Annotated in this window: 47 protein-coding genes and 1 tRNA gene (1 of these 48 running past the window's edge); 35 read left to right on the top strand and 13 right to left on the bottom strand. The window is 41.3% G+C overall.

The annotated features are described in order from the left end of the window. Positions 1 to 176 carry the start of an NAD(P)-binding domain-containing protein gene (locus tag KDJ85_RS06635; protein ID WP_225818968.1) on the bottom strand. The gene continues 1,285 nt to the left of window position 1, outside the view, so only the first 176 of its 1,461 coding nucleotides appear in the window; its start codon is at positions 174 to 176; its stop codon lies off the left edge, out of view. A gap of 11 nt (positions 177 to 187) precedes the next feature. Then, entirely contained in the window at positions 188 to 1,306 is a 1,119-nt protein-coding gene (locus tag KDJ85_RS06630; protein WP_225818967.1) for a CMD domain-containing protein, read from the bottom strand. Positions 1,307 to 1,519: 213 nt separating this feature from the next. On the opposite strand from KDJ85_RS06630, the gene KDJ85_RS06625 reads away from it, so the two are divergent. The 6 genes from KDJ85_RS06625 (at position 1,520) to KDJ85_RS06600 (ending at position 8,358) form a co-directional block, all read left to right on the top strand. Next, a complete protein-coding gene (locus tag KDJ85_RS06625) occupies positions 1,520 to 2,362 on the top strand; it encodes a MetQ/NlpA family ABC transporter substrate-binding protein (protein ID WP_225818966.1) in 843 nt (280 codons plus the stop codon). A 208-nt stretch (positions 2,363 to 2,570) separates the two neighbouring features. Next, positions 2,571 to 3,308: a cyclase family protein gene (locus KDJ85_RS06620; protein ID WP_225818965.1), complete on the top strand. Its 738-nt coding sequence runs from the start codon at positions 2,571 to 2,573 to the stop codon at positions 3,306 to 3,308. Between the two features lie 765 nt (positions 3,309 to 4,073). Continuing rightward, the gene (locus KDJ85_RS06615) at positions 4,074 to 6,023 is read left to right on the top strand and encodes a PTS mannitol transporter subunit IICBA (RefSeq protein ID WP_225818964.1); all 1,950 of its coding nucleotides are present in this window, start codon (positions 4,074 to 4,076) and stop codon (positions 6,021 to 6,023) included. A gap of 11 nt (positions 6,024 to 6,034) precedes the next feature. Beyond that, positions 6,035 to 7,183 carry a mannitol-1-phosphate 5-dehydrogenase gene (locus KDJ85_RS06610; protein ID WP_225818963.1) on the top strand — a complete coding sequence of 383 codons (1,149 nt, stop codon included), beginning with the start codon at positions 6,035 to 6,037 and terminating at the stop codon, positions 7,181 to 7,183. A gap of 111 nt (positions 7,184 to 7,294) precedes the next feature. Continuing rightward, positions 7,295 to 7,825, top strand: a complete 531-nt coding sequence (locus tag KDJ85_RS06605) for an MltR family transcriptional regulator (protein WP_225818962.1) — start codon at positions 7,295 to 7,297, stop codon at positions 7,823 to 7,825. 110 nt (positions 7,826 to 7,935) lie between these two features. Continuing rightward, positions 7,936 to 8,358, top strand: coding sequence for a GNAT family N-acetyltransferase (locus KDJ85_RS06600; RefSeq protein WP_225818961.1), 423 nt, complete (start codon positions 7,936 to 7,938; stop codon positions 8,356 to 8,358). 5 nt (positions 8,359 to 8,363) lie between these two features. Here KDJ85_RS06600 and KDJ85_RS06595 read toward each other — a convergent pair whose 3' ends face one another. Together KDJ85_RS06595 and KDJ85_RS06590 are read right to left on the bottom strand one after the other, a co-directional pair. Then, a complete protein-coding gene (locus KDJ85_RS06595) occupies positions 8,364 to 8,795 on the bottom strand; it encodes a hypothetical protein (RefSeq protein ID WP_225818960.1) in 432 nt (143 codons plus the stop codon). 1,248 nt (positions 8,796 to 10,043) lie between these two features. Next, positions 10,044 to 10,118: transfer RNA gene (locus tag KDJ85_RS06590), tRNA-Arg, on the bottom strand. Positions 10,119 to 10,682: 564 nt separating this feature from the next. Here KDJ85_RS06590 and mlaA point away from each other — a divergent pair. Beyond that, positions 10,683 to 11,435 (top strand): phospholipid-binding lipoprotein MlaA, encoded by a 753-nt coding sequence (gene mlaA, locus KDJ85_RS06585; protein WP_206082411.1) that lies wholly within the window; start codon positions 10,683 to 10,685, stop codon positions 11,433 to 11,435. Positions 11,436 to 11,986: 551 nt separating this feature from the next. Here the strand turns inward: mlaA and fadL are convergent. Next, positions 11,987 to 13,309 (bottom strand): long-chain fatty acid transporter FadL, encoded by a 1,323-nt coding sequence (fadL, locus tag KDJ85_RS06580; RefSeq protein ID WP_225818959.1) that lies wholly within the window; start codon positions 13,307 to 13,309, stop codon positions 11,987 to 11,989. A 353-nt stretch (positions 13,310 to 13,662) separates the two neighbouring features. Between fadL and KDJ85_RS06575 the strand changes: the two genes are divergently transcribed. From KDJ85_RS06575 to sixA, 4 genes are all read left to right on the top strand, one after another. Then, complete coding sequence (locus KDJ85_RS06575; RefSeq protein ID WP_206082409.1) at positions 13,663 to 13,959, top strand: YfcZ/YiiS family protein; 297 nt, start codon at positions 13,663 to 13,665, stop codon at positions 13,957 to 13,959. Positions 13,960 to 14,232: 273 nt separating this feature from the next. After that, positions 14,233 to 15,552, top strand: a complete 1,320-nt coding sequence (gene fadI, locus KDJ85_RS06570; RefSeq protein WP_225818958.1) for an acetyl-CoA C-acyltransferase FadI — start codon at positions 14,233 to 14,235, stop codon at positions 15,550 to 15,552. After that, positions 15,552 to 17,735, top strand: coding sequence for a fatty acid oxidation complex subunit alpha FadJ (fadJ, locus tag KDJ85_RS06565; RefSeq protein ID WP_225818957.1), 2,184 nt, complete (start codon positions 15,552 to 15,554; stop codon positions 17,733 to 17,735). The genes fadI and fadJ overlap by 1 nt, the downstream gene beginning before the upstream one ends. A gap of 332 nt (positions 17,736 to 18,067) precedes the next feature. Further along, positions 18,068 to 18,550, top strand: coding sequence for a phosphohistidine phosphatase SixA (sixA, locus tag KDJ85_RS06560; protein WP_206082406.1), 483 nt, complete (start codon positions 18,068 to 18,070; stop codon positions 18,548 to 18,550). A 21-nt stretch (positions 18,551 to 18,571) separates the two neighbouring features. Here sixA and smrB read toward each other — a convergent pair whose 3' ends face one another. Next, on the bottom strand, positions 18,572 to 19,117 hold the full coding sequence (gene smrB / locus KDJ85_RS06555) for an endonuclease SmrB (protein WP_225818956.1): 546 nt from the start codon (positions 19,115 to 19,117) through the stop codon (positions 18,572 to 18,574). A 219-nt stretch (positions 19,118 to 19,336) separates the two neighbouring features. Between smrB and hutI the strand changes: the two genes are divergently transcribed. From hutI to KDJ85_RS06500, 11 genes are all read left to right on the top strand, one after another. Next, entirely contained in the window at positions 19,337 to 20,575 is a 1,239-nt protein-coding gene (gene hutI / locus KDJ85_RS06550) for an imidazolonepropionase (protein ID WP_225818955.1), read from the top strand. 301 nt (positions 20,576 to 20,876) lie between these two features. Then, positions 20,877 to 21,608, top strand: a complete 732-nt coding sequence (hutC, locus tag KDJ85_RS06545) for a histidine utilization repressor (protein WP_225818954.1) — start codon at positions 20,877 to 20,879, stop codon at positions 21,606 to 21,608. Positions 21,609 to 21,898: 290 nt separating this feature from the next. Next, positions 21,899 to 23,614 (top strand): urocanate hydratase, encoded by a 1,716-nt coding sequence (hutU, locus tag KDJ85_RS06540; RefSeq protein WP_225818953.1) that lies wholly within the window; start codon positions 21,899 to 21,901, stop codon positions 23,612 to 23,614. Between the two features lie 12 nt (positions 23,615 to 23,626). Further along, positions 23,627 to 25,159, top strand: coding sequence for a histidine ammonia-lyase (gene hutH / locus KDJ85_RS06535; RefSeq protein WP_225818952.1), 1,533 nt, complete (start codon positions 23,627 to 23,629; stop codon positions 25,157 to 25,159). A gap of 90 nt (positions 25,160 to 25,249) precedes the next feature. Continuing rightward, complete coding sequence (locus KDJ85_RS06530) at positions 25,250 to 26,641, top strand: amino acid permease (RefSeq protein WP_225818951.1); 1,392 nt, start codon at positions 25,250 to 25,252, stop codon at positions 26,639 to 26,641. Positions 26,642 to 26,853: 212 nt separating this feature from the next. Next, positions 26,854 to 27,786: a 50S ribosomal protein L3 N(5)-glutamine methyltransferase gene (gene prmB / locus KDJ85_RS06525; protein ID WP_225818950.1), complete on the top strand. Its 933-nt coding sequence runs from the start codon at positions 26,854 to 26,856 to the stop codon at positions 27,784 to 27,786. 113 nt (positions 27,787 to 27,899) lie between these two features. Beyond that, positions 27,900 to 28,988, top strand: coding sequence for a chorismate synthase (aroC, locus tag KDJ85_RS06520; RefSeq protein ID WP_225818949.1), 1,089 nt, complete (start codon positions 27,900 to 27,902; stop codon positions 28,986 to 28,988). Positions 28,989 to 29,155: 167 nt separating this feature from the next. After that, positions 29,156 to 29,959, top strand: coding sequence for a TSUP family transporter (locus KDJ85_RS06515; protein WP_225818948.1), 804 nt, complete (start codon positions 29,156 to 29,158; stop codon positions 29,957 to 29,959). A gap of 17 nt (positions 29,960 to 29,976) precedes the next feature. Next, complete coding sequence (locus KDJ85_RS06510; protein WP_225818947.1) at positions 29,977 to 30,525, top strand: elongation factor P hydroxylase; 549 nt, start codon at positions 29,977 to 29,979, stop codon at positions 30,523 to 30,525. A gap of 27 nt (positions 30,526 to 30,552) precedes the next feature. After that, positions 30,553 to 30,825 carry a YfcL family protein gene (locus KDJ85_RS06505; protein WP_047756281.1) on the top strand — a complete coding sequence of 91 codons (273 nt, stop codon included), beginning with the start codon at positions 30,553 to 30,555 and terminating at the stop codon, positions 30,823 to 30,825. Between the two features lie 72 nt (positions 30,826 to 30,897). Then, positions 30,898 to 31,413, top strand: coding sequence for a GNAT family N-acetyltransferase (locus KDJ85_RS06500; RefSeq protein WP_225818946.1), 516 nt, complete (start codon positions 30,898 to 30,900; stop codon positions 31,411 to 31,413). A 36-nt stretch (positions 31,414 to 31,449) separates the two neighbouring features. On the opposite strand, the gene mnmC is transcribed toward KDJ85_RS06500, so the two are convergent. Next, positions 31,450 to 33,489, bottom strand: coding sequence for a bifunctional tRNA (5-methylaminomethyl-2-thiouridine)(34)-methyltransferase MnmC2/FAD-dependent 5-carboxymethylaminomethyl-2-thiouridine(34) oxidoreductase MnmC1 (gene mnmC / locus KDJ85_RS06495; protein WP_225818945.1), 2,040 nt, complete (start codon positions 33,487 to 33,489; stop codon positions 31,450 to 31,452). A 202-nt stretch (positions 33,490 to 33,691) separates the two neighbouring features. On the opposite strand from mnmC, the gene fabB reads away from it, so the two are divergent. Beyond that, entirely contained in the window at positions 33,692 to 34,906 is a 1,215-nt protein-coding gene (gene fabB / locus KDJ85_RS06490) for a beta-ketoacyl-ACP synthase I (protein WP_225818944.1), read from the top strand. A 272-nt stretch (positions 34,907 to 35,178) separates the two neighbouring features. Here the strand turns inward: fabB and KDJ85_RS06485 are convergent, their stop codons facing one another. The 4 genes from KDJ85_RS06485 to KDJ85_RS06470 all read right to left on the bottom strand — a co-directional run bounded on the left by KDJ85_RS06485 (position 35,179) and on the right by KDJ85_RS06470 (position 39,087). Then, the gene (locus tag KDJ85_RS06485; protein WP_225818943.1) at positions 35,179 to 35,640 is read right to left on the bottom strand and encodes a hypothetical protein; all 462 of its coding nucleotides are present in this window, start codon (positions 35,638 to 35,640) and stop codon (positions 35,179 to 35,181) included. Between the two features lie 509 nt (positions 35,641 to 36,149). Beyond that, complete coding sequence (locus tag KDJ85_RS06480) at positions 36,150 to 37,658, bottom strand: tripartite tricarboxylate transporter permease (protein WP_225818942.1); 1,509 nt, start codon at positions 37,656 to 37,658, stop codon at positions 36,150 to 36,152. A gap of 11 nt (positions 37,659 to 37,669) precedes the next feature. After that, positions 37,670 to 38,101: a tripartite tricarboxylate transporter TctB family protein gene (locus KDJ85_RS06475; protein WP_206082388.1), complete on the bottom strand. Its 432-nt coding sequence runs from the start codon at positions 38,099 to 38,101 to the stop codon at positions 37,670 to 37,672. 11 nt (positions 38,102 to 38,112) lie between these two features. Further along, positions 38,113 to 39,087: a Bug family tripartite tricarboxylate transporter substrate binding protein gene (locus KDJ85_RS06470; RefSeq protein ID WP_206082387.1), complete on the bottom strand. Its 975-nt coding sequence runs from the start codon at positions 39,085 to 39,087 to the stop codon at positions 38,113 to 38,115. Between the two features lie 312 nt (positions 39,088 to 39,399). Here KDJ85_RS06470 and tctD point away from each other — a divergent pair, with 312 nt between their 5' ends. Beyond that, positions 39,400 to 40,068: a transcriptional regulator TctD gene (gene tctD / locus KDJ85_RS06465; protein ID WP_206082386.1), complete on the top strand. Its 669-nt coding sequence runs from the start codon at positions 39,400 to 39,402 to the stop codon at positions 40,066 to 40,068. After that, positions 40,065 to 41,495, top strand: coding sequence for a sensor histidine kinase (locus KDJ85_RS06460; RefSeq protein WP_225818941.1), 1,431 nt, complete (start codon positions 40,065 to 40,067; stop codon positions 41,493 to 41,495). Before tctD ends, KDJ85_RS06460 begins: the two co-directional genes overlap by 4 nt. A gap of 42 nt (positions 41,496 to 41,537) precedes the next feature. Here KDJ85_RS06460 and KDJ85_RS06455 read toward each other — a convergent pair whose 3' ends face one another. Both KDJ85_RS06455 and KDJ85_RS06450 read right to left on the bottom strand, forming a co-directional pair. Next, entirely contained in the window at positions 41,538 to 46,205 is a 4,668-nt protein-coding gene (locus KDJ85_RS06455) for a sel1 repeat family protein (RefSeq protein WP_225818940.1), read from the bottom strand. A gap of 364 nt (positions 46,206 to 46,569) precedes the next feature. Further along, positions 46,570 to 47,490 (bottom strand): DMT family transporter, encoded by a 921-nt coding sequence (locus tag KDJ85_RS06450; RefSeq protein ID WP_225818939.1) that lies wholly within the window; start codon positions 47,488 to 47,490, stop codon positions 46,570 to 46,572. A gap of 101 nt (positions 47,491 to 47,591) precedes the next feature. On the opposite strand from KDJ85_RS06450, the gene KDJ85_RS06445 reads away from it, so the two are divergent. From KDJ85_RS06445 to purF, 10 genes are all read left to right on the top strand, one after another. Further along, positions 47,592 to 48,413 carry a helix-turn-helix transcriptional regulator gene (locus KDJ85_RS06445; protein WP_225818938.1) on the top strand — a complete coding sequence of 274 codons (822 nt, stop codon included), beginning with the start codon at positions 47,592 to 47,594 and terminating at the stop codon, positions 48,411 to 48,413. Positions 48,414 to 48,491: 78 nt separating this feature from the next. After that, positions 48,492 to 49,628 carry a 4-phosphoerythronate dehydrogenase PdxB gene (gene pdxB, locus KDJ85_RS06440; RefSeq protein ID WP_225818937.1) on the top strand — a complete coding sequence of 379 codons (1,137 nt, stop codon included), beginning with the start codon at positions 48,492 to 48,494 and terminating at the stop codon, positions 49,626 to 49,628. 79 nt (positions 49,629 to 49,707) lie between these two features. Then, a complete protein-coding gene (locus KDJ85_RS06435) occupies positions 49,708 to 50,718 on the top strand; it encodes an aspartate-semialdehyde dehydrogenase (RefSeq protein ID WP_225818936.1) in 1,011 nt (336 codons plus the stop codon). Then, on the top strand, positions 50,718 to 51,533 hold the full coding sequence (gene truA / locus KDJ85_RS06430) for a tRNA pseudouridine(38-40) synthase TruA (protein ID WP_225818935.1): 816 nt from the start codon (positions 50,718 to 50,720) through the stop codon (positions 51,531 to 51,533). The genes KDJ85_RS06435 and truA overlap by 1 nt, the downstream gene beginning before the upstream one ends. Before the next feature lie 65 nt (positions 51,534 to 51,598). After that, positions 51,599 to 52,285 (top strand): DedA family protein, encoded by a 687-nt coding sequence (locus KDJ85_RS06425; protein ID WP_225818934.1) that lies wholly within the window; start codon positions 51,599 to 51,601, stop codon positions 52,283 to 52,285. Between the two features lie 104 nt (positions 52,286 to 52,389). Next, positions 52,390 to 53,361, top strand: coding sequence for an acetyl-CoA carboxylase, carboxyltransferase subunit beta (gene accD / locus KDJ85_RS06420; RefSeq protein WP_206082377.1), 972 nt, complete (start codon positions 52,390 to 52,392; stop codon positions 53,359 to 53,361). Beyond that, a complete protein-coding gene (gene folC, locus KDJ85_RS06415) occupies positions 53,351 to 54,640 on the top strand; it encodes a bifunctional tetrahydrofolate synthase/dihydrofolate synthase (protein WP_225818933.1) in 1,290 nt (429 codons plus the stop codon). Before accD ends, folC begins: the two co-directional genes overlap by 11 nt. Positions 54,641 to 54,645: 5 nt before the next feature. Beyond that, positions 54,646 to 55,281: a cell division protein DedD gene (gene dedD / locus KDJ85_RS06410; protein WP_225818932.1), complete on the top strand. Its 636-nt coding sequence runs from the start codon at positions 54,646 to 54,648 to the stop codon at positions 55,279 to 55,281. Positions 55,282 to 55,459: 178 nt separating this feature from the next. Beyond that, positions 55,460 to 55,963, top strand: a complete 504-nt coding sequence (cvpA, locus tag KDJ85_RS06405) for a colicin V production protein (RefSeq protein WP_206082374.1) — start codon at positions 55,460 to 55,462, stop codon at positions 55,961 to 55,963. Positions 55,964 to 55,977: 14 nt separating this feature from the next. Continuing rightward, positions 55,978 to 57,495, top strand: coding sequence for an amidophosphoribosyltransferase (purF, locus tag KDJ85_RS06400; RefSeq protein WP_206082373.1), 1,518 nt, complete (start codon positions 55,978 to 55,980; stop codon positions 57,493 to 57,495). Positions 57,496 to 57,671 lie beyond the last annotated feature (176 nt).

Genomic DNA, 57,671 nt, shown 5'->3' with positions numbered 1-57,671 from the left:
TTGAGTGCAAATGCAGCCGTGACACCTGACATACCAGCACCAATAATGGCAACGTCAATATGTTGTTTGTTGATATTATTATCTGATAATGCCCATGATGTGATTGGGAGATTAAGATATTGCAAATCTTGTGCAATATGTGTTTCTAAAGCCGCTAAGCCAATGATCCTATCCATGAAATTATTCCTTATTCCTCCACAATTTCAAACGGCTCACCGAGAGAAAGCATTAAGCGGTTTGCCCATGAGAAAAACGCAGTAGACTGAATTAAATCAAGCAATTCGAGCTCAGATAGTCCCAGTTGGCGTAGTGTTGCAACTTGAGATGTTGTTGCTTGAATTGGTGTTGCTGATAAAGACGCCACGAGATCGGTGATTGCTAACAATCTATCGTCAAAGCCAGCCGCAAGAATTTCACCTGTTGGCGTTGCTAATAGCTTATCGACGTCACTACGGCGTTCTTTGGCATACTGGCTGGCTTTGCGTGCATGAACAGAAGCACAATAAATGCAACCATTCACTTTACTGACAGCGGCAGCTGCAAACTCACGTTCCCAACGTGGTAGGCCCCCAGCGGTGTAAAAGACACCACGATCGATTAAGGTTCGAATTTCTAAAATCTTGCTTTGATGAGCGAGCAGAAGAAAGTATTCAGAGGTTAATTGACCAAATTTTTTCATCACCTGAGTTTCTTCATCGCTTAGCGTTTCTGCTTTTCTTGCCGTTATCCAAGCTTCCCAACCTAAATTATCTTGTGTAAAGGCGGTAGGGGATGGGCGTCCCTGGCGAGTGAAAGGTTGATGATTCCATTTGCCCGCGACTATTTTCGCGACATCCAGTGGGTAATTTTTAGATGTCGTTAAGAGCTCAATTCCTTCGACTAAACGAGCTTGGTAGGTGACAAAGGTAATTAACTGAGCAAGCAAAATGATGTCGCTATTTTCCCAGCCTTGTGTAATTAAGGTTTCGATGAGTGAAAAATGAGTATCTTTAGGAGATAACGTTAATATTTGCAGATATTCCGCAGCAGCTTGCAGAGCAGGTGAAAGATTTTCTATTTTTAGTGCTGGTGCTTGTTGAAAATAAAAATCTGCTAATGTTTGGCTGCCAGTCAATTTTGCAACCTGATGCGCAAAACCATAACGAACATCAATAGGAAATTGTGTTGATGGTACAGAGAAAATTTCGCTGTACGCGGCTTGGGTATTTAAGGTTGCGGCTGATCGGTCTTGGCGGATTAATGCTAAATCGGAACCTGGTGGCAAGTGTGTCAGGGTGCTAATTAAATCATCATTGAAAATAGTCATAAAGCAACTCACTTTTTTTAAACGTTTTTTATCTCCTTCATTACATATCAATCACATCATTTATCGAACGATCTATTTGTTATATCCATATAACCTAAAAGAATTAAAACCAATTCTTATATCACTAAATAACTAAGTTATAATTATCTGATCTAAGAACAACCAAATTAATATGATTATACTGGCTGAAATATTTTCACAGGGTTGTTACATATGTTAAAACAAAAATTAATAAATCTATCTTTAATCGCAGCAGCTGCTTTTGTACTTTCAGCATGCGGTGATAACAATGAAAAAGATAATCCAAATAAAAAACAGATAACGATAGGTTTTGGAGTTGGTAATTATATCGATCAAGTAGATAAAGGAATCGTGCCTATTTTAGAGAAAAAAGGTTATAAGGTAATTTTGCGTCAATTTTCACAAAATAGACAAATTAATCCTGCATTTGAAGAAGGTTCTATTGATGCATCGGTGAACCAAAGCCGCGCATATATGGATGCCTATAACAAAAAGAATAATATTAATATGGTCGCATTGACAGACTCACCAAGCGCGCCACAAAGTTTACGTTCAAATAAACACAAATCAATTGATGATGTAAAAGATGGCATGATTGTCGCTTTATCTAACGATCCTGTTAATGCGGAAAGAGGGGCGCGGATCTTAGAACAATTAGGCTGGATTAAAATTAAACCGAATGTCAGTACATTGAGTTTTAGTGTTAATGATATTTCATCAGGAAAATATCATTTAGATGTGCGTGAAACGGACGCAGCTCAAGGATTAAGATTACTTGATGATGTTGATTTTGTTGTGGTAAATGGCAATTATGTCGCAAGTGCAGGCCAGCGTATTGCCGATGGATTAGTTGTTGAAAACTCACCACTAGAACACCGTGTTATAGTCACTGTCATGCAAAAAGATCTTGATTCTCAATGGGCTAAAGATTTAAAAGAGGCTTTTGAGTCTAAAGAATATGCGGATTATATTCGTTCTCAGCGTATTTATGATGGTTTTATTGAACCAGAAAGCTGGAATAAATACCCTAAATAAAATCCTAGTCTAATTTTTATATTTTTACTCTTACTAGCCACTTATTATTAAATTAATAAGTGGCTTTTTTAAAACTTATTATGAAATTTATTCTTATTAAATTCCTAGACAACACAATATTTTTACTGCTATTAAATAGATAAGTAACACAACAAAAAATACAACGTCATAAAAACACTGAACAAAATCAACCTGACAGGGGAAGAATATGAATCATGAACTGATTGATGCATTTAATATTATAAAGAGTAAGAAATGGGTTGATTTAACACATCGCTTTGATGGGAATTCACCGCATTTTTTTATGTTTGATGCTGCGGAGTTTAAAACCTTATTTGGCTATGCAGAAGGTTTCTTTGCTCAGCAATTTACCTTTCCAGGGCAATATGGCACGCACATTGATGCGCCATGTCATTTCGTTGAAGGTAAACGTTTTCTGCATGAGTTAGAGCTAAAGGAGCTTGTTTTACCTTTAATTGTCATTGATCAATCAGAAAGAGCAAAACAAGATCCAAACTTTGCATTTTCTCTTAATGATGTACTGGCTTTTGAGGAACAACATGGAAAAATTGAATCTGACAGTTTTGTTGCACTAAGAACAGATTGGAGCAAACGTTGGCCATCACAAGAGCTTATGGATAATAAAGACGAAGAAGGTAATAACCAAATACCTGGCTGGGGGATGGATGCCTTAAAGTTCTTATTTGAAGAACGGGGTATTAAAGCAATTGGACATGAAACGTTTGATACTGATGCGGCAAAAGATTTTCGTAAAAATAATGCGTTACTTGGAGAGTATTACGTTTTAGATCAAGATACTTACCAAGTGGAACTGCTGGCAAACCTGGATAAAGTACCGACTCGTGGGGCAGTGATCTTTAATATTGTTGCTAAACCAAATAATGCGAGTGGGTTTCCTGTGCGTTCATTCGCTATTCTTCCCTAAATATTGAAATTCTATTACCAGCCATTTACTCAGCGTGGCTGGTAATAAATTGCCATTATTCTTACAAGACTAATACTATCCATATTGCAGCTAATATCATACATAACGCGGCAACAACCCCCCCGATTTTGCAAACTCACTAAACGATATTTTTACGCCATAAGCCGCGGCTTGTTCAACAACAGTAATACCTGCAAGGTTGTTCAACTATAAAAACCAGATACAACAAATGATGCAGATACTATCATTAATAAGTTGCAGTTAATCCTATTAACGATATCGCAAAAGATAGACAATACAAAATGAGATGAGTGCTAAGCCTGTATTTTCAACTTTATATCCATTTCGTTGGTACTTTTTTGAAATAAGTAACATGTGAAAATTAATTACAAAATAAAATCTACTAGCTATAAAAAGGTTAATCGAGCTTTTAATGAAGTTAAAAGAAGGTGAATATGAAAATAATTCGTGATCATTATCTCTTTTTTGAAAATTAAGCCAAGCATTTTTATGTGATATTGATCTCGTTTTTTTGCTTGTTTTATGTGAAAAAACGTTTTTGTAGTAAAACTACACTATCTATTTGTGAGGATGATCAATATTTGGGTAGGGGGATGTGGGGTGTTTAAGTGACTTACGTCACATAAGGCCCGCGTGGTACGCATCTGATAAAGGCCATGTTAGAGTGAAAGTGTCTAAAAATTCACTAACGTTATTTGGCGATAACGTTGCAATCTTATCGTTCTCGTACCACGGGGTTCTATTATGGTAACATCAAATATCAAATTAAAGGTACAGAATTTTGGGCGTTTCCTCAGTAATATGGTTATGCCTAATATCGGTGCTTTCATTGCGTGGGGCTTAATTACCGCGCTCTTTATCCCTACGGGTTGGTGGCCAAATGAAACGTTGGCACAGCTTGTAGGTCCAATGATCACCTATTTATTACCACTGCTAATTGGTTATACGGGCGGTCGTCTTGTTGGTGGTGAAAGAGGTGGCATTGTCGGGGCAATTACAACAATGGGGGTAATTGTTGGTGCCGATATGCCAATGTTTATGGGGGCAATGATAGCAGGGCCATTAGGTGGTTATGCTATTAAACGTTTTGATAGCTGGATAGATGGTAAAGTCAAAACGGGCTTTGAAATGCTAGTAAATAACTTTTCATCTGGCATTATTGGTATGCTCTTAGCGATACTTGCTTACCTTGCTATTGGGCCTCTCGTTGCTGGTTTATCAAAAGTGTTGGCGGCGGGTGTAAATGTAATGGTAGAAAATAATCTACTACCCTTAACTTCGATTTTTGTTGAGCCAGCCAAAATACTCTTTTTGAATAATGCCATTAACCACGGAATCTTCTCCCCATTAGGTATTCAACAAGCGACTGAAACAGGCGCGTCTATTTTTTTCTTAATTGAAGCTAACCCTGGTCCAGGTTTAGGTGTGTTATTGGCATACATGTTCTTTGGTAAAGGGAATGCTAAACAGTCTGCGTCTGGTGCTGCAATTATTCACTTTTTCGGTGGGATCCACGAAATTTATTTCCCATACGTTTTAATGAATCCACGGTTAATTCTTGCAGTTATTCTTGGTGGCATGACAGGTGTGTTTGTGATGAACCTATTTCATGCTGGTTTAGTCTCTCCTGCATCACCAGGTTCTATTTTTGCAGTTTTACTGATGACACCAAAATCATCTTTAATTGGCGTTATTCTGTCTGTGATTAGTGCAACGCTTGTTTCTTTCTTAGTTTCTGCAATTTTATTAAAAAGAACCCGTTTGGGCGATGATGATGAATTAGATAATGCGACGAAAAAAATGCGTGATATGAAAGCGCAATCTAAATCATCGAGTAAGGAAGTAACGAATAACAATTCAACAGTTAACCTTGCAAATGTGCGTAGTATTATTGTTGCTTGTGATGCGGGAATGGGCTCCAGTGCGATGGGGGCAGGTGTATTAGCGAAAAAGATTCGTGATGCAGGGTTGCTTGATATTAATGTCACGAACATGGCTATCAACGACCTTCCTACGAGTGTTGATATTGTGATAACGCATAAAGACCTCACTGAAAGAGCTAAAACATTTGCACCTAATGCAATGCACATTTCTTTAGCTAATTTCTTAGATGGTCAAATTTATAATGATTTAGTGACTAATTTAATCGCGAAAAAACATCCTACAGCTGCAAATGATGGACGCTTAATCAAGCAAACAATTGTTGCTGCAAATGATGAATCTTTTGATATTGAAGATAAAGATGAAGCGTTGTTTACACTTAGTGCTAAGCATATTTATTTAAATTTATCAGCGAAGAATAAAACGCAAGCAATTCAATTTGCGGGACAAAAATTAGTTGAGGGCGGGTATGTAGAACCTGATTATATTGAAGCGATGTTAGCGAGAGAAAAATTAACCTCAACTTATCTTGGTGAATCAATTGCAGTCCCACATGGAACTATTGAAGCGAAAGATCGTGTTTTAAAAACGGGTATTGTTATTTGCCAATATCCTGAAGGTGTTCAATTCGGAGATGAACCCGATGAAATTGCACGTCTTGTTATTGGCATCGCAGCACAAAATAATGAGCATATTGAAGTGATTACACGAATCACCACTGCACTAGATGAAGATGGGGTGATAGATAAATTGTGTAATACCCAAAGTATTCAAGAAGTGCTCGAAATTTTAGCATCGCAAAGTGCAGCGTGAGGAGAATAACAATGAAAGTCATTCATTTTGGTGCAGGTAATATCGGTCGTGGTTTTATTGGTAAATTACTCTCTGATGCGAATTCACAACTCACATTTACCGATGTTAATCAGCCATTAATTGATCAACTAGAGCATCAGCAGTCATATCAGGTTCATGTTGTTGGGCAAGAAAACCGCATAGAAAAAGTACAGAATGTGCACGCAATTAATTCTAATGATCCAAAGACAATAGAATATATAGCCTCTGCAGATATGGTGACAACCGCAGTAGGCCCACAAATTCTCGAAAAAATAGCAGGGACTTTGGCGCAAGGTATTGCTTTAAGATGTAAATTAAATAACCAAAAGCCCCTCAATATTATTGCGTGTGAAAATATGGTTAGAGGAACAAGCCAATTAAAACGGCATATTCTTACTCAATTACCTGTAGAAACACACAGATGGGTTGAGCAATATGTTGGTTTTGTTGACTCCGCCGTTGACCGGATTGTTCCTCCAATGGATGCGGCGAATGATGACCCTCTTTCTGTAACTGTTGAATCATTCAGTGAATGGATTGTCGACAAAACACAATTTATTGGCAATATTCCGACAATTGACGGTATGGAGTTGACGGATAATTTAATGGCATTTGTTGAGCGAAAACTATTCACGTTAAATACAGGCCATGCGATTACTGCATATCTAGGCCAATTATATGGATACCAAACAATCAGTGATGCCATTAATGACTCTAAGATTTTCGCTATCGTAAAGGCTGCAATGGAAGAAAGTGGGCAAGTTTTAATTCAACGATATGGGTTTAATACAGATAAGCACCAGCAATATATTGAAAAAATATTAAGCCGCTTTGCTAACCCTTATTTAAAGGATGATGTGAGTCGAGTAGGGCGCCAACCTATTCGTAAACTCAGCCCTGAAGATAGACTGATTAAGCCACTATTGGGGACATTAGAGTATGAACTCCCTAATAATAATCTGATAATGGGTATTGCAGCTGCGCTTCATTTTAGATGCACTAGTGACCCTCAATCTATTGAAATGACAGCTCTGATTGAAGATAAAGGTCTATATCAAGCTATAGTTGAATTAAGTGGGCTTCAACATCATCCTGTCATTATTAATAAAATTTGTGCGCAGTACGAGCTAATGAAGTAGAGTAATAGGTAATGTTACGGATAATGAGTTAATTGGTGAGGTTTAATCACTTTATGGTTAGTAGCGAATAAATATCAAGCTGGTGGCCATAAAGTGATAAAAGAAATTATTATGGAAAATAAACAAGACATTGAAAATCAAATTCTTGAACGGCTAAATCAGCGACCTGAATTACATTTGTTTGTTCAAGAGGCTATTGTTCTTATTTCACAAGCTATTGATAAATTGATGTTAAAAGTATTTAGGAAGGATGATTATGCCGTAAAGTATGCGGTTGAACCTCTTTTGACAGGAAATGGCCCATTAGGTGATTTATCTGTACGTTTAAAATTGTTATTTGCTTTGGGTGCAATAACACGTGAAACCTATGAAGATATTGAATTATTTTTAGCATTAAGTGATTCGTTATCTCACCAAGAATTAAAATTAGATTATATCGATGATGAAATAATAGGCAGTATTAAAATGCTTCACTGTATAGGACCATTACCTGAAATGATGCGTTTTGATCAACCTGAGGACATGGTTGACCAGCAGCTAATGAGTTTACAGAAACAACGCTATCAACAAATGGTCAAATCGTCTTTAGTGTTATCTGTTGCCGATTTAATTGCTCAAATATTAGAAACCGATGTTTTTTAATGAGTCTCCGCTTTTTATTTTTTCTCTATAAATCTTACCCACCTATTTACTTTATTATATAAATATGTTCGAAATAGCAATACGTATAACCAGAATGAATATGATTGAATATGAATATTGTTATTACACATGAAGTAAGTCCAGAAGACCGTGATGAATTATTGGCGGGGCTTCGTAGTTTTAATGTACAGTTTTTAGATGCCTCTCGTTTCGGTCAACTAGGGGTATATTTTAAAGATGATGATGGTGTAATGCAGGGGGGCTTGATTGCAACAATCAGAGCCAATTGGTTATGTATTGATTATTTATGGGTAAGTGAATCTGCGAGAAATGAAGGGATAGGGAGTCAATTAATGCAAGCAGCTGAGCATGAGGCTTCAAAAGTAGGCTGCCTTCATTCTTTAGTCGATACATTTAGTTTTCAGGCATTACCATTCTACCAAAAATTAGGTTATATCCAGCAAATGTCATTGCCAGATTTTCCTGAAACGGGAATGCAATCTCATTATCTGACTAAAATGAATTTAAAATAGCGCAATTAATTATCTTCATTACGTACATTCGAAAAACAGTTGACCCCATTTGTTATTGTATTTTTATTTGCAATAGCAGATGGATTAACAGGGAAGTTTAATTGATTTACCCAGCATGCTAGGCTCTGTTTTGCATTTAATCTTACCTTTGTACTTTCATCATGAATTGAACGAATATTTATTGTTGAGTATTCCATCAATTTATTATCAATAAAGATAAACACATGATCCGCTTTTTGACTTGGCAGATTGGTTGATAATTGGTTCGAATAAAATAATAAATCATACTGAGCTTGAGAGGCAGAACTAGTCGGTATCCCTTCAATTTTAATGACATCAGCTTTGTTCATTCCAGAAATAACGACTAAATTTTGTTCTTTTTTTGTGCAGGCTAAAAGGAATAAAGGCAAAAAAAGCAGAATGGCAAAATTTTTCATTGATAGCTTATCTCAGTGAATACGCGCAGTAGGATTGATAATAGAAACTCTATTCTTAATAAAAATGTTCAGATAAAAAATAGGATTTTTCTATTTAAACTGGTAAACGAACTGCCAGCACTATTTTTCCCTAAGAGAGCAGATTATTCATAGTAACAGGAAAGTTTCAGTTGTTGGCTAACTAAGCAAGAGTCTCTAACTTGTATTCTTAATATATCGTGCATGCGCCTAGCCTACAGTTAATTGTGATATGAGTGTTCAAGTGGTACAAGTATGATTAGTTAGCTATATTGATGTAAACTTTTAATTGGTAATTAAAATGAATGAATCAAGTAGTTTGATAATTGCAGAAGCGATAATTAATGTTAATAGTATCATGTTTTCAGATAACGCATTTTTTCTGCCTGTGTATATCTATAGAGTAGTAAATATTATTTATCAGGTGAATTTATTAATGTGATTTCAGCTAATATTGAAAGAAAAAAATTGATGTTATTAGCTGAGGGGCTAAAACAGTCTGATATTCCTGAAGAGGTAAATTAGGAGGTGATGCCTCAGTGACTCGCTGATGCCATGAGCGCGATAGCAATGCTACTTAGACAAGAACGTCATTCGAGAGGTTGAAAGGGCTAGGGGGAATTTAACATTCAGCTAGATGGTGATTGCGAAAGCGGCAATAGCTACATAGATAGCAGATAAGACCAAGGACACGCCGATTATTGCCCTAGCGAAAAGACAGAAAACACTACTTGGTGGTGATTTTGGAAATAGTGCTGAAAAGCTCCAATAAGCAAGCCATAGGAGTAAAAAGGCAGCAAATAAAAGATAAATAACGGTAAATGTCACTATATACATCCTAATATTTACGTTAGGTAGATGATTGCTATGATGCAACATACGCTATGAGCATTCCAAGCATGCACATGATGACTATTAGGCCTATTCCAGCGATGACTCGAATAAAAGACCAAAAAGTATTGGTTCTGCCTATATTCCAAAAGCACAAAAACACTACAATTCCTAATATGATTTCATAAGTAATCAGTTCAGCCATGATGATACACACATCCGTATGATTAAGTGATTAACAATATACATAAGTCAAATATCAATAGCTATCAATTAAAGACTAATGTTCTATCCACCATGTGTTCATGCCTGTTTAGCTTTGTGTAGTTCGGCATAACATGAATAGTTGCTATGATTTTTGTGAGATTGAGATTAGAGATAGGTGGGTTTAGTTTGTACTGGTGTCCCCTGCAGGAATCGAACCTGCAACTAGCCCTTAGGAGGGGCTCGTTATATCCATTTAACTAAGGGGACTTTTGGTAGTCACTGCTGAACAGGGTTTGCATTTTACTGTCCGCATCCAATGGAATCAAGTTGTTACATAGAATTAATTCAATTTATTGCAAATGAGGCGGTTTTGTATGATTTTTAGTCTTTATTTTATTAAATAATTACCTAGCACGTCACCCTGCATGGTAATGTATTTAAAGGTTGGCTGATGGGAACTGCTCTTACAGGATTAGTGGTTAAAATATGTATTAAACCCAAAAGTAATGGCGAAAGGCTTATTTTACTGTGATTTTTTCTTTTATTGATATATTTTTTACCTAATCGTTAAGTTAGCTTTTATTCTTGAGTAAAAATTGATGGCACCGCACGCTATTTTCGAATATATGAAAACAATATTTAAATGGTTTTGTGTGAATTAGCCATAACTCTTATAATAATGGCATGATTAACTAGGGTATAATTAAAAATTGATCTGTATAATCACTCAAAACGGTTAACAAAAATAATTTTTTCCCCTTATTATTATCAAATTCGTGAATATTGTGGAAAGTACCATAGCAGGGCGGTGCAGGGAATGGAGAAGGTGTTATGAAGTTTCGCATGACTAGCGTTTTTCTAGCGGGTGTATTAATTGCAGGTTGTGCAAGCAATATTGACCCAGATACGCAAGAACGTTCAGACCCATTAGAGGGTTTTAACCGAGCAATGTTTAATTTTAACTACAACGTCTTAGACCCTTATGTTTTAAGGCCTGTTGCTGTTGCTTGGAATGATTATGTTCCTATGCCTGCGCGTAATGGATTATCCAACTTCTTTGTGAACCTTGAAGAGCCTGCAAGTATGCTGAACAGCTTCTTGCGTGGGGAAGTGACCCAAGGGTTTAAACACTTTAACCGTTTCTTCCTCAATACGGTATTTGGTATGGGTGGGTTGATTGATGTTGCAACGATGGCAAACCCTCAGTTAGCTAAAGAAGACCCTAAACGCTTCGGTAATACACTCGGTTACTATGATGTCGGTTATGGCCCTTATGTCGTTTTACCTGGGTATGGGAGTGCAACACCACGAGAGGAAGGTGGGGATTTAGCGGATGGTTTATACCCAATGCTGAGCTACCTGACATTCTGGATGTCTGCAGGTAAATGGGCACTTGAAGGAATAGAAACAAGAGCACGATTGCTGGATTCCGATGGATTACTTAAAAACTCTTCAGACCCATACTTAATGATGCGTGAAGCTTACTTCCAGCGTAATGATTTCTTATCAAATGGCGGTGTATTGAAAGCAACTGAAAACCCAAATGCAGCGGCAATTGAAGGGGATTTGGATTCGATTGATTAATTTAATGGATTGACTCAGGAAGGTTTATCACTCTCTTGTCTAGATTAAAACGTGAGAGTGATAAATTAACAGCTAGTCATTGTCTCGCTTTCCTCGTTGGGTAACGGTATCAATCAAGGCTATTACGCCTAACACCCCAATAAAACCTACTGTAAATAATGTTCCCATAAAACCCCCTACGTTTTTGTCATTGTTGCCTCTTTTGTACTTTTACTGCGAGTTTATCGCATTAATAATACAGTTTAATGAATTGATACGTATTTTTTGTGTATCTGCATCCTAAAATACGCGTATGGCTTGTACTTGCAAATAAGAACATTCAGAGAATAAAAGGTAATCTAATGAAAAATATAAGGATTTATCTGAAAAAAGTTTATAAGGTTAGTTTTTAGTATAAAAGTAGAAGTTTGAATAAAATTATTTCGTTAACAATTAATTTACATGGGTGAGTGGTAAGGGTCAAGATAAATTTATGATAGGGATGTTTTTTGAACAGTGGGATAGTAGAGCTATCAGGGAGTCGCCTCCCCGATAGTTAAGCATTTGGTTTATTAGAATGCGTAGTTAAAGTTCACACCGTATAACCAAGCAGAGCCTTCAGATTTGAAATTATAAATAGGTGAATTTGCTTGGCCTTCAATTAATTTCTCACTGATATTCACTTTTTTACCGTGCATGTAAGAAATACCCACATCGACAGACGCATTTTCATTAAATGCATAGGTAGTACCCGCACTTAACCAATAGCGGTCTTGGTCAGGAATCGAAATTGAGCGATATTCAGAACGAACTGGGCTTTCATCATAGGCAATACCAGTGCGGAATGTCCAGTTATCATCATAGAAATAGGTCGTACCTAATGCTAAACGCCATGCATCCTTGAAGTGTTCGGGTTTATGAAATAATTCTCTGCCATCACTTTTTTGATAGGCGGTTAATTCTTTAAATTCGCTCCAACCTGTATAGGCCACACTATAGTGTAGAGCCCATTTTGGCGCAACTTTGTGATAACCTGAGAACTCCCAAATATCAGGTAAGTTAAGGTCTAATTTACCTTTAACTTTTTCGCCACCCGTACCGTACAGGCCTGGAATTCCTTTAGGTATATCATTTGAGAATTTACCTTCTTCAAATTTAACTTTAACCTTAGAACGGTAGCTTAAGCTTAAGCGGTTATCGTCATTAATTTCATATAAAATACCCGCATTCCAGCCATAGCCCCAATCGTCTCCTGTTAATTTAGCCATTGTGGTGCTTGCAGGGAAAGCTGGAAGTTGTCCTCCGCTAATGATTGGAGCTAATGCGCCTAGATCGCCAGCATGGCGAGTGATTTCCGCATCAGCATAAACAGCATTAACACCTAAGCCAAAACTAAAGTTGTTATTAACTCGGTATGCGCCGCTTAAATTTAAGTTAACGGTTTTTAAATCGGTTTTTCCGCCAATAGGGCCTGCCGCATAATTTTTATTAAAATCAGTCGCTAAGCCAAAGTTAGTCGTCATTGAGGTACCAACTGCCCACTTATCATTAACAGGAAAAATAAAGTGGGCATTAGGTACGACGGCACTTGGTGCAATATCATTTGCCGTCGTATTACTATGAAGTGGAGAACCACCTTTGCCTTTAATATCAACACTTGGGTCAATATACACAGCACCAATAGAAAGAGATGGTCGGTCAAATAGCATCATCGCAGCAGGGTTACGGCTTCCCTCACTTGCGTTGTCGCCCATCGCACCTGCCCCAGAAAACGCACGTCCTAGTGCGGATGTTGAATATTCATTGAGCAAAAAGCCAGCCGCGCCGGCGTTGGATGATACAATTGCCACTGCTATTGCTAAAGCTGACTTAGAAAACAGGTTTTTCTGGCTCATGACCAAAACCCTCTTATGTTTTATTTTAAATAAAGCGACTTCTATCGCAAGAAGCGCAGAATTGTAGGGTCCATTGTCGCCATGACAAATCAGACCAGTTACTAGAGTATAGGTCTGACCACCTAATATGTTGCAAGTTTGTTTTGTGTTTATTGTGACTTCGTTTTCAAAAATGCGATGCATTTAACAAAATGGCAACATAAAGTGACTAAATAGGAGCAATAAATAATCAGATACGGGGTAAGATCAAACTTATGTTTAATTATTAGCAATAAGTTTTGATTCACACTGGTTTTTACCACTTTTTCAGCGTTATGATAGCCACTTAACAGTTTGTTTATTTGGAGAGTAAAATGACTGATGCGATTAACCGTTGTAGTGCGGATGAAACAGCAGCTTGCTGTTGTGTAGATGTAGGCACAGTGCTGGACAACAAAGACTGTACTGCGTCGTATCAGCATGTTTTTGCCACACAAGGTGAAGCGGAATCCATGTTGAAGATGCTCACAGAAAAAGCGAAGTCTGTTGAGTCTGAACCCTGTGCGATTAACCATACTTTTAAACAAGTTAATGGTGGCGTTGAACTGAGCGCAGAATTTAGTTTTAGCTGTGAAGCCGAAAGCCTTATTTTTCAGCTAGGCCTTCGTTAATCAAACGTTTGAATCTATTAAGTGAACCCTTCTACTGTGATAGCGCCCTTTTATTAGGTGGTTAAGCGTTAGAAGGGTTTTTGATATTAGGTAGACCCATTCCTTTCTTTTCGCACTATTTTTATGCTAACTTGCGTGCGCGCTCCCATTTTTTAGTCAATGCAATTGATAATTGTGAAAATTATGTTAACAATCATTACAGGTCAGACCTCTTTCGGCCGGTCATGAAAAAACTAACAATAATTTTTTATTTATGCTTTTGCAGGAGCGACCATGAATCAACATCCCCACCATGGTGACAGTACATATTCAACAAAAGAGCGTATTGCTATTGTCAGTGGTTTACGTTTACCGTTTGCAAAGCAATCAACAGCATATCAAGGTGTTGCTGCTGTAGATTTAGGCAAAGCAGTAGTCGCTGAATTATTAGTTCGTAGTGATTTAGATAACCAGTTGATTGAGCAACTTGTATTTGGCCAAGTGGTTCAAATGCCTGAAGCACCCAATATTGCGCGGGAAATTGTGCTTGGAACGGGAATGAGCGTTTCAACAGATGCTTACAGTGTTTCAAGGGCGTGCGCGACAAGTTTCCAAGCCATTGTGAATGTGGCTCAAAGTATGATGGTTGGGGATATTTCTATTGGTGTTGCAGGAGGGGCAGATTCCTCTTCAGTTTTACCGATTGGTGTTTCGAAAAAATTAGCAGCAACATTACTTGCCTTGAGTAAGGCAAAGTCGGTTGGGCAAAAATTATCGCTTATCGCCAAATTACGCTTAAAAGACTTAATGCCAGTCGCACCTGGTGTTGCTGAGTACTCGACAGGGCTTCGCATGGGGGATACCGCGGAGCAAATGGCGAAAAGTTACCATATTACGAGAGAACAACAAGACGAGCTAGCTCATCGTTCACACGTCCTTGCTGCAAAAGCATGGGATGGAGGGCTACTAAACGATGAGGTCATGACTGCGTATATGCCGCCTTTTAAGCAAGCTTTTTCACAGGACAATAATGTACGAGGAAATTCAGTATTGTCCTCTTATGCTAAATTAAAACCCGCATTTGACCGTAAATATGGCAGTGTAACAGCCGCAAATAGTACACCTTTAACTGATGGTGCAGCAGCGGTATTAATGATGACAGAGTCAAGGGCAAAAGCATTGGGTTATACCCCGTTGGGTTATATTCGCAGTTACGCTTTTAGCGCGATTGATGTGTGGGAAGACATGTTGTTGGGGCCATCCTATGCAACGCCCATCGCTTTGAAGCGTGCAGGGTTAGCTTTACAAGATCTCACTTTAATTGATATGCACGAGGCTTTCGCCGCTCAAACATTGGCAAACATCAAAATGTTTGGTAGTCGCCAATTTGCACAAGATAAATTGGGTTTAACACAAGCGATTGGCGAGATAGACATGGACAAATTTAATGTTCTCGGTGGTTCTATCGCTTACGGGCACCCATTTGCGGCGACAGGCGCCAGAATGGTGACACAAACATTAAATGAACTTCGTCGTCGAGGTGGTGGTTTTGGTTTAACAACAGCTTGTGCGGCGGGTGGGTTAGGTGTAGCTATGATTTTAGAGGTGGAATAATGACACAAAATTCTACTACAGAATTAGTAATGGATAAGGTGCCGCAGGCTTTCTCATTAGAAATTTATGACGAGAACGTAGGGGTAATTTTCATTGATGTGCCAAATGAAAAGGTCAATACGCTTAAAGCTGAATTTGCGCAGCAGTTTCTATCCATCTTACAAAAAGCGCAATCCACCTCGGGTTTAAAAGGGCTAGTTATTACCTCGGGTAAAAAAGATAACTTTATTGCGGGTGCGGATATCAGCATGATTGCGCACTGTGAATCGAAAGCGCAAGCCAGTGAGTTATCAAAAGAAGGGCATTTATTATTCGATAAAATAGATAATTATCCGTTGCCGATTATTGCTGCTATCCATGGCGCATGCTTAGGTGGAGGGTTGGAGTTAGCATTAGCTTGTCATGCGAGGGTTTGCTCAAATGATGATAAAACCCGCTTAGGTTTGCCTGAAGTACAGTTAGGTTTGTTGCCAGGGTCTGGTGGAACTCAACGGTTACCTCGTTTGATTGGCATTCCACATGCACTTGATCTAATGCTGACAGGACGTCAGCTAAAGGGCAAACAAGCACTTAAATTAGGGCTTGTGGATGATGTTGTTCCAGAGTCAATTTTATTAGATGTCGCCGTTAAAATGGTTAAAAAAGGTGGCGTAAAACGACCTGCTATTCATTGGCAACAGCGCTTATTGAGTAGTAAATTATTGCGTAATCAAGTGTTTAATAGTGCAAGACAAAAAGTATTAGGTAAAACCAAAGGGCATTACCCTGCTCCTGAAAAAATTATTCATACAGTAAAAACAGGGATGAACAAAGGGGTACAGGCGGGGTATGCAGAAGAAGCTAAAGCATTTGGTGAGTTAGTTATGACGCCTGAATCAGCTGCTTTACGTAATTTATTTTTTGCTGTCACAGCATTAAAAAATGAAACTGGTGCGCAAGCCAATCCGTTGAACATTAATCAAATAGGTGTACTAGGTGGCGGGCTAATGGGCGGCGGGATTGCGTATGTGAGCGCAACTCAAGGAAAAGTACCTGTTCGTATTAAAGATATTTCAGAAAAAGGCGTTACTCAGGCCTTGAAATATAGCTGGGATTTATTAACCCAACGCGTAAGCAAACGTCGGTTATTGGCGCGTGAACGCGATGCAACAATGGCTAAAATTTCAGGGACATTGAATTACAAAGGGTTAGAAACCGCAGATCTGGTTATTGAAGCTGTTTTTGAAGATTTAGCGCTAAAAAGAAAAATGGTTTCTGATGTTGAAAAAATGACGAGGAAGGACGTTATTTTTGCGTCGAATACATCTTCGTTACCAATTCACCAGATAGCTGCTAATGCGCAGCATCCAGAGCGGGTTATTGGTTTACATTATTTTAGTCCTGTCGATAAAATGCCATTGGTAGAAGTTATTCCACATAAACAAACAGATGAGACAACGATTTCTACTGTTGTGGCATTTGCTAAACGGCAAGGTAAAACAGCCATTGTGGTTGGCGATGATGCGGGCTTTTATGTTAACCGAATACTGGCGCCTTTTTTATGTGAGGCTGCGCAATGCCTTATTGAAGGCGAATCTATCGATCATATTGACAGTGCATTGGTTGGGTTTGGTTTTCCTGTTGGGCCATTTAATCTACTCGATGAAGTTGGTATTGACGTTGGCACCAAAATTTTACCTATTTTAGTTGAACGGTTTGGGGAAAGGTTTAAAGCGCCTGATATCTTGGACAAAGTGGTTAAAGATGACCGTAAGGGTAAGAAAAATGGTAAAGGTTTTTATGAATACGGGCATTCTTCGGGTAAGTTACTATTTTGGAATAAAACTAAAAAACGGCAGGTGGATAAAACAGTTTATTCCCTTATTGGCATCACGCCAGAAAACAAGTTGAGTAAAACGGATATTGCTCAACGTTGTGTGATGATGATGTTAAATGAAGCGGCCCGTTGCCTTGATGAAAAAATTATTCGTAGCGCAAGGGATGGTGATGTGGGTGCCGTTTTTGGCATCGGTTTCCCACCGTTTTTTGGCGGTCCGTTCAGGTATATGGATAATTTTGGTATCGCGAAAACGGTAGAGACGTTAAAAACACTTGCTGCACGTCATGGTGATAAATTCCAACCCTGTGACTTATTGTGCCGAATGGCTCAGAATAACCAGACGTTTTATGCTGTTGGTGACTAAGAATAGCGAAAGTAGATTAAACACTATTTTGGTTAGTTAGAGAGGGTTATGCAATAAGCTATAAATGCAACTGAATACCCTGAAAAATAAAGCCTGAGCTGAATATTGGCTATTCAGTTTTCAGGCTTTTTTAATCGATTGATTTAATAAGTGATAAGTATGTCTTGGTAAAAGAACACTAAAAAATCAACAAAAAGGTATTTAAATCATTTTAATTGTTGATTATTTAATGCAGAATCAATTTTTACCCCAACTGATGGTTACTTTTACAATAATTATCTTAACAAAAAGAATAGCCACTTTAAGTCAGTAGGCTACTCAGATGGTGGATTATGCAAGTTTATATTATGCGTCACGGCGATGCAGCGTTACATGCGGCAAGCGATGCCGAGAGACCATTAACACAAAAGGGAATAGATGAGTCAATATTAATGGCTAAGTGGTTGAAAAACCGCGGTATTGAAATTGACACTGTATTAGTTAGCCCTTACCTAAGAGCATTACAAACGGAAAAAATAGTGGGTGAACACCTTAAACTTCCATTGCAAAATGAAGTTTTAGCGCAATTAACGCCAGGTGGAAACGCGGCTTTTGTTGCCGATCATATACGCGATTTAGCGGTGACAGGTGCAAAGGCAATATTGGTTGTATCCCATTTACCTTTAGTTGGCTATTTAGTTTCACAGCTCTGCCCACAGAAAGAGCCGCCGATGTTTACAACATCAACGATTGCATGTATTGAATTGGATTTGGCTTTTCAAAAAAGTGATGTTGAATGGATGTTGAGTCCGTCACAGTTACTATTCGCTAAATAAACCATCCAGTAATAAGAGCACTTAACGGCGAGTGCTCTCGTCTGTTTCAATCAAAAGTAGCAACGCTGCATTACCACCCCATTCTTTAGGTGCTTGATGAAATGCAATAATATCAGGATGTTGTGCAAGCCATAGTGGTGTTTGTTGCTTTAATATATGTTTACCATGTCCATGCATAATGCACGCACAATACACATTTTCGCGTTTGCAAGCAGCTATTAGCGCCCCAATTTCTTGTTTAGCTTCCATTTGGGTTAATCCATGTAAATCAAGAAATAATTCAGGGGTATAGTCCCCACGACGTAATTTCTTTAACTCATAAGGATTAGAATCAGGTTTTAAATAACGAGTTGGGCCTTCATTTTCAAGCTGTGGCTGAAATTCATCAGAAAAGTAGAAAGAAGCATCAACTTGTTCCTGTTTCATTTTTTTGTCAGAAGGTTTTGTGACTTTCACTCGCACAGGCGCATGCAGGACTTGGTCCTGATTAATTTTTTTTGCGCCACGAATTGCTTCTTTAAATAGATGAATTTCATCATCTTTCAGTCCAAATTTATTTTTCGTCATTTTAATAATGTGTATATAGTCATTTTCGCTGGTCTTTAGTGTAACCTATTTTAAAGGGGGATGGAGACAAAAGCATTTTTTAGCGTGACATAACAAAATTGTCACCTTTTGAGCTGCAGAGATTGACAAACTGGGTATAACTAGTCTAATTGTATATACATATCTATACCATTATTTTTCAAACTAATAAATCAACTTGCTACGACAATAGGAAAACTGATGCTATTTAAAACGCTGCCACAAGATGTGATCTGGCGTCATGGTCGTATTGCGACAATGGATTCAGATCGAATTGGGCCTTATGGGCTTATCGAAAATCATGACCTTGTCGTTCGTGATAATCAAATTATTGCAATTTTACCGCCAGAGAAAATTGAACAAAACCAATGTCAGATTATTGATGTAAAAGGGAAGTTAATTACTCCAGGATTAATTGATTGCCATACCCATTTAGTTTTTGGCGGTGACCGTGCTACTGAGTGGGAGCAGCGTATGAATGGTGTTTCATATGAAACCATCAGTGCACAGGGCGGGGGAATTAACTCAACAGTTCGTGCAACTAGGCAAATGAGCGAAGCTGAGTTATTTGAAAAAGCACAACCAAGGTTAGATGTATTAATTCGTGAAGGCGTAACGAGCATTGAAATGAAATCAGGTTATGGCCTTGATTATCAAAACGAAGAAAAGCAATTACGAGTCGCAAAAAGATTACTTGCAGAATATCCTATTTCTATTTCTTCAACTTTGCTATCCGCTCATACGGTGCCGCCCGAATTTAAAGAAAAACCTGATGAATATATTGACCTTATTTGTCAAAAAATCATGCCAGAACTATGGAATAAAGGGTTATTTGATGCTGTTGATGTATTTTGTGAAAGTGTGGGCTTTTCTCTTAAGCAAAGTGAAAAATTATTTGCGGCTGCCCAACAATTAGGGATCCCTGTTAAAGGCCATGTTGAGCAGTTATCTAATCTTGGCGGTAGTGAGTTAGTGGCACGCTACCATGGTTTATCGGTTGACCATATTGAATACTTAGATTTGGCTGGAGTTAAAGCGCTTAAAGAAAGTGGGACAGTGGCTGTGTTGTTACCTGGTGCATTTTATTTCTTACGGGAAACGAAGTTACCACCGATTGACTTATTACGTGAACATCAAGTACCAATGGCAATATCAACGGATTTTAATCCAGGAACAAGTCCATTTGCATCATTACGTTTGATCATGAACATGGCAGCGGTATTATTTAAATTAACCCCAGAAGAAATATGGGCTGGAGTGACGCGCCATGCGGCAAAAGCTTTAGGTAAAGGGCACACTCATGGCCAGTTAAAAGTTGGGTTTACCGCAGATTTTATCGTTTGGAATGCCAAAGAACCTGTAGAGATGATTTATGAACAGGGCAGTAATCCGATGCATATGCGTGTCTATCAAGGGCAAATTACACACCATAACCAATAATATTGATAACCGTTAGCATAAAAAAAGACATTTAAATTGGCGTGATAATCGCCATAATTAATTAATAAAGTTCTTATTGCCGTATATAGTGTAAGTGGCCACTATATACGGCAGTATTTTGTTTTCTGTTTTTTATTAAGCATCATTGTTTAATTACACAATTAACGCGTTTTAAATATGATGGATTTTATTCGCGACTGTCAGGATGACGATATCCGATAGCACTAAGGCCGTGTTGCGTAATGAAGATTAAAACAGCATACGCACATTCAAGATTTTAATGACTAATTTGGAATGAACAGTGACAGCCGAACAAAAAAATAAACAAGGAACGCCAGTTCCACTCTATTTGCAAGTTAAGCAATCCATTATTGAAAAAATACACACTGCAAAGTGGCGTGCAAATGATCGTATTCCCTCTGAATCTGAACTTGTTTCTCAATTTCAATGTAGCCGAATGACGGCTAACCGTGCTTTAAGAGAATTAACTGCGGAAGGATTACTTGTTCGTTTACAGGGGGTTGGAACATTTGTTGCTGAACCGAAAGGGCAGTCTGCATTATTTGAAATTCACAGTATTGAAGCGGAAATTATTGCAAGAAACCATAAATACAGCTGTCGGATTATTAAATTAGAAGAAATACAGGCGTCAACATCACTAGCAAGTGAACTGAATATTCCTCCGGAAACCCCAGTATTCCACTCGATTATTATACATATGGAAAATGATGTTCCAGTTCAAATTGAAGACCGTTACGTCAATGCGTTGGCTGCACCTGACTACCTTAAGCAAAATTTTTTAGCCATCACGCCCCATGATTACTTATCTCAAGTAGCGCCACTGACTCAAGGTGAGCATATCGTTGAAGCGGTTGAGGCAGACGAGCGCTCAGCGAAGTTGTTACAAATCAATGCGGGGGCATCTTGTTTGCTGATTACTCGTCGTACATGGTCACAAGCATTTATTGTTACCAGTACTAAATTATTGTTTCCTGGAAACCGTTATAAACTTAAAGGTAGCTTTTCTTCCTAACACCATTATTTATAAACGGAATTTTACTTAAGGTGATTTTCCGTTTTGCCATTCTCTAAATATCATTCCCCTTTTTTGTTTTCGACTAATTCAGTGTAAACGTATTGTGAAATAAATGTGATCTCACTGGCAAATTTAGAAGAAAAAAACAGCGGTTATAAAAAAAGCAGAATACCTATCTCAATGTTTTATCAAACGAAAAATCCTTTTTATATCAAATTTTTTTAATTTTTATGTTAAAAAATGGATTGATCATACATGTCTATACAACTATATCTATATAAACATGAATGGTATCCAATGATTCAATAAAAGAGGGTATACAAGTGACTGCACTAAACAATAAATACAGAAATATCGAAATTAGAGCACCGCACGGAAATACATTAACGGCAAAAAGTTGGCTGACGGAAGCACCACTGCGTATGTTAATGAATAACCTTGACCCTGATGTTGCTGAAAACCCCCATGAGCTGGTGGTGTATGGCGGAATTGGTCGCGCTGCACGTAATTGGCAATGTTATGACCAGATTATTGAATCACTAAAACAACTTGAAAATGATGAAACGTTGCTTGTGCAATCAGGTAAACCCGTTGGTGTATTTAAAACCCATTCGAACGCGCCACGGGTATTAATTGCGAATTCAAACTTAGTCCCACACTGGGCAAATTGGGAGCATTTCAACGAGCTCGATGCTAAAGGTTTAGCGATGTACGGGCAAATGACCGCGGGAAGTTGGATTTACATCGGTAGCCAAGGGATCGTACAAGGCACATATGAAACGTTTGTAGAAGCTGCTCGCCAGCATTTTAAGGGAGATTTAACGGGGCGCTGGGTATTAACTGCAGGGCTAGGTGGTATGGGGGGCGCTCAGCCATTAGCCGCCACATTAGCGGGAGCTTGTTCACTTAATATTGAATGCCAACAAAGCCGCATCGATTTTCGCTTAAGAACTCACTATGTTGACGAGCAAGCTATTGATCTTGATGACGCACTTGCTCGTATTAAAAAATATACTGCCCAAGGTAAAGCTATTTCTATTGCACTGTGTGCAAATGCTGCGGAAGTCCTGCCTGAACTGGTTAAACGCGGTGTGAAACCAGACATGGTGACCGACCAAACCAGCGCCCATGACCCATTAAATGGTTATTTACCCGTTGGAATGACATGGGATGAATACCGCGAGCAAAGCGTAAAAGACCCGCAAGGTACCGCGCTTGCCGCGAAAAAATCCATGGCTGAACATGTTAAAGCCATGTTGGCGTTTAAAAAGCAAGGTATTCCAACGTTTGATTATGGCAATAATATTCGCCAAATGGCACTGGAAATGGGCGTCGAAAATGCATTTGATTTCCCTGGTTTTGTTCCCGCTTATATTCGCCCGTTATTTTGTCGTGGAATTGGCCCATTCCGCTGGGTTGCTTTGTCGGGAGATCCTGAAGATATTTATAAAACAGATGCCAAAGTTAAAGAATTACTGCCAGATGACAAACACTTACACCGTTGGCTAGATATGGCACGTGAGCGTATTAGCTTCCAAGGGTTACCTGCGCGTATCTGTTGGGTTGGGTTGGGGGATAGAGCAAAACTCGGCTTAGCATTTAATGAGATGGTCAGAAGTGGTGAGGTTTCAGCGCCAATCGTGATTGGTCGTGACCATTTAGACTCAGGCTCAGTTGCTAGCCCTAATCGTGAAACTGAATCCATGAAAGATGGCTCTGATGCGGTATCAGATTGGCCACTACTCAATGCGTTATTGAACACTGCAAGTGGTGCGACGTGGGTATCATTGCACCACGGTGGCGGTGTGGGGATGGGCTTTTCACAACATTCAGGTGTGGTCATTGTGTGCGATGGCACTGATGAAGCCGCTGAGCGGATTGCCAGAGTGCTTCACAATGACCCTGCTACAGGCGTTATGCGTCATGCTGATGCAGGATATGACATTGCAATTGATTGCGCGAAAGAAAAAAACCTTAACTTACCTATGATTAAAGCTCGATAAGGAGTGCCATTAATGACTAAATTAACGATCCATCCAGGAAAAATGACACTCGATGAGTTACGTATTGTTTTCCAACAAGCGGTGACGATTTCTCTTGATAAACGTGCACAAACTGCAATTGAGAAAAGCGTTGCAACCGTCAATAAAATCATTGCGGAAGATAAAACTGCATATGGTATCAATACTGGATTTGGTTTACTGGCAAACACCCGTATTGCCACGAAAGATTTGCAGTCGTTACAACGTTCTATTGTGATGTCCCATGCCGCAGGGGTTGGTGACCCACTCGATGATGAACTTGTTCGTTTAATTATGGTTTTAAAGATTAATAGCTTAGCGAGAGGGTTTTCGGGTATTCGCCTGGAAGTCATTAATGCACTGATAGCATTGGTCAACGCACAAGTTTATCCATTCATTCCTGCTAAAGGTTCCGTTGGCGCTTCTGGGGATTTAGCTCCTTTAGCACATATGAGCTTGATTTTATTAGGAGAAGGTAAAGCACGCTTTGAAGGTAAATGGATTTCAGCGAAGAAAGCGCTGGAAAAAGCTGGACTGACCCCATTGAAGTTAGAAGCGAAAGAAGGTTTAGCGTTATTAAATGGTACTCAAGTCTCAACGGCATTTGCACTTAAGGGATTGTTTGAGGCGGAAAAATTACTACTTTCGGGTATTGTCTGTGGTGCATTAAGTGTTGAAGCAACATTAGGCTCTCGCAAGCCATTTGATTCTCGAGTGCAAGAGGTTCGAGGGCAAAAAGGGCAAATTGATGTGGCAGCATTGTTCCGTGAAATTTTATCGCCAACAAGTGAATTAGCCAAATCACACGAAAACTGCGTAAAAGTACAAGACCCATATTCGCTACGCTGTCAACCGCAAGTGATGGGGGCGTGTTTAACGCAAATTCGTCAAGCGGCAGAAGTGATTCTTATTGAGTCGAATGCAGTGTCAGATAATCCACTGGTCTTTACAGATAACGGTGACATTATTTCTGGTGGGAACTTCCACGCAGAGCCTGTAGCAATGGCTTCGGATAATATTGCGCTTGCATTGGCTGAAATTGGTGCGCTGTCAGAACGCCGTATTGCGTTATTGATGGATACGCATATGTCCCAGTTACCCCCATTCCTTGTGAATAATGGCGGTGTGAATTCAGGCTTTATGATTGCGCAGGTTACAGCTGCGGCGTTAGCCAGTGAAAATAAAGCGTTAGCTCATCCTTCTAGCGTTGATAGCTTACCAACCTCGGCAAATCAGGAAGACCATGTTTCGATGGCACCTGCGGCTGGGCGTCGTTTATGGGAAATGGCGAAAAACGTTACGGGTATTCTAGCGATAGAGTGGTTATCTGCTTGTCAGGGAATGGATTTTAGAGAAGGATTAAAATCGAGTGAGGCCCTTGAAAAGGCACGCAAAACACTGCGTGAACAAGTGGCTTACTATGATAAGGATCGCTATTTTGCCCCTGATATTGAAGCGGCAATTAACCTCATTAATCAACACAAACTCTCAACACTGTTTACGGTAGGGACAATCTTCCCTAAATAGCACATCAAGCAAATAAAAGGTGGCCGACAATGTATCGGCCGCCTGAAGTATTTATCTGCACGACTAATAAAATAATACGAAGGATAAATCATGCAAAGCACATCACAACTTGCGCGAGGGCTTTCTGCGCGCCACATCCGATTTATGGCTCTTGGTTCTGCGATTGGTACAGGGCTATTTTACGGTTCAGCAAAAGCGATTGAAACTGCAGGTCCGGCGGTCCTGCTGGCATATATCATCGGCGGCGCTGCTGTATTTATGGTCATGCGAGCACTCGGTGAAATGGCCGTTCATCGCCCACTTGCGGGCTCTTTTTCCCAGTATGCAAGTCACTATTTAGGGGCTAGGGCGGGCTTTTTTGCTGGCTGGACCTATGTATTTGAAATGCTAATCGTCTGCCTCGCAGATGTCACAGCGTTTGGCGTGTATATGAAACTGTGGTTTCCAGAAGTTGAACAATGGATTTGGGTTCTGAGCATTATATTTTTTATTGGTGCGATTAACTTATGCCACGTAAAAACGTTTGGGGAAATGGAGTTTTGGCTTTCCATCATCAAAGTAGTGGCAATTATCGCGATGATTGTGGGCGGTGCAGCAATCATGTTGTTTGGCTTTGGTCAGGCTGCAGATCATGCGGTGGGGGTATCTAACTTATTTATTCATGATGGGTTTATGCCAAATGGAATAGGGGGAGTGATTGCGTCATTTGCTGTGGTAATGTTTGCGTTCGGGGGAATTGAGGTCATTGGTATTACAGCAAGTGAAGCGAAAAACCCTGAAACGACGATCCCAAGAGCGATTAACGCCGTACCAATTCGCATCTTACTCTTTTATGTCCTGACCTTATTTGTGTTGATGTGTATTTACCCGTGGAACCAAATTGGTCAACAAGGTAGCCCATTCGTCCAAATATTTGATAGTTTAGGGATCCAATCCGCAGCAAATATTTTGAATGTGGTGGTGATCACTGCTGCGATATCAGCGATCAATAGCGATATTTTTGGTGCAGGGCGCATGATGTATGGGATGGCGCATGAAGGGCAAGCCCCAAAAGCATTCACTAAGCTAACAAAAAATGGTGTGCCATGGATGACCGTACTTGTTATGGTGGTTGTACTGCTAGTGGGCGTCGTCTTGAATTATGTCATTCCTGATGATGTGTTTGTCGTGATTGCATCTATTGCGACATTTGCCACCATTTGGGTGTGGCTGATGATTTTACTGTCACAATTTGCGATGCGCAAAAAAATGTCTCCTGAAGAAATTAGCAAATTGAAATTCCCTGTACCGATGTGGCCTGTTGCACCAATCCTCGCGATTGCTTTTATGGTATTTATCTTTGGCGTGCTTGGTTATTTCGAAAGCACTCGAATTGCCTTATATGTCGGTATTGTTTGGCTGGCGTTATTAACTATCGCTTATGCGTTATGGGTTAAAAAGCCGGCAAAAGAAACTAAAGACCTCCTCCAAAGTGAAAATTAATCTCGCTATTTTTCTCTGATTGTTTTGGTACCTTCATTCATGCCCTTTAATAACGTAAAGGGCATTTTTGCATCAAATCGCTATGCAAAGATGCGGTTAGGTTACTTTGTTAAGTATTTTATTACATTAATCTGCTGATTTGTCTTTCACTTCGTGGCAAACTTTAGTAATTCATATATTCCTTTTCAAAAATCACGCTGGAGAAACCCTTCTTGGAAAAGATCTTCGTTGATGAAGCTGTCGCAGAACTTCATACCATTCAGGATATTTTACGTTGGACAATGAGCCGCTTTAATGCCGCCAATGTATATTATGGCCACGGTACTGATAATCCGTGGGATGAGGCGCTGCAATTAGTGTTGCCAACGCTTTATTTACCTTTAGATCTGCCAGATGAACTTCTCACATCGCGTTTAACGCCAACTGAGCGCCACCGTATCATTGAGCGTGTTTTGCGCCGAATTAATGACCGAATTCCAGTAGCGTACCTAACAAATCGTTCATGGTTCTGTGGTCATGAGTTTTATGTGGATGAGCGCGTGCTGATCCCTCGTTCACCAATTGGTGAGCTTATTAATAACCACTTTGTTGGGTTATTAGCAGATGAACCACAAACGATTTTAGATTTGTGCACGGGCAGCGGCTGTATTGCCATTGCGTGTGCTTACGAATTTCCTGATGCAGAAGTGGACGCCGTTGATATTTCGAGTGATGTTCTCGCGGTTGCCGAGGAAAATATCGCTAATCATGGTTTAGAGCACCGTGTTGTCCCTATTCGTTCAGATTTATTCCGTGATATGCCTGAGGTGAAATATGACCTCATCGTCACGAATCCTCCGTACGTAGATGCAGAGGACATGGATGACTTACCTGAAGAGTTCCGTGTTGAGCCAGAATTGGCCCTAGCCGCAGGAAGCGATGGTCTGAAACTGGTTCGTCGAATTTTGGCGAATGCACCGCGTTTCCTTACTGAAGAAGGCATTTTAGTCTGCGAAGTGGGTAATAGTATGGTGCATCTCATTGAACAATACCCTGAAATTCCATTTATTTGGTTAGATTTCGAATTCGGTGGTGATGGCGTATTTATGTTAACGCGTGAGCAGCTTGTTGAGCATCATGCCCATTTTGATTTATACATTGATTAATCAATAGTTGCACGATGGGTTAGGATCGGGTAATCAATAAGAGCAACATAACGACATCATAATTATTAACCACATTCTTGGTATTCAAGAACGGCTTAAAATAGGAAACTCCGATGGCTGGAAATTCAATTGGGCAACTGTTTCGTGTGACGACATTTGGTGAGTCACATGGCGTGGCATTAGGTTGCATCGTCGATGGCGTACCTCCGGGGTTAGCACTGACAGAAGCTGATTTACAAATCGATTTAGACCGTCGTCGCCCAGGTACATCACGCTATACAACAGCACGCCGTGAACCCGATCAGGTCAAAATTCTTTCAGGTGTATTTAATGGCATAACAACGGGGACAAGCATTGGTCTATTGATTGAAAATACGGACCAACGTTCCCAAGACTATGGTGCGATTAAAGATGTCTTCAGACCAGGGCATGCGGATTACACCTATGAGCAAAAATATGGCCAGCGTGATTATCGAGGTGGTGGGCGTTCATCTGCTCGTGAAACGGCAATGCGCGTGGCTGCAGGAGCAATTGCGAAAAAATACCTGCAAGAAAAATTAGGTATTCAAATTCGTGGGTGTTTAACCCAAATGGGCCCTGTTGAGTGCGAAATTAAAGATTGGTCCATCGTTGAAGAGAACCCATTCTTTTGCCCTGATCCGAATAAATTAGATGCCCTTGATGAGTTACTGCGTGGGTTGAAAAAAGAAGGTGACTCTATCGGTGCCAAAATCACTGTTGTTGCAGAGCACGTTCCCGCTGGATTAGGTGAACCCGTTTTTGACCGCTTAGATGCGGATATTGCTCATGCATTAATGAGCATTAATGCAGTTAAAGGCGTGGAAATTGGTGATGGCTTTGGCGTTATTGGGCTTAAAGGCAGTGAAAACCGTGATGAAATTACCCGCTCAGGTTTTACATCTAACCATGCAGGGGGAATTTTAGGGGGGATTAGCAGCAGCCAACCCATTATAGCCCATATTGCCTTAAAACCGACATCGAGCATTACAGTTTCAGGTAAAACATTAAATCGTGATGGTGAAGAAGTGGAGATGATCACGAAAGGTCGCCATGACCCTTGTGTAGGCATTCGCGCTGTGCCTATCGCAGAAGCGATGCTGGCGATTGTGCTAATGGATCATTACTTGCGTCACCGCGGCCAGTGTGCTGATGTAACTCCTGCTATGCAACCATTTGAATAATACTAAAAAGTAGTTAATGTTATAGAAAGAGCGAAGCGGTTAGTCGCTCTTTTAATATGAAGGTTTGGATGACGCCTCCTTAAAAATACTTCATCTGGGTTGTGATATTGCAACGCAAGGTTGCGATAGATTACGTATCAACATCATTTCTCATTTTGGATTGAAAAATGGATTGGCTGACCGCCGTTGCACCCGAAGTTTATGCTTTACTTTTCTTTGTTGCACTTTTCGCTGGATTTATCGATTCCATTGCGGGTGGGGGCGGTTTATTAACAATCCCAGCGCTGCTATCCGTGGGGATCACCCCTGTTGAAGCGTTAGCAACCAATAAGCTCCAAGCGGTTGGGGGTTCCTTTTCTTCCACCTTGTATTTTGTCAGGCGTAAAGCGATTGACCTACGTGAGCAAATTTTTCCCTTCATCATGACAATGATCGGGGCGATGCTCGGTGCGATTGTTATTCAAATGATTGATACCGCCTTCCTAAAACAATTACTTCCAGTATTAGTTATCTGTGTTGGACTCTATTTTTTATTAACTCCATCAATCGGTGTACAAGATAGACAGCAACGTTTCAGTATGCCATTTTTTGGCGTTGCCATCGGTATGACTCTGGGCTTCTATGATGGGGCTTTTGGGCCAGGTACGGGGTCATTTTTGGCATTAGGCTATGTGTTATTGCTCGGCTATAATCTGGCCAAAGCGACTGCCCATGCTAAATTACTTAATTTTGCCTCCAATTTTGGTTCTTTAGTATTCTTTATTATCGGAGGTCATGTTCTTTGGGTGCTTGGTTTTGTTATGCTGGCGGGCCAAATGATCGGTGCGCGGTTAGGTGCCCGTTTGGTATTAACTAAAGGACAAAAACTGATCAGGCCAATGATTGTGGTGATTTCGTTGTTAATGAGTATTAAGTTACTCCACGATAGCCATGGTGATGTCATAAAAGCTTGGTTTCTCTCATTATTTTAAGATGATTTAAATTATTCATGAGTAAATATAATTATCAGGACTTGATTGATATTTTTGATGGATGCTTTGGTGAAACCTATAACACCAAACTGGTAAAAGGGGACGATGAGCCTATTTATTTACCAGCAGATGAGGCCGTTCCTTATCATCAAATTGTGTTCGCCCATGGTTTTTTTACCAGTGGGCTACATGAGATTTCTCATTGGTGTATTGCAGGGGAAACAAGACGTCAACAAGTGGATTACGGCTATTGGTATTGTCCAGATGGGCGTGATGAAAAAACACAATGTGAGTTTGAAGTCGTTGAAATTAAACCTCAAGCTCTTGATTGGTTGTTTTGTGTTGCGGTGGGAATTCCTTTTAATGTCAGTTGCGATAATTTAGAAGGGGATTTTGAACCCGATCGCATTGCATTTATGCGTAAAGTTCATGCACAAGTGATGATTTATTTGCAAAATGGCATTCCTGAGCGCCCATTACGCTTTATTAATGCGTTACAATCGTTTTACAATACGCCTCCACTTTGTGCAGAAGACTTCCCGTACCCGGAAGATATTTTTGCCTAATTGACTCACCTAAAGTAAGGATTAAGCATGCTTGCGGATTTAGAAACACGCATACTGACAAAAATTGATGATATGGTTGAACACGCTAGCGATGATGAACTATTCGCAGGCGGTTACCTGCGTGGTCACTTAACCCTTGCTGTGGCTGAGCTTGAAGAAGAAAATGAAACTAGCTCAGAAGCGCTGTATCAACGCGTAGAAGACAGCATTCAAACCGCCATTAAAGCGGGTGAGTTAACACCCCCTGACCAAATATTGGTTCTAGGTATGTGGAAAAACTTATTAAATAACGCAATTTAATTTTCTGTGTTATGAATTGAAAGCGGGGATGCCCGCTTTTTTGTTAGCTAAATTTTGTGATGAGTAAAAATTATGGCGCATATTCGCTTAGCGATACCGACAGATGCCAAACACCTTCCTGCCGTTGAAGCCTCTGCTGGTCAGGCATTCACGAGTATCGAAAAATATAAATGGCTTGCTGAAGGTGATGGACAGACGCAGCAAGACCACCTTGAGTTCATCGCAGAGCAATTAGAATGGGTGGCAGTGAATGATAGTGGTGAGCCGATTGGTTTCATCAATGCTGAAAACCATCATGATAGCCTGCATATTTGTGAGGTTTCTGTCAGCCAGCAATGGCAAGGGCAGGGGCTAGGTAAACAATTGATCAAACAGGTTCTGGATGCGGCTCGAGCTCGTAATATCATGGCTGTGACCTTGACCACTTGCCGCGATGTACCTTGGAATGCCCCTTATTACCAGCGATTAGGTTTCGAAATACTGAATGAAAGCGAGTTAACCGAAGTCCTGCGTGATATTTTGCAATATGAAATCAACGCAGGGTTCGCTGCAAAAGACCGTTGTGCAATGGTGATTAAACTGACCTAAATCAGGCATCGTATTTCTGATGCTGCCAGTTGATTGTTAGTACGGTATTTTTACAGGGCGACCTAACCGTAATTTCCTCACCCAAAAGCGGTTAGGGTTTAATTCAGCCAAGGTTTCATCATCCAATGGTAAAGGTTGGCCAAAAATCTGCGAGGCAAGAATTTCTGCACACAATGGGGCGGTCGAGAGTCCCCTTGAGCCTAAGGCACCAAAAATATACAAGTTTTGGTAAACAGGGGCATCATCAATTGGCTGATTATTGGCAATTCTTGTCTGCAAATCATGATAAGCCGCTAAATGTTGGTCATAATGTGGCACATTTCCCAAAAGTGGAAAATGGTCACGTATAACGCAACGAATACCTTGGCGTGATTGTTGGTGTGAAATATCAATCTCATGAGGCCATGAAACATCAGGTAAGTTATCAATGAGCTTTTGGCGGTTAGCTTGCTGCTCTTCTTCGTTATAATCTAAATCAAGGTGACCCCGTTGATAACTGGCACCTAAGCAATGTTGTTTTCCGGTATTGTCCGCGGGGGTTAAATAACCTTCAAAACACAACACATTTTTAAGTTTTTGTAAGGTAGGGGTCGTTGGAATATGGCTAACTTGCCCCCGGACAGGGTTAATGGGTAAATTAACGGTTTGTGAATATTGGCGTAGTTTATGACCATTAGCAATAATGACGGTAGAGTGTACACGTGTTAGCTCTTTTTTTTCAGAAGTGCTTATTTGTAATTTCCAGAGATTATTGGCTTGTTCTAATGCCGTGACGTTATGATTAAAATAAAATTGAACGCCACTATTTTTCAAGTAGCAATATAGCCCTTCACAGAGCTCAGCAGGACATAACCAGCCACCTGATGGATAATGAATACCATCGTGATTGACATCAACACCACAAATATCATTAAGCTGCTGATGGGTTTTACCCACAGCAAAATCTTCAGGCCAATTGCTGCCTAACATACCTGCAATTTTATGGGCAACTTTTTCGTTATAGGCCAATTGAGTAACACCGCACCACTGACCATCAAAGGGAATGCCCATAGTTTCAAGCTGATGATAAAAGCGTTTGGCAAAGGGGAAAGCACTCACAAAAAAACGTTCGAGCGGGTCATTTACACCCGTGAGTAGCGGGTAAATAGCCCCTTGGCGATTACCCGAAGCATTTTGGGCAACGTCAGTGTCTTGGCAATACAATGAGACCTTGGCACCACGTCTCATGAGTGAGTACGCTGCTGTTAAGCTGGCAAGCCCCCCTCCAATAATAGCAACATCATTTGGGTTATCTGCGGGGTATCTTTTGCTCCAAGGTGCGGTGTGTTGGTGATTGTTTTCGGCTAATACCCCAGTTAGCATTTCTCGTTTTTGCCCAAATCCTTTGACTTTTTTCAGTGTAAACCCAGCTTGTTGTAATCCTCGCTTAACAAAACCGGCTACGGTAAATGTGGCAAAGGTCGCGTCTTTTCGTGCAAGTTTTGCCATTGTAGCGAACAAGTGTTCGCTCCACATTTGTGGGTTTTTAGACGGTGCAAAACCATCAAGAAACCAAGCATCTATCTTATTGTTTAAATTGTCTTTAAGAAGAGATATTTGCTCATTAACATCACCAAACCACAAATCTAATGTGATATTGCCATTTTCCAAAATAATTCTTTGATTACCTGCTAATGCTGGTGGCCAGTTTTCACATAATGCTGATGATAATGCTGAAAGCTCAGGCCAACAGCGATGCGCGGCAATTAAGTCTGTTTTTGTCAGGGGAAATTGCTCAAAGCTAATGAAATGCAGTCGCTTGAGAGCTGATTGTGGGTTTTGCGCTTTGAACTGTATAAAAGACTGCCATAAAACGAGAAAATTCAAACCAGTACCAAATCCTGTCTCTGCAATTACACAGGTTTCATCAGAATGTGTCTTGAAACGCTCAGGAAAATGATTTCCTTGTAAAAAAACATGGCGGGACTCTTCTAACCCATTTTGGTTAGAGAAATAGATATCTGCAAATTGCTCAGACATGGGAGTGCCTTCATCATTCCAGCTAAGGCGTGCGGTTTGTACTGTGCTCTTTTTCACAATAAAGCCTATGATCACTAAATAATGGCTAAATTTTAACGCTGATAGCGATGTAAGGCTACTGTCATAAAAAAGTGTTATTACTCCATTAGAGAAAAAAATACAAAAATTTACCCTGATCGGACTTGTTCAGCGTACAAGTGTAAGCTAAAGTGACACCCTGTAATCCCGCAATCATATAATTATAGACATGAGGTAACGAATGAAGCGTGCAGTCATCACTGGTCTAGGTATTGTTTCCAGCCTTGGTAATAACCAGGAAGAAGTACTGGCTTCTCTGAAGGAAGGTCGTTCCGGGATCACTTTCTCAGAAGAATTCAAAGAGGCAGGGCTACGTAGCCATGTCTGGGGTAATGTCAAAAATTTAGATCCTAAAGACCTGATTGACCGTAAAATGTATCGTTTTATGAGTGATTGCTCCGCGTATGCTTACTTGTCTATGGAACAGGCGATTGCGGATTCAGGTTTAACTGAAGAACAAGTTTCGAATTTACGCACAGGTATTGTTGTCGGCTCTGGTGGTGGTTCTCCACGCAACCAAGTTGCAGGTTCCGACGGTATGCGTGCTAAAGGTTTACGCGGCGTGGGTCCCTATATGGTAACCCGTGCAATGGCATCGGGTATTTCTGCTTGCTTAGCAACACCGTTTAAAATTAAGGGTGTAAACTATTCAATCAGCTCTGCTTGTTCTACATCTGCGCACTGTATCGGCCATGCCGTTGAATTAATTCAATTGGGCAAACAGGATGTTATTTTTGCAGGTGGTGGCGAAGAGCTGAGCTGGGAAATGACCTGTGAGTTTGACGCAATGGGTGCATTGTCTACCAAGTACAATGAAACCCCAGATAAAGCCTCAAGAACTTATGATAAAGACCGTGATGGTTTCGTTATCGCAGGTGGCGGTGGTATTGTTGTTGTTGAAGAGTTAGAGCATGCATTAGCGCGTGGTGCGCATATTTACGCTGAAATCGTGGGCTATGGTGCAACATCTGACGGTGCTGACATGGTTGCTCCATCGGGTGAAGGCGCAGTCCGTTGTATGCAAATGGCAATGCAAGGTATTGATAAAATTGATTATATCAATACTCACGGTACTTCAACGCCAGTCGGTGATACTAAAGAATTAGAAGCTATCCAAGAAGTGTTTGGCGAACACTCTCCTGCTATCTCTGCAACGAAAGCCATGAGCGGTCACTCACTGGGTGCAGCGGGTGTACACGAAGCAATTTATAGCTTGTTAATGTTAGAGCACGGCTTTATTGCGCCAAGTATTAACGTTGAAAACTTAGATGAAAAAGCGGCAGGCTTGAATATTGTCACTAAGCCAACAGAACAAGCGTTGAATACAGTAATGTCAAATAGCTTCGGTTTTGGTGGAACTAACGCCACATTAGTGATGAGCAAATATAAAGCGTAATTTATATCGTTCATCCAAGTGAATTATTGATAAGCGAGGTCTTTGGATCTCGCTTTTTTATTTTATAAAACAATATATTGCCGCCTCTTTTTTTGAAAAACGCTCTTTGTTTGGTGGGCTATAAATACTGCTCATGTTTATTATTAAGACAAGGAATGTAGATGAGTTTTTCTTTAGTTGGTCATCATCATGCCAGATAATAGAATCAAATTAAGGTTTGATTTTTAGGGGAAACAAAATAAATGGCAGTATGATTTTCTGCCATTTTTTCATTAATCACCGCCACCCCCATCTCCTCCGCCAGAATCTGATGAAGAACAGTCTGAGCTTGAATTATCATTCGAACAAAAACTGCTACTTGTACGGTGGTTATCATCATTGGATGAATGGTCATAATAAGGAGGAACATAACTTGAGTTTGAATGGCTGGAGTTGGTTTGTTTAGCTGTATCTTTCACATTCTTGCGTACTTCAAAAATTTGGCTCTTCCCTTTTGCCCAGCCAATAGTCACTGAACTGGTATTTTTTCTCACGCTGACATGCAGCATTTTCCCGCAATAAATAAACATTTTTCCAAATGATTTTATTTGAATATAACCACTGTCTTTTTCAGTGATGATAACGGGATTTTGGCTGTGGATCACGTAAGTTTCATCGTACACCTCAACAGTGCGAATATGCGCTAACGGTTTGGGCTTGATATTAAATAGAACAAAAAATAATCTATCAAACATAAGGCTTATTATTTTGATGAATGGAGTTTATAAGCTAATTGATGCATGTTATTTCGCCAATCGTCTTTGTCTGATTAAACATTTACAGCTAATGATTCGAATAATAAAACCTCACTTTATGACATTATTATTATTGAGTGAATGCAATAATATTCGCGTAAATAAAGTTAACCAAGGGGCTAATATGGATTTCACTCGATGCAAAATTTGGAAAAATGACTTAAAGATTTTAGGTAGTGCTTTAATAAACAGCATTAAAAGCCTGTTCATTACAAAAATTAAATGCGTATCTAACAACAATAAGCGGTTTCCGTTGTTGATTAAACATCAAAAAGAACCATTATCCATGCCAATACCAGCGTCAAAATACGTCTATTATGGTGAAGGCACACATGATAGAAATGTGATATTACTGAGTTACACAAAGCTTCCTGTCAATTGATAAGTAAAAAAATGCCCCGAAAGCAACCTGGGGCAAAGTTTTACAGAGAAGGTACTCGCAGGGCGAGCTAAGAGAGAGCGTGTGGCTGTTTACGTTTACGAATTCGTTTAATTATTGGTGGCAGTACGAGGACTAACACCGCAAGGATTAATAAGCTTTGTGAAATGGTACTGCTCCAGAGGATATCGAAATTACCATTGCTGATAGATAACGAACGGCGCAGGTTTTGCTCCAACATTTCACCGAGTACAAAGCCTAAAATCAGCGGGGAAAGGGGGAAGTTCATTTTCCGCAAAATAAAGCCAAATACCCCAAGCCCCATCATCAACAGTAAGTCAAATGTGGTGCTGTGAACCGCATAAACACCCACCGCAGAAACACAAGCGATGGCAGGAACTAAAAACCACAAGGGCACAGTTAACATACGGGTGAATAAGCCAATTAACGGAATATTCATAATTAGCAGTACAACGTTGGCAATCAGTAGGGCGGCAATCAACCCCCAGACGATGTCAGGTTGTTCAGTGAACATGCCAGGCCCCGGTGTGATGTTATACAGGGTTAATGCGCCCATCATGACGGCGGTTGTCCCTGAACCTGGTACCCCAAGGGTTAACATCGGAATGAACGAACCACACGCAGAAGCGTTATTGGCAGCCTCCGGTGCGGCAACTCCTCGCACATCTCCATTACCAAAGTCACCTTTTTCACCACTGATTTTTTTCTCAGTCATGTAAGTGATGGCACTGGCAATCGTGGCACCAGCGCCAGGTAATACCCCAACGAAGAAACCAATAAATGACGAGCGCAGGGCAGGGCCAGCACAGGCTTTGGCTTCTTTACGGTTAAACAACATTCGGCCTGTTTTACGAATTAGGCCTTGCCCAGTCGCCGTGCTTTCTAACATCAATAGAATTTCACTGACAGAAAACAAGCCAATCACGACAACGATAAATTGCACGCCATCCGATAAATGCACGCTATCAAATGTAAAACGGTATTCCCCAGAGTTGGCATCTACCCCAACAGTGGCAAGAGACAAACCAATTAGCGCAGCAAGTAGCGATTTAATTGGGTTTTGGCTCATCATGCTACCTAGGCAGGCGATGGCAAATACCATCAATGCAAAGTATTCGGCTGGCCCAAAGGCGAGTGACCACTGGGCAAGTAGTGGGGCGAACAAAATGATACCGACGATGGCAATGGTTGAACCAATAAAGGAACTGACAGCGGAAATCGACAGTGCCACGCCACCGCGACCTTGTTTTGCCATCGGGTAACCATCTAACGTGGTCATTATCGCGGCGGCATCACCAGGTACATTCAGTAAAATAGAGGAGATTCGCCCGCCATATTCACAACCTAAATAAACGGTGGCGAGCAAGATCAGTGCAGACTCGGCAGGGAGCTTCAAGGCAAAGGCCAGTGGCAGCAAAATCGCCACGCCATTAATGGGGCCTAAACCAGGTAACATACCTACTACGGTACCAATAAAGCAGCCTATCAAGGCAATCAAGATATTTTGAGGAACAAGGGCAACCTCAAAACCTTGCGATAGATACATCCAAGTTTCCATGTTGTCGCTCCTTAACTCAGTAGGCTGCCAATGGGCAGAGTCACATCCAACAGCTTATCAAAGGCATAGAAGAGAAAAATGCCAAGAATAGGCCCCGAAATCACGGCAGCGATGGGGGTTGCGCCAAATAACAGCGCGACACTGATGGTCAATAAACTGGTGGCGATTGGAAAACCAAGCCACTCAAACGCCCATGCATAAATCACTAAGGATAAAATTAATAGAGCAAGGCGGCGCAGTACATAAGGTTTCGGCCACTCAACGGCTTCTTGCTTACCAAACAGCAAGGCAAGCGCACAAATCGCCATTAAGGAGAGTATGGCAACCGGAAATGGGCGGGGGCCCAATGGTTCATAAGAAAACTCACTTTGGATCCCCCAGCCAATATAAATTCCGATGACACACAATATCAGCCAAACTAGGGCAAATATGCGTTGGCTCATCGTCGGCTCCGTTATTTGGCTAAACCAAATGCACGGGCTTGCTCACGATATTGCTCGATTTCTTTTTTCACATAGCTATCGAGTTCTTGCCCCGTTAAGTTGTATTCAAATAACCCGCGCAGTTCGCGTTGCTTTTTGAATTCGTCGGTTTGTTGCAGTTTTTGGAATGCTTCAACCCATTGGTTGTAATCTGCATCGGAAACTTTTGGCCCCATATAGAACCCGCGAATAATCGGCCAAACAATGTCATAGCCTTGTTCTTTTGCGGTTGGAATATCCGCTAAACCGTCACCAAGACGTTTGTCTGCATACACGGCAAGAATGCGAATTTTTCCTTCATTGATATACGGGGTCATTTCGCTGATATCCCCCGATAACACTTGAATATGGTTACCTAATAATGCGGTTAAGGTTTCCCCACCGCCTTCAAAGGCGACATAGCGCATTTTTCGCGGGTCAATATCAATGGCTTTAGCGAGTAACGCAGTTTTCATCCAGTCTTGGCTTCCAATAGAGCCGCCTGCACCAAAGACAATGCTATTGGGGTCTTTTTTAAAGGTATCCATTAAATCCTTTAGGGATTTATACGGGGAGTCAGCACGAACGGCTATCATGCCGTAATCGCTGCCCACACTGGCAAGCCAACGAACATCATTTTCGTTATAGCGACCAAATTTACCTTGAGCGAGATTGAGTAACGAACCGCCAGAAAAAGCGACAATCGTACCTGGTTCAGCAGGGCGCTGTGCCACGATGGCATTGTAGGCAACCGCACCAATTCCGCCAGGCATGTAGGTCACTCGCATCGGTTTTTCAATTTCTTTGGTTTCCAACATGGAAACTTGGACGAGCTTACAAGTTAAATCAAACCCACCCCCTGGTTTAGCAGGGGCGATACATTCAGTCCGTTCTGGGAGTGCGGCTGCTGAGTTCATACCAACTAAAAATATTGCTGTTGCTAAGGTGTTTAATGTGAACTTTTTCATTCTTTATTTCCTTACTAAGCCAATAATTAGAGGAACAACTTGTAGATTTCTTATTGTGTTTGCGAGCTCATGATTGGCCGAGGAAGCTTTCATTTACCTTTCATTAACAAATAATATTATTTTTATGTGATATATATCAGATTGTTTTATCTTTTTGCTTCTTTGTTATGTTAATTTAATGTTAATTTGACGTTATTCACTTAATTGCAACGTTATAGTTGTGATGAATACAGTAAAAATGATGACAACTGCTTTTCATTCATGGTGGAGAATGCCAACGTATACTGATAAGTAATAATAATGAGTGTGCGTATGAGAATTTTATTGGTTGAAGATCATGATGAATTGTCGTTGTGGTTACAAAAGGCTTTAACATCGTCAGGTTTTGCTGTGGATGTTGCGCCTGATGGTGCGATTGCGGATCAGCTGTTACAGACAGAAAATTATACTTTAGTTGTTCTGGATGTATCACTCCCACGAATGAGTGGGCTTGAAGTCTTGGCGCAAATGCGCAAACGTCACCAAGAAACGCCAGTTTTACTGTTAACGGCAAACTCTGATGTGGCAGATCGCGTGCAGGGATTGAATGCAGGGGCGGATGATTACCTCACCAAACCGTTTGATATCGCTGAGCTAGAAGCGCGAATTCGTGCACTTTTAAGGCGCAGCCAAGGGCAGGTTAATGAACCTCAGCGTTTTGGTTCGTTGTGTTACCACGAGGAAGGTTATTTTTTATTGCGTCAAGAGCCATTAGGGCTTACGCCAAGGGAATATGCGGTGTTAAACACTTTATTCCATCGACGAGGGCGTCCTGTTTCAAAAACACAACTATTTGAGCAGGTTTTTTCGTTGTCAGATGAAGCCAATTTACAAAGTATTGAATTATATGTGCACCGCGTGAGAAAAAAATTAGCGGGTTCAGATGTTAATATCAATACGTTACGCGGATTGGGATACCGACTAGAGCAGTGTAGTGTATGAAATTAGTCTCTCATCCACGCTCTCTCTTTCATCAGTTGCTGCTCTTTTTCGGTATCCCGCTCATTTTATTGGGTAGTTTTTCAGTTTATACCCACTATTATAGTGCGAAATATGCCGCGAATTTGGCCTACGATCGCACGCTTTTGGCTTCAGCAAGAACGGTTGCGGAAAGATTACAAGTCATTGATAATCATCTATCGGTGAGTGTACCTTATGTTGTTCTCGACAGTTTTGAATTGAACAATAACGACAGAATTTTTTACCAAGTGATTTCCCCCGATGGTGAAACTATTTCGGGTTATGATGACCTACCTCCCATTCCCCCTTATTGGATGCGTTCTCAGCATTATACTGCATTGGTTTATTTCTATGATGCTGAATATAAAGGTTTACCTATTCGGATTGCGACATTTTTTCAGCCTATTAATGAAGGTGGGATCACGGGAATGGTGGAAATTCGCGTGGCAGAAACGGTCTATTCACGGCAAGACTTAGCTAATCAATTATTAATATCGGCATTAATGAGCCAAGGAACAGTGGTGTTTTTAACTCTGTTACTTGCCTATATCTTATTAAGTAAGCTGTTGACACCCTTAAAGAAACTATCAAATTTGATGTTAGGGCGTTCAGCAAATGATTTGACGCCATTACCTGATTTATTGCCATGGTCTGATTTATCACCATTAATTGAGGCGCTCAACCGCTATATTTCACGGTTAAAACGCATGGTTAGGCGGCAAGAACGCTTTAGTGCAGATGCTTCTCATCAGTTAAAAACCCCACTGACGGTGTTAAAAACACAGGTGTCTGTTGCCATTAATAGCGGTGATGAAAGTCAACGGCAACAAAGTTTACAAGCGATTAATCAAACATTGGATAGCACCATTGTACTGACAGATAGGCTTTTGCAACTGTCCCGCTTAAAAGCGCATGAAAAATCGGCCGTTAGCCAATACAGGGCGATTAACTTAGTGGAGATTGTTCATCAGGCATGTTTTACCCGACTCGGCCAAGCAGAAAGTCAGCGAATTGACTTAGGCTATGAAGGTCTTGATACCGCTTGGATTAAAGGCGAACCTATTTTGCTAGCCGAGATGTGCGCCAATTTAATTGATAATGCGATTAAATATACCCCTGAAGGCGGTGTGGTGACGGTGCGTGTAGTGAATGATGAAAGCACTCAGAAGCTTGTTTTAGAAGTTGAGGATTCAGGCCCTGGTATCCCTGATGCGAAAATTAGCCGTTCTATGGAGGCGTTTACGCGGTTAAATAATGCATTGGGTAAAGAGGGAGCAGGGCTTGGCTTGGCACTGGTAAAGGATATCGCCAGTTACCACGATTCTGAACCGCAATTGCTTAAAAGTGAATTATTGGGTGGGTTGCTTGTACGTATTGCTTTTACAGCGAGTCATGCGCCAACTCGTTAAAAAATAAGGGCGCTATTGATTGAGCGCCCTTGCTTTTATCATCTATTTTTTCAGTGCACTAAAATCCCATTTCTTTAAGGCATTAATGGAGTCTTTGTCTTGGTATTTAGCCCCTAATTCAAGGTAGTCGTGGGCTTTTTGTAGATCTTCTTTACTTTTGCTACCAACCCAGCCGTTATAGTACATATAGGCAAGTTTGTATTTTGCCATGGCATGGTGGGCACCTTGCTCTAAATTGGTCATATCGTAGTATTTGGCTGCTCGGTCGTAATCTTTTGGCATACCTTGCCCAAAATACAGCATATCTCCCGCTAGGTGCGCAGTGTTACTGTCATTTTGCTGGGCGCCTAAATCAAAGTAATACAGGGCTTTGGCAAAGTCCTTTGCAATTCCGCGCTCATTGTCTTTGCGATAGAGATTGCCAAGAATATTGTAGGCTCTAGGGTAACCATTTTTCCCTGCAAGCTCATAATAGTAAATCATTTTTTGCGTATCTTCAGGAACCATTTCACCTCGGGCATAGTTGATCCCTAAGGAGAACGCGGCCATTTTGTCGCCTGCTTCTGCTTTAACACGCTTAGCTTCAATTTCCTTCGTAAAACGGCCATATTTTTGGAAGTCTTGCTCTTCTTTAAAGCGTTTATCTATTTCTTGCCTATCTTCCGCTGACAGTTTATTCATCAACTCAATATTGTCAGTGTCTTTTTCCAATTTTAAAGCGATGTAATACGCGTGTTTTACATCATTTTTACGAACATAGGCATCATAAAGGCTACCAAGTGCGTATTTATCATGGTATTTCAAAGAAATTTCAAACCATTCAATGGCTTTATCAAGATCCTGTTCAACATCACATTCCCCCTTAAGGTAGAGGTCACCCATGGCGTGAGACAAATCTTCAGGTTCTTGAATAAAGGTTCTATCGGTGTTTTTGTCGAACTTGCCTTTTTCTAACCACTCTTTTAGGTAGGCACTTGCCTTATCCATGTCCGTATTACGGCTATTGGAACAGTAGCGCCCAGGGGAGTTAATTTCATAGAGCATTTTGATTGCGCCCATATCACCTTTTTTATAGGCTTGTTCCAGATATTCTAAGGCTTTTTGTGGATCACTACTGGCGTAGTAGGAATACAAACGCTTGAGAGCATCAGGGCGGTTTTGAGCTTCACTTTCAAGTAAAGAAAAGTACTTTTTATCATCTTTACTGCGGTTTAGATCATTCTTTTCACTGCGAATACCGTTTTGGTATAGGTTCGCTAAGGAATTAAACGCTTGTTTTGAAAGTTCGTTATCAGTCGATTTCATCCCTTCTTGCAAGTATTGGATCGCAGCGTTGTATTCGTCAGACTCGAAGGTGATGCTGCTATCGTACAAGTAATCGCCAGCAAGTTGCACCTTAGAGAACAGATCGCCTTTCGCGGTGCCATCAAGGTAGTTTTGGCGTTTGGCTTGGCTATTTTCTGTCACTTTATCCAGTGATGGATAAACGGCGAGGTTACCGCCAGCAATAGCCTTTTTGTACCAAAGCTGTGCGGCAGAGGCGCGACCGCGGGATTTATACCAATCCCCTAATTTTTCAGCCGCTGCTGCATCCCCATTTTGTGCAGCTACCACAGTGGTGTCATACAGTTTTGTGTATTCTTCAACACGGTTTGGGTTGGAATGTTTCCTCAGATAAACAATGGCTTCATCCCAATTAGGTTCAACAACTAACGTTTTCTTATCTGCTGAGAGTTCACCCATATACAGCATTTCACTATAGAGGATTATTGCGTTATCGTTATTGTCGTCACTGGCCATTTTCAAGTATTTCATGGCTTGCTGGCGGTTTTCTTTCACACCATTACCGTACAAATAGGCACGGCCCACGTTGTATTTCGCAACAGCACTTTCATTTAGCGTTTTCATGCCAATATCAAAGTCATCCATATACTTGATGTATTGATTACCCCAACTCCCTGCTTTTAGGTAGTATTCTCGGGCTTTTTGACGATCAACATCAACTAATTGGCTGCCATTTAAATATTGGTGTGCCAGTTCACGGGTATAGTTTTTGCTACCAAGGGCAGCTAGTTGGTCGTAATAACCAATAATTTTGCTTTTGTTGGCACGTTGAAGTTCTTCATTTTCATTATAATAATCAATTAACTCTTCAAGTGCTGTTTCATTATTCAGCTTGGCGCTTTTCTCTAGGTATTCTTGCCATTTTTGCTTGTCGACTTTTTGCCCATAGTTACCGAATTTATAGGCATTGGCGAGGGTGCGAATAGCATCAGAGTCATTGTTTTTTGCATTCGCCTGAATGGTAATAAACGAGGCTCTCGCTTTTTCAATTTCTCTTTTGCGTGATTTTAAAAAGCTGAAATCAGGGTCGGATATTTTGTTGTAATATTCCATAGCGAGATCATAGTTAGCATCTTCCCCATAATTGCCTTTTTGGTAAATTTCACCCAACTCATATAAACAGCGGTTGCTACCTAATGCTGCACAGCGCTTATACTGCGGCACGAGGTCATTAGGCGTTAACCCAGAGATGGCTTGGAAGCGGTCTTTATAATAGGCTTTACCATTGATGTAACTTACGCCATCAAGGTTTTGTGCAATATATAAAATCGCGGATGTACTGCCTAAATCTGCGGCTTTTAAAATAGTGTCATAATAAGGCTTTAGCTCGTCATTCGTTAGGACACTGACATTTTTTAAGTTTGTAAGTTGTGTAATACCATACTGATAAGTGATATCTGCGTCTGTACCAATCAGTGGCTCAATTAATTTTTGTGCTTCGGTATTTTTCTCATTGACCGCTAAGCTAACCAGTAAGGCCTTCGTATCACTGCGGTTTAAGCCTGTTTTAAATAAAACATCATAGGCGATGGCGAGCTCCTCGGGGGTTAACTCGGATCTGGCTCGAGGTGAGTCTAATAAATCGACAAGTATATTGGCGATAGTATTGGTTTCAGTGGGTTGATATTTAAGCAAGGCAGCAGCGTAATAGACACGACCGTTATAGTCGTATTTGCTTGCTTTCTCATACAATTCAAAGGCTAATTTTTTATTGTTTTCTGCATCTTGGCTTAGTAAATAATCCGCATAATAATGGGCTAATGCGTCATTATCGCGTTCAATAACGTCTTTTTTTAAGATATCAACAATCGTTTTTTCATCTACAAATGCTTTAATATCATAACGATAGTATAAATGAACTAACATGCGTTCTGCGGTGGATGGGTAGCCCCGTGAATCTAAGTTATCTTTCAGTATTTGTGTGGCTTTTTCGAGGTTTTTTTCTGTTCCAAAGCCATTAATATAGCCGCGAGCAAGTTGCATTTGTGTTTCATAACTCGGCTGAATGCGGTTTGCTTTTTCTGTCGCCTCAAAAGACTTTTCTGGGGAATACAAAACACTCCCTTTAGTCCCATACACTTGGCTAGCAAGGATCTGTGCCTTTGCTGAGTTTGGGTACTTCTTCATTAACTCTGGCAGATACTTTGCCACGGTCTCATTGAGTTTTTTAGTGGGAAAATCATAGTTAGAAATGGCGCGTTGGGTGATGGTAATTAGCGCTTCTTGGTGCCCCAAATCCGCCGCTGAGGTTAAGTATTTATTGGCTAAAGCTTCATTCCGTTCAACTGAATTGAAAGTAGTACCTGAATAAGCGCGATAAGCTTCATACATCGCGTCTGGGTATTGCTGGTCAGCAGCCTCGGTGAGCGCTTTAATTTTTTTATTATCAGCAAGGTAACTGAGGTACAGCGCTTTGGGTTTCTTTTGTTGTATTAGAGGGCGTAAATACGCCATAGCACGTAATTCACTGCGTTTGACGTCTTCTCCCACACTGTACTTGTGATATAAGGTGTAAATAGCGTATTCTTCGCCTTTACTGGCCCGCTCTTCAAGGTTAGCAATAATTTGTTGTTTTTCTTCAGCAGTTTGCGAACCATACAATGATAAAGGTGCTGGCTCTCTGTCATTGCTTTGGGAAAGATAATCGAACGTAGAGGAATATGACATGCGTTCGTATTTTTTGGCTAACGCAGGGTTTGGCGCGATGCCATCGCCACCTTGTTCATAAATAGTGGCCAGTAACATGGCAGGGAATGGAAAATCTTTGCTAGCCAGCGGCGTTAAAATTTCAACCGCCTTTTTATTGTCCTTGTCAAATTGATGGGCGATATAACCCAGTGCAAATTTTGATATTTTGGAGTCTTGCTCAGCGGCTAATGTAAAGTAGTGGCGCGCCAGCTTGATGTCTTGGGGAATTTCGTCGTATCTATCCTCCATGTACACACTGCCCACTAACTCTTGTGCTTCTATTACACCCAAATCAGCCGCTTTTGTGAGTGAAACGAGGCCGCTTCTATCGTTTGGGGTATCATCCATCTCGCGGTTATAACGGTAATAACCTAGGTTATAGAGCGCATTCTTATTATTAGCTTCAGCGGCTTTGATCAAATAACGCTGCGCCGCTTCATCATCAGGCTCAATACCAATTCCATCTTTATACATCATGGCTAAGGCATAGGCAGATTGAGGATCTTTATCGGCATTTTTTTGAAATTGCTCAACAGCGGCTTTAGTATCACCTTGTTGATATAAGTCATACCCAGCTTGGGCTGAGTTGGATTGGCTTGATGCATTGATAAAATAAATGCCACCTGCGATAGCAATTATTATCAATACAAACAACCCCATCTTAAACTGTTTAGTCATGGTTTTTCCTTGTCATGGCTTATCAGATTATTTGCCACGCTCCTGTGTTTAGTGTGTATTCTCGGTTAATACTACTAAAGAGGTATTTTGTTTGGCTTAAGTCTAATTGCTTATGGAGAAGATTCAATCGGATTTTGTCTACAATGGGCAATAAGATGGCTTTGAGATTACCAATGGCAGGAAAATAATGAATAACTGAGTGATTTTAAAATGTCACAAAGCATTAATGTTGATAAAAAAGAGATGAAAAAAGTAAAAAAGAGAGAGAAATATAAGGATTCTTTTGTGAGGGACTTTCAAACATAGCCCCACAATGTGGGGCATATGAGTGACGACATTGCTTTATTGCTTTTGTAATTCTATTTTACTGACAACTATCCTTTTGAACCACCTTTTTTTCACGGCGGAACATCTGTGTGAGCGGGGTACGTAACTGCTGTGCTAGCATCACACCCAGTAATACCACGCCTCCGCCGATTAAATGATAGCTTTTTAGCTCTTCACCTAAGGCGAAAATAGCGATAATTGCAGTGAATACAGGTGCGAGATTCATAAATATAGATGTCGTGTTTGCACCTAAACGCATCACCCCTTGGATCCATAAAGCTGGAGCAATAATGGAGGCGGCAATCCCTGCAAACATGACTAACCCAATATTGTGACTATTCAGTGCCACATCATCGGCCATTAAGAAGTTTGGTAACAGTAAAATCACCCCAAAGAAAATTTGCACATAGAGTGAGTCCCAGCTAGAGAGCTGAATTGCCCAACGTTTTGTCAGCACACCATAGAGTGCATAAGCTGCAGAGGCAACAATCATCATTAACTCGCCTTGGCCTAACCCGTGGGACAGCAACGTACCTGGATTGCCTTGACTGACTAGCCACAATAAACCAAACAGCGACAAAGCCGAACCCAGAACGATACCGACTGTTGGGATTACGCGCAGTACAAAAATACTGATGATTACTGTTAGTAATGGAATTAATGAGTTCATTATTCCCATAAATGTTGCACTGACACTGTGGGCCGCATAATAGGCTAAGCTTTGGTATAGCATCATCCCAAGCGCCCCTAAAATGGCCAATTGCCACCAATGTTTCATTACTACTTTGTGGTTGCGTAGTACTGAGCGCAGAACAAAGGGGGTCATAACGACTAACGCAAGTGCCCAGCGGTAAAAGGAAATCGCTGCGGGGTCAATGGCAGTGGACGCTGCTTTGTTCACAATGGCATTGATTGACCACAATAAAACCGCAATTAGCGGAAAAAGCAAATTCTTCATTAAAACATTCTCCCATATCGAATGTGATCCAGTATACATCTGACCGATTTTTTAGATATACTGATAATCAGACAATCGATAACGCTTTTCAGACAGGTATCATGGGAAATTCAAAATTAGATATTTGGCACATTAGTGAATGCAATATAATTGAGCCTGAACTTATTGCATTTCGCCACGAACAAACCGCTGCACTCACTGAGTACAAGTCACACTCACACCCATTTGGGCAGATGCTGTATGTCGTGTGCGGTATTATGGAAATGGAAGTGGCTGGCAAGCACTACTTGGCACCGCCTGAATTTTGTATTTGGATCCCCGCGAATATTCCCCATGCTAGCTTTAATAAAGAAAGTGTCAAATTTCGCATCGTGGATTTCTCGCATGAATATAACGATGTATTAGCTCAGCGTCCGTGCGTGGTTCGTTTAAGTACGATATTTCAATCTATTATGACGGATATGTACCAGCGGGGTGTTGTTCAACCCGAAACAGAACAAGATTTGCGCCTTGCCCATGTTTTGATTGACCAATTCTCACTCTCCCCATGCCAAGACACTTATTTACCTGCCACCAAGGACAAATTTTTAGCACCGATTTTGCAAGAACTGCAAAACGACCCCGCAGATAACACCACGCTGGCCCAATGGGCAAAACGTTCTTATACCTCAGAGCGTACGCTATCAAGGCGCTGCCAACAAGAGCTCGGTATGTCGTTTAGTGAATGGCGGCAACGCTTACGTTATTTACATGCGGTGGCAGGCTTGGAAAGAGGAAAAAGCGTGCATGAAGTGGCGTTGGATGTGGGATATAGTTCGGCATCGGCATTTATTGCGATGTTCCAACAAATTTCAGGGGTGACACCTGACCGGTTCCGTGTGAAAGAATTTGCGATGGACGATAACTTTGGCCTGGAGCGCTAACTCTCGTAGGCATCTAGATTAAACCGTGGCAAAATATTGTGATACAGAGAAAAATTGTCAATCATTGGGACATACCGCGTGAAAATTTTAGTTGATGAAAATATGCCTTACGCTCAGGCACTGTTTAGTGAGCTAGGTGACGTTAAGGCCGTACCAGGGCGTCCGATCCCTGAACAAGAACTTATTGATGCAGATGCATTAATGGTTCGCTCCATCACCAAAGTCAATGAATCACTTTTGAATAAGACGCCGGTTAAATTTGTCGGTACCGCAACGGCAGGATTTGACCACGTGGACACGGCATGGTTGTCCACCGCCAATATTGGTTTTTCTTCTGCGCCGGGTTGTAATGCGATTGCGGTAGTGGAATACGTATTTTCCGCTTTATTACTGCTTGCGCAGCGCGATAACTTTGATTTACGGGATAAAACCGTTGGCATCGTGGGCGTCGGTAATGTGGGTGGCCGTTTAGCCACGCGCTTAAACGCATGGGGCGTGAAAACCGTGTTATGCGATCCACCACGCGCAGCAAAAGGCGAAGAAGGGCCATTTGTGGCTTTTGATGAGTTGCTGACTCAGGCCGATGTGCTGACTTTCCATACCCCACTGAATATGGCAGGGGAAGACCAAACCTTCCATTTGATGGACAAAACCCGCTTAGCGAACTTGCGTGAAGGGACTATTTTAATCAATGCTAGCCGTGGTGAAGTGGTTGATAATCAAGCGTTACTCGCAGTACTTCAACAAGGAAAAAAAATTAGTGTTGTGCTAGATGTTTGGGAGCCAGAACCTGATTTAAATACTGACTTACTCCATTTAGTCGATATCGGTACGCCACATATTGCAGGTTATACCTTAGAGGGGAAAGCGCGAGGAACGACACAAGTTTATGAAGCTTATTGCCAATTTCTCGGTAAATCGGCGCACGTTTCCCTCTCTTCGCTACTACCAAAACCTGATATCAGCGAATTAGCTCTTAATGGTAAATTAACGCAAAACCAGCTCAAAAGGTTAGTGCATCTAGTGTATGATGTGCGCCGTGATGATGCAGCACTTAGAGCTGTTGCTGGTATCAAAGGTGAATTTGATAAACTGCGCAAAAATTACCAAGAACGTCGTGAGTGGTCATCCCTGAGCGTGATTTGTGATGACCCGCAAACAGCCACTTTACTCACCGAGCTCGGTTTTAAGGCGAACTTAATTCACCAATCATAGATTTCAGTAAGATGAACATCTGATTAAATGACTTCAATTATTGAGGTCATTTAATTTTTTATTTTTTAGAGGAATAGCCATGACTGAAGGTTGGAATATTGCAGTATTGGGGGCAACCGGTGCTGTGGGTGAAGCAATAATTTCACTGTTACAAGAAAGAGAATTCCCAGTCGGCGAGCTGTATTTACTGGCCAGTGAACGCAGTGCGGGGGAGAGCGTACGTGTTAATGGTAAAAGTATTCAAGTCAACGATGCCAAAGACTTCGATTGGTCACAAGCACAAATGGCTTTCTTCGCGGCAGGCGAAGCGGCAACGCTGCAATACGCAGAGTCCGCGGCACAAGATGGCTGCATTGTGATTGATACCAGCGGTGTATTTGCACAAGAACCTGATGTGCCATTAATTGTACCTGGCGTGAATCCGCAAGTATTAGCGGATTACCGTAATCGCAATATTATTTCGTTAGCAGATAGCGCAGTTAGCCAATTATTGACAGCAATTAAACCGTTAGTAGATGCCGCAGGTTTAGGCCGTATTACATTAACCAATATGCTATCAGTTTCAAGCTACGGTAAAGCGGCGGTAGATGAACTGGCAGGGCAAAGTGCACGTTTATTGAACGGAATTCCTGCGGAAGAAGGGCGTTTTAGTAAGCAATTAGCCTTTAATATGCTGCCGCTATTGGCGGATATGGAAGGCAGTGTCGTACATGAGCGCCGCTTAGTTGAACAGGTGCGTAAAGTGTTGCAGGACGATGGCTTACCTGTTGCAGTCAGTTTTATCCAATCCCCTGTTTTTTATGGTAATGCACAAGTTGTCCATTTAGAAACACTGCGCCCGATTAGCGCCGAAGAAGCGAACGATGAATTTGAACGTTTTGATGATATTCAGGTCTCAGAAGAGGGTGATTATCCAACGCAAGTGACAGATGCATCAGGTAACGACCTGCTTAGCATTGGCTGTGTGCGCAATGACTATGGTATTCCCGAAATCTTACAGTTTTGGTCAGTCGCGGACAACGTGCGTTTCGGTGGGGCATTAATGGCAGTTGAAACAGCGGAAAAACTCGCTCAGGAGCTGTTTTACTGATGTCCGAGTCAACAAAGTTGCATCGTATCGCGTTAGGTATTGAATACAACGGCAGTCGGTATTTTGGTTGGCAACGCCAGCAAGAAGTAAAAAGTGTGCAAGGTTGCCTTGAAGAGGCCTTGTCGAAAATCGCTGCTGAACCGATTGGCGTATTTTGTGCGGGTCGGACAGACGCAGGTGTTCACGCAACAGGGCAAGTTGTGCATTTTGAAACGTCAGTTGAGCGTAAAGAAGCTGCTTGGACGATGGGCGTTAACACGCATTTACCGCCAGATATTGCGGTACGTTGGTGCCAACCTGTGGGTGATGAGTTCCATGCGCGTTTTAGTGCAACGGCGCGTCGTTATCGCTACGTGATTTTTAATCACCGCTATCGGCCTGCCATCTTATCCAGTGGTGTGACGCATTTTCATTATCCACTGGATGAAAAACGGATGCACGAAGCGGCGCAAGCACTGATAGGCGAGCGTGATTTCACGTCATTCAGAGCAGTCCAGTGTCAGTCTAGAACACCTTGGCGTAATGTTATGCACGTCAATGTGAGCCGCCACGGCAATTATGTGGTGGTGGATATTAAAGCCAATGCGTTTGTACACCATATGGTGAGAAACATTGTTGGTAGTTTGTTGGAGATTGGTTGTGGCAATCAAGAGATTGATTGGATGGCTCATCTTCTTGAATTAAAAGACCGAACGAAAGCTGCCGCCACGGCAAAAGCGGAGGGGCTCTATTTGGTCAGTGTGGATTATCCAGAGAAATTTGCGCTTCCCAGTCATGTCATGGGGCCTCTTTTTCTCGAAGATGAACTGATGTAAATCGACGTTAACTTTATCTCATAATTACAGCAAATAGCACGGATGCTATTATTAATGAGGATTATATGGAATTTATCAGTTTTATTATCGACTTTATTTTACATATTGATGTGCACCTCGCTGAACTGGTCAGAGATTATGGCACGTGGGTATATGGTATTCTGTTCCTGATCCTATTTTGCGAAACAGGGTTAGTGGTCACACCATTTTTGCCAGGAGATTCGTTATTATTTGTTGCGGGCGCTATTTCGTCCTTGGACAGTAATGAACTCAACGTGCATTTAATGGTGGCGTTAATGATTACCGCAGCAATTATTGGCGATGCGGTAAACTATACGATTGGGCGTATTTTTGGTGAAAGATTATTTAAAAATCCGGATTCAAAGATTTTTCGTCGTGTTTATTTAGATAAAACCCATGCGTTTTATGAAAAACACGGTGGTAAGGCAATTATACTGGCGCGTTTCGTGCCGATAGTCAGAACTTTTGCACCTTTCGTTGCAGGAATGGGCAAAATGTCTTATCGTCACTTTGCATTTTATAATGTGACGGGCGCATTTATTTGGGTATTATTATTTACTTATGCAGGGTATTTCTTCGGTGAATTACCGTTCGTACAAAAGAATTTGAAATTACTGATAGTCGCGATTATCTTTGTTTCAATTCTGCCGGGGGTGATTGAAATTATTCGTCATCGTCGGATTGCTGCAAAAGAAAAGCGTGCGGCAGCGCAAAAAATCGATAACCACTAAGTGGTTTAAAAAGTTTTTATCTACAGTGAGATATCATTGTGGTTTAATGGCAAAAAATTACATACTGGTGATAACCAGAGTGAAACAGACAAAAAGGTCCATTAATGAGCTGGATTGAAAAAATTTTAAAGAAAGGTAACTTGACCCAATCACACAAAGCCAACATCCCTGAAGGGGTTTGGACTAAATGCGATAGCTGTGGACAAGTTTTATACGGTGCTGAGTTAGAACGCAATTTATCTGTGTGTCCAAAATGTGACCACCATATGCGTATCCATGCCCGTCAGCGCTTAGAAACTTTCCTTGATGAAAATTCTACGACAGAACTCGGTAGCGAACTTGAGCCAAAAGATATTCTCAAGTTTAAGGATTCCAAAAAATATAAAGACCGTATTACAGCAGCGCAGAAAGAAACGGGTGAAAAAGATGCGATGGTGGTGATGAAAGGCACACTGAAAGGGATGCCTGTTGTTGCTGCTGCGTTTGAATTCTCTTTTATGGGCGGTTCAATGGCTTCCGTCGTCGGAGCGCGTTTTGTCCGTGCGGTAGAACAAGCGTTGGAAGATAATTGCCCACTCGTGTGTTTCTCATCAAGTGGTGGCGCGCGTATGCAAGAAGCGTTGTTATCGTTGATGCAAATGGCGAAAACCAGTGCCGCTTTAGCAAAAATGCAAGAACGCGGTTTACCGTATATTTCAGTGCTAACTGACCCAACCATGGGCGGTGTTTCAGCAAGTTTAGCGATGCTGGGTGATATCAACGTGGCAGAGCCTAAAGCGCTGATCGGCTTCGCAGGCCCTCGTGTTATCGAACAAACCGTGCGTGAAAAGTTACCGCAAGGCTTCCAGCGTAGTGAATTCTTACTGGAAAAAGGCGCGATTGATATGATCGTCCGACGCCCTGAAATGCGTGATCGTCTGGCTGAAATTTTGGCGATGTTAACGAATAAGCCAAGTTTTAATGAAACGCCAATCATTGTGGCAGAAACAGTAGAAATCGACCTGAATGCTATTGATGAGATCAGTGCCGAAGAACCAGAAAAGGATTCTGCAAAGCATAAAAAAGATGATGAGTAATTTAATCATTCCTACAGCCAAGTCTCCTTTGGAGGCTTGGCTTTCTTATCTCACTGACCTGCATAGTCAAAACATTGACATGGGGTTGGAACGAGTCGGTCAAGTTGCTCGGCACATGAACTTGACGCAACCTGCTCCTCGCGTTATCACCGTCACAGGTACCAACGGAAAAGGCACCACTTGCCATACGCTAGAATCAATTTTGATGGCAGCGGGGCTAAAAGTGGGGGTTTACAGCTCGCCACATTTGGTGCGCTACACTGAACGTGTACGTATTCAAGGGCAGGAGCTTTCCGAGTCTGATTTCTGCGAAGCTTTCGCGACTATTGAAGCACAACGTAAAAATATTTCGCTTACGTACTTTGAATATGGCACGTTGGCTGCACTACAATTATTTAAGCAAGCTCATTTAGATATCGTTATCTTAGAAGTGGGCTTAGGTGGGCGTTTAGATGCCACCAACGTAGTGGATGCAGATATCGCTGCGATTACCAGTATTGCTCTGGACCACACGGATTGGCTGGGTTCCGATCGTGAACATATCGGTCATGAAAAAGCAGGTATTTTTCGTCCAGGACGCTATGGTGTGGTGGGTGAACCTGATATGCCAGAGTCGATTGGGAAATATGCAGACAACATTGGCACCCATTTATTCCGCCGTGGCGTTGACTGGCAATACAGTGAGCAAGCAGCGAGTTGGTCTTGGCAGAGTTCGCAACGTGAGTGGCATAATCTTCCATTACCAAATGTGCCACTGGCGAATGCGGCAACGGCATTAGGTGTAATTAGCTGTTTACTGCAAATTGATGCAGATATTGCAAAAAAAGTCACAGATGCTGCCATTTATCAAGGTTTAAAATTAGCTCAATTGCCGGGGCGTTTCCAAATTATTGGTGATAAACCATTAATGATTTTGGATGTGGCACATAATCCTCATGCAGCGGGGTATTTAGTCAGTAAATTAGCTGGCTTACCTGCAGTTGATGGCCGTCGCATTCGTGCGGTTGTTGGGATGCTCGGTGATAAAGACATTAAAGGCACGCTTGAGTGTTTATCGCAGCAGGTGACTGACTGGTATCTCGCACCATTAACAGAATTTAGAGGGGCTGATGTGGCTCAATTGAGCCAGCATGTACAGCAAGCTAATCTGTTTGATTGTGTTGAAAAAGCATGGCAGCAAGCTTGTGTTGAGGCGCAAGAACAAGACGTGATTGTAGTTTGTGGGTCATTCCACACTGTCGCTCATGTCATGATGTTATTAGAAAACCAAAAAGGATAGTGCTGGTGGCTAGTAAATTTCAAAATCGTCTTGCTGGCGTCATCGTACTGGTTGCAGCAGGGGTCATCGTCCTTCCTGCACTTCTTGATGGCGATAAGAAATATAATGAAAGTGAATTTGCGGCCATTCCTATTATCCCGAAGCCAGGTGATGAAGAAGATATCGAAGCAATTGCACCGTTAGCACATAATAGTGCGAACGCATCTTCGGAAGGGGCTTCTGAGGCTATGTTATCAGAAGCGATTACCCAGCAGCAAAATGAACAAGTCGCGGCAAACGTCCCTGCGACAGTTGAGCCAATAAAACCAGAGCCTAAACCAGAACCTAAGCCGGAACCAAAACCACAGCCGAAACCTGAACCAAAGCCGGAACCAAAACCAGAGGTTAAACCTGAGCCGCAAGGCAAAGCATTTGTTGTTCAAGTCATTGCTCTAAACAATGCCAGCAAGGTTGAGGAGATTGTCGCGAAGCTGCGGTTATCGGGTTATCAAGTGTATACCGTTCCAGCAAGACCGGTGAACAATAAACTCACGCGTATTTATGTCGGCCCAGAGGCATCACGGCAGAAGCTAGAAGCCGCGCTTCCTGAACTTAACGCGATAACAGGAACAAAAGGGATAATTCAAACATTCAAACCCTAATAAATAGAATCAATAATCCCTAAAAGGTAAGGGGATTTAGTAACTTACTGCGGCGATTATGATTTTTTCTTTTCGCCGTTATTTTTTGTAAATTGATAGAAAAATGGTTACGCAAACGTTTTCGTTTTCTGTTAGAATGCACTTCGCTGATGTCGTGAGTGCGAATTTTGGATGAGATATGGTCTGGATAGATTACGCAATTATCGCCATTATTGGCTTCTCGGCACTGGTTAGTTTGATCCGTGGTTTTGTTCGTGAAGCATTATCACTGGTGACATGGGGTTGTGCATTTTTTGTCGCAAGTACATTTTACCCTTATTTAGCGGACTATTTTACCCGCTTTGAGGACGTACTGGTGCGAAATGGCATTGCAATCGCCGCCTTATTTATTGCCACATTAATTGTGGGCGCGGTGGTGAACTATGTGATCAGCTCTTTAGTGCAAAAAACTGGGTTATCAGGCACAGATCGTGTTCTGGGGATTTGCTTCGGTGCGCTACGCGGTGTGTTGATTGTATCGGCCTTGCTGTTTTTTCTCGATACCTTTACACCGCTTCCTCAAAGTGAGGATTGGCAGCGTTCAGAGTTTATTCCACAGTTCAGTCATATTATCAGGTGGTTTTTTGACTACCTGCAAAATGCGTCAAGTTTCCTACCGGAGAACATTTCTCCGTCTGGCTGATGAGGAAAGACCAAATGTGCGGTATTGTCGGGATCGCTGGTGTTACACCAGTTAACCAATCAATTTATGATGCTTTAACAGTGCTTCAGCACCGTGGGCAGGATGCAGCAGGTATTGCCACTATTGATGGCAAAAATAATATTCGTTTACGTAAAGCAAATGGCCTTGTGAAAGATGTGTTTGAAACTCGCCATATGCTTCGGTTACAAGGTTGTATGGGATTAGGGCATGTCCGTTATCCAACAGCAGGCAGCTCCAGTGCCTCGGAAGCACAGCCTTTTTACGTAAATTCACCATTCGGTATCACACTTGCTCATAATGGTAATCTGACAAACGCACACGAACTTACGCGAAGTTTGTTTGAAACGGCACGTCGCCATGTTAATACGACTTCAGATTCTGAGATTTTACTCAATGTGCTGGCGTATGAATTAGACAGATTTGATCATTTTCCCCTTGAACCCGATAACGTTTTCAGTGCAGTGGCTGCGATGCACAAAAAACTGCGTGGTGCTTATGCATGTGTCGCTCTGATTATTGGTCATGGTATGTTAGCGTTTCGTGACCCGCACGGTATTCGTCCATTAGTGTTAGGACGCCGTATTACAGAGAGTGGCGAACATGAGTATATGGTCGCTTCTGAAAGTGTCGCACTCGATACATTAGGTTTTGAATTTTTACGTGATGTGGCACCTGGCGAAGCGGTATATGTCACTGAAAAAGGTCAATTATTCACACGTCAATGTTCTGATAACCCTCAATTGACGCCATGTATTTTTGAATACGTCTATTTTGCTCGCCAAGATTCATTCATCGACAAAGTATCGGTCTATAACGCCAGATTACGTATGGGCCAAAAGCTCGGTGCAAAAATTGCGCGTGAGTGGGAAGACTTAAATATCGATGTCGTTATCCCAATTCCAGAAACGTCTTGCGATATTGCGTTAGAAATCGCCCATATATTAAATAAACCGTATCGCCAAGGTTTTGTGAAAAATCGTTATGTTGGCCGTACGTTTATCATGCCAGGTCAGCAAGAACGGCGTAAATCTGTTCGCCGTAAACTGAATGCCAACCGAGCTGAGTTTCGTGACAAAAACGTGTTATTAATTGACGATTCCATTGTTCGGGGCACAACCTCAGAGCAAATTGTTGAACTAGCGCGCGAAGCTGGTGCAAAGAATGTCTATTTCGCCTCTGCGGCGCCTGAGGTTCGCTTCCCGAACGTCTATGGTATTGATATGCCAAATGCGAACGAGTTGATTGCACATGGTCGTGAAGTGGATGAAATTCGCAAATTAATTGGTGCGGATGGGTTAATTTTCCAAGACTTATCAGACTTAGTTGATGCTGTTCGTGAAGAAAATCCAGAAATTACGGAGTTTGAATGTTCCGTATTTGATGGGATTTATGTTACCAAAGACATTGACCAAGGTTATTTAGACTATTTGGAAAACTTGCGAAAAGACGACGAGCTGAAGTTAAAAGATAAGAGTGAAGTCGAAGATTTGGAAATTTACAACGAAGGCTAAAATTCTCGTCATATTTTGACCTACAGCGTTGTTGGCTTCACAAAATCGCCCTAGTCACGTAGTTATCTACGCTCCTAGGGTCTCATTTGCTTGCCGCCTAGCTGTAGTCCAAACTATTTAGAGAATTGTGTGTGCCGTCTCGTGATAACCTAGAATCTTTAGAGGATTAAGGTTGG

Source organism: Providencia vermicola, from assembly GCF_020381325.1.
Classification (GTDB): domain Bacteria; phylum Pseudomonadota; class Gammaproteobacteria; order Enterobacterales; family Enterobacteriaceae; genus Providencia; species Providencia vermicola.
Note: the sequence above shows the minus strand (reverse complement) of the source record. Positions and strands in the feature narration are given on the sequence as shown.

Coding starts and splice junctions, on each gene's coding strand:
- KDJ85_RS06510 (WP_225818947.1), top strand. CDS start 29,977: ATGAGTAAATATAATTATCAGGACTTGATTGATATTTTTGATGGATGC.
- KDJ85_RS06605 (WP_225818962.1), top strand. CDS start 7,295: ATGGAAAATAAACAAGACATTGAAAATCAAATTCTTGAACGGCTAAAT.
- mlaA (WP_206082411.1), top strand. CDS start 10,683: ATGAAGTTTCGCATGACTAGCGTTTTTCTAGCGGGTGTATTAATTGCA.
- KDJ85_RS06455 (WP_225818940.1), bottom strand. CDS start 46,205: ATGACTAAACAGTTTAAGATGGGGTTGTTTGTATTGATAATAATTGCT.
- KDJ85_RS06615 (WP_225818964.1), top strand. CDS start 4,074: ATGGTAACATCAAATATCAAATTAAAGGTACAGAATTTTGGGCGTTTC.
- KDJ85_RS06475 (WP_206082388.1), bottom strand. CDS start 38,101: ATGAGCCAACGCATATTTGCCCTAGTTTGGCTGATATTGTGTGTCATC.
- tctD (WP_206082386.1), top strand. CDS start 39,400: ATGAGAATTTTATTGGTTGAAGATCATGATGAATTGTCGTTGTGGTTA.
- KDJ85_RS06620 (WP_225818965.1), top strand. CDS start 2,571: ATGAATCATGAACTGATTGATGCATTTAATATTATAAAGAGTAAGAAA.
- KDJ85_RS06460 (WP_225818941.1), top strand. CDS start 40,065: ATGAAATTAGTCTCTCATCCACGCTCTCTCTTTCATCAGTTGCTGCTC.
- fadL (WP_225818959.1), bottom strand. CDS start 13,309: ATGAGCCAGAAAAACCTGTTTTCTAAGTCAGCTTTAGCAATAGCAGTG.
- KDJ85_RS06505 (WP_047756281.1), top strand. CDS start 30,553: ATGCTTGCGGATTTAGAAACACGCATACTGACAAAAATTGATGATATG.
- fadI (WP_225818958.1), top strand. CDS start 14,233: ATGAATCAACATCCCCACCATGGTGACAGTACATATTCAACAAAAGAG.
- folC (WP_225818933.1), top strand. CDS start 53,351: ATGATGAGTAATTTAATCATTCCTACAGCCAAGTCTCCTTTGGAGGCT.
- fabB (WP_225818944.1), top strand. CDS start 33,692: ATGAAGCGTGCAGTCATCACTGGTCTAGGTATTGTTTCCAGCCTTGGT.
- KDJ85_RS06630 (WP_225818967.1), bottom strand. CDS start 1,306: ATGACTATTTTCAATGATGATTTAATTAGCACCCTGACACACTTGCCA.
- KDJ85_RS06425 (WP_225818934.1), top strand. CDS start 51,599: ATGGAATTTATCAGTTTTATTATCGACTTTATTTTACATATTGATGTG.
- hutI (WP_225818955.1), top strand. CDS start 19,337: ATGCTATTTAAAACGCTGCCACAAGATGTGATCTGGCGTCATGGTCGT.
- KDJ85_RS06610 (WP_225818963.1), top strand. CDS start 6,035: ATGAAAGTCATTCATTTTGGTGCAGGTAATATCGGTCGTGGTTTTATT.
- KDJ85_RS06480 (WP_225818942.1), bottom strand. CDS start 37,658: ATGGAAACTTGGATGTATCTATCGCAAGGTTTTGAGGTTGCCCTTGTT.
- truA (WP_225818935.1), top strand. CDS start 50,718: ATGTCCGAGTCAACAAAGTTGCATCGTATCGCGTTAGGTATTGAATAC.
- KDJ85_RS06625 (WP_225818966.1), top strand. CDS start 1,520: ATGTTAAAACAAAAATTAATAAATCTATCTTTAATCGCAGCAGCTGCT.
- KDJ85_RS06575 (WP_206082409.1), top strand. CDS start 13,663: ATGACTGATGCGATTAACCGTTGTAGTGCGGATGAAACAGCAGCTTGC.
- fadJ (WP_225818957.1), top strand. CDS start 15,552: ATGACACAAAATTCTACTACAGAATTAGTAATGGATAAGGTGCCGCAG.
- KDJ85_RS06500 (WP_225818946.1), top strand. CDS start 30,898: ATGGCGCATATTCGCTTAGCGATACCGACAGATGCCAAACACCTTCCT.
- KDJ85_RS06515 (WP_225818948.1), top strand. CDS start 29,156: ATGGATTGGCTGACCGCCGTTGCACCCGAAGTTTATGCTTTACTTTTC.
- sixA (WP_206082406.1), top strand. CDS start 18,068: ATGCAAGTTTATATTATGCGTCACGGCGATGCAGCGTTACATGCGGCA.
- KDJ85_RS06600 (WP_225818961.1), top strand. CDS start 7,936: ATGAATATTGTTATTACACATGAAGTAAGTCCAGAAGACCGTGATGAA.
- KDJ85_RS06485 (WP_225818943.1), bottom strand. CDS start 35,640: ATGTTTGATAGATTATTTTTTGTTCTATTTAATATCAAGCCCAAACCG.
- smrB (WP_225818956.1), bottom strand. CDS start 19,117: ATGACGAAAAATAAATTTGGACTGAAAGATGATGAAATTCATCTATTT.
- cvpA (WP_206082374.1), top strand. CDS start 55,460: ATGGTCTGGATAGATTACGCAATTATCGCCATTATTGGCTTCTCGGCA.
- purF (WP_206082373.1), top strand. CDS start 55,978: ATGTGCGGTATTGTCGGGATCGCTGGTGTTACACCAGTTAACCAATCA.
- KDJ85_RS06595 (WP_225818960.1), bottom strand. CDS start 8,795: ATGAAAAATTTTGCCATTCTGCTTTTTTTGCCTTTATTCCTTTTAGCC.
- hutH (WP_225818952.1), top strand. CDS start 23,627: ATGACTAAATTAACGATCCATCCAGGAAAAATGACACTCGATGAGTTA.
- hutU (WP_225818953.1), top strand. CDS start 21,899: ATGGTATCCAATGATTCAATAAAAGAGGGTATACAAGTGACTGCACTA.
- KDJ85_RS06450 (WP_225818939.1), bottom strand. CDS start 47,490: ATGAAGAATTTGCTTTTTCCGCTAATTGCGGTTTTATTGTGGTCAATC.
- KDJ85_RS06470 (WP_206082387.1), bottom strand. CDS start 39,087: ATGAAAAAGTTCACATTAAACACCTTAGCAACAGCAATATTTTTAGTT.
- KDJ85_RS06445 (WP_225818938.1), top strand. CDS start 47,592: ATGGGAAATTCAAAATTAGATATTTGGCACATTAGTGAATGCAATATA.
- accD (WP_206082377.1), top strand. CDS start 52,390: ATGAGCTGGATTGAAAAAATTTTAAAGAAAGGTAACTTGACCCAATCA.
- aroC (WP_225818949.1), top strand. CDS start 27,900: ATGGCTGGAAATTCAATTGGGCAACTGTTTCGTGTGACGACATTTGGT.
- KDJ85_RS06435 (WP_225818936.1), top strand. CDS start 49,708: ATGACTGAAGGTTGGAATATTGCAGTATTGGGGGCAACCGGTGCTGTG.
- KDJ85_RS06530 (WP_225818951.1), top strand. CDS start 25,250: ATGCAAAGCACATCACAACTTGCGCGAGGGCTTTCTGCGCGCCACATC.